The organism is Rhizobium sp. SVR5-9E, from assembly GCF_056755095.1.
The window spans coordinates 55471-110949 of the sequence record NZ_JBNDHS010000003.1; the positions used below are offsets into that span (position 1 = coordinate 55471).

The following is a 55479-nucleotide window of genomic DNA, read 5'->3' on the forward strand; positions in this document are numbered from 1 at the left end:
ATGGAGAGATGGTTGTCAGAGGCATGGCCGTGTCATATGGCAGCTACGAGCAGGAGGAAGCGCGGGCGCGGTCACAAAGGGCAGGTCTCTGGTCGGGGACATTCGAGCGGCCGCGGGATGTCCGCCTTCACGAACGCGAGCAATCAGGCTTTGACGCTGCAAGACGCTTCATCGGACAGGTGACGGGATGGGAATGACAAGCGAGATGATGGCCGAAACGGAGATCGCAAGATTGCAGGGCGAGATTGCCCGCTGCCGCATCTGCCGTGATACGCCGCTGCGAGCAGGCGATCGGCTGCCGCACGAGCCGCGGCCGGTCGTGGTGATGTCGTCCACTGCGCGCATCCTGATTGCCGGGCAGGCACCAGGGCTCAGGGTGCACGAGAGCGGCATTCCCTTCAACGATGCCTCGGGCGACCGGCTGCGCGACTGGCTGCAGGTGGACCGGGAGACATTCTATGATCCCGGCCGGTTCGCGATCGTGCCGATGGGGTTCTGTTTTCCGGGCTACGACGCCAAGGGAAGCGACCTGCCGCCGCGGCGGGAATGCGCGAGCCTTTGGCGGCAGAGGGTCATCGATCAGATGCCGCAGATCGAACTGGTGCTGACCATCGGGCAATATGCCCAGGCATGGCATATGGGCAGCGCTCGCAAGCAGAACATGACCGAGACGGTGAAGGCGTGGCGCGAGGCGCTGTTTTCGAACCGCAGCCCGGCGGCCCTGCCGCTGCCGCATCCGAGCTGGCGCAACAGCGGCTGGCTGAAGCGCAATCCATGGTTTGAAGACGAGCTACTTCCGGTGTTGCGCAATCGCGTAAAGTTGCTCATTTCCTGAAACAAAATTCTTTTCGCATGCCGGAATCGGGTTATACAGAGAAAATAATTCGAAAGGGCTTTTCGCGTATGGACCGTCTCGACCGTAAGATACTGCGTCTGCTGCAAGAAGATTCGACATTGGCTGTCGCTGATCTCGCCAAGAAGGTAGGGCTTTCGACCACGCCATGCTGGCGCCGTATCCAGAAGATGGAAGAAGACGGCGTGATCAAGCGCCGCGTCGCCATTCTCGACCCGGAGAAGGTCAACACGAAGGTCACGGTTTTCGTCTCGATCCGCACGGCGACGCATTCGATCGAGTGGCTGAGACGCTTTTCCGAAGTGGTCGTGGACTTCCCGGAAGTGGTCGAGTTCTACCGTATGAGTGGCGATGTCGACTACCTGCTCCGGGTCGTGGTGCCGGATATCGCCGCCTACGACGCCTTCTACAAGCGGCTGATCGCCAAGATCGAGATTCGCGACGTCTCCTCCGCTTTCGCGATGGAGCAGATCAAGTATTCGACGCAGTTGCCGCTCGACTACATGATCCTGGATAACGCGAAGTCCAGCGAGGAGTGACTAGGTAAGCAGTAGCAGCAGGATGGGGCGCCTGCAGACGCGCCATTTCACACGATCATTTTTCCTGCATTAGGTAACAAAGACCACCAATTTGTTTGAATGGAATACTACTTCAAAACCACGGGACACGTTTAACGTCGGGCCTGATGGGGCGTCGCGGCCGTATGGCTTTGGGAAATCGGATGGGGCTATCAGCCACTGACGGCTTCCCATCCGATTTCCCGGGCCCTGGATTACGGCGCAATCATCTTGAGCGCTTCATCGGTCGTCCAAAGTCCGTTTGCCATATATCGGAAGTTGATCAATGCCGCCAGATTGCCGTCGCCCTCAGGTAACTTGGGCGCGGCTACGGCGTCTCGAATAACTGCGACTTCAAATCCTTCTTCAAGGAACTCGCGGAGATGCGATTCAACGCACATGTTGGCGAGCATCCCGGCAAGGACGATCTGGGTGACTCCCTGTTTGCGGAGCTGGAAGGAAAGGTCGTTTTGCTGCGGCCCGTACAGCTTGTGAGGCGAGGCGATAATAGTCTTGCCATCCTCTATGTATTTCTTGAACCGCGGCAGGAAGTCTGCCCCCGATCCCTCGAAACCCTCGAGTGTATAGGGACCTTTTCTATCGAATATGCCCAGCTCATGTTGGAAAATTTCGAGAGGTCCCTGCACCTGCCACGTGTAATCCCACTTGTAGTAGTGATGAGGCGATAGTGCGACGACCATTCCTGCCCGTTTTGCTGCGGCGAAGAGCTGATCAAGATGGGAAACGACATTGCGTTCGGTGACGGCTTCGCCCAGGACCGGCCAAGCAGTCCCTTCAGGGCTCATGAAGTCGTTCTGCGCGTCGATAACCACGAGCGCCGCCTTCGAGACGTCAAGTTTCATGTTCCCCTTGGTTAGTGCCGGTTTGACGGGGTCCTGGAAAAAATCGACAACCGGCTGCTCGGCCATAGAAGCGCCGGCTCCAGCGAGAATAACCGCGCCAGCGAGGATCGCTGTGCTCAGTCTCCGAATGATTTTCATTTCACGACGCAACATTTGACGTCTCCTATTGTCGATGTGTCAGACTTCCCGGGTCTTTTTGCGACGTTGCGGGACGATGCTTTTGCACTTCTTGCCTGCAATTGGTCGGGACCCTGTCTTCTTTTCGATGAGGGGTTTCAGGGTGAGGCGTTGATGCAGCATCCCGCATCGATCGCCCACGCTATTCCGGCGTCGGAGAGGCATTGAATATCTTCGTTTGCCGGTTGACAGTAACCCTATCGGCGCGGTCTGATGTTGCAAAGGACAATGATTCCGGGATTTCGGCCATGGCCCGCCACGTCGTTATACTTGTGTATCCGGGGTTCGTGTTGCTGGACCTCAGTGGCCCGATTGAGGCTTTATCGATTGCTAACCAGTTGTATGGAAAGAACTATCTGCTCACCGTAGCTTCGATTGGGGGTGGGTTGGTGCGCAGTTCCAGCGGAGTGGAGGTTGCAACTGAGCGATTGGAGCGCAAATCCACTGATACATTTATCGTCGCGGGGGCCTTGGGTCCGCCGGATGGGCCATGGGTGGGCGAAGTCGCCAGCGCCATTCGCGATGTGTCGACCTATGCACGCCGGACCGCTTGCATTTGCACGGGCGCGTTCCTGGTCGCCGAAAGTGGCCTCTTGAGCGGGCGATCCGCCACCACTCACTGGGCCTACGTGCAGAGACTGCAGGCCGAATACCCATCGCTTCGCGTTGACGGAGACCGGATATTTACCCACGACGATGGCGTATGGACGTCAGCTGGCATGACTGCGGGCATAGACATGACTCTTGCTTTGATAGAGGAGGATTTCGGCAGAGAGACTGCCCAGGCTGTCGCGCGTATGCTGGTGGTCTACTATCGCCGGCCCGGCGGCCAGTACCAATTCTCCTCACTGCTGGACCTCGATCCAGGATCATCGGATAAAATTCGTAAGGCGCTGCGTTTCGCTCGGGAGAATTTGACCGCAAACCTCACGGTTGAATATCTCGCCGAAGTTTGCGGCCTGAGCATACGGCAATTCAGCCGAGCCTTCGCTGCGGCCACCGGTATGACGCCGGCCAAGGCAATCGAACGACTGCGCGTAGAGGCGGCTCGCCCCCTGGTCGAAGACAGCCGGCAAACGCTCGACGAAATCGCTCGCCATGTAGGCTTCGTCGATCCCGATCGCTTGACGCAAAGCTTCCTCCGCATTACGGGGCACACGCCATCGGAATTGAGGCGGATGTGGAGACGAGCGCAATAACACCCCCTTCAACCGCCGGTAACGCAGGTATGACAATTGCCACCAAAATCGGGCAACGGGCCTGTAAACAGTTCTGACCAACCACCAACTCAAATGTGGAATCTGCAGCCGATTAAGCGGTACTCACGATACGGAGATTTTTCCGGCATCAGGTAGCCAAGGGTTTTTGCTAACTAATGCCGGACTTTCTCACTGAGGCGGTAAGCTCAATAATGCGGTGTTGTGGTTTCTGCTACCTAATGGTGCATTCTTCCAGACGGGCGAGCAGCGAGGACGTGTCCCAGCGATTGCCGCCCATGGCCTGAACGTCGCCGTAGAACTGGTCGACGAGGGCGGTGAGCGGCAACTTCGCGCCGTTGCCTCGCGCTTCCGCGAGCACGATGCCGAGATCCTTGCGCATCCAGTCGACCGCGAAGCCGAAGTCGTACTTGCCCTGGTTCATGGTCTTGTGGCGGTTTTCCATCTGCCAGGAGCCGGCTGCACCCTTGGAGATCACGTCGACGACCTTTTCGATGTCGAGGCCGGCGCGCTTGCCGAAATGGATGCCCTCCGCGAGCCCCTGGACGATGCCGGCGATGCAGATCTGGTTGATCATCTTGGTCAGCTGGCCGGCGCCGGCAGCGCCCATCAGGCCGACCATGCGGGCATAGGCGTCGATGACCGGCCTGGTTTTCTCGAAGACGGCTTCGTCGCCGCCGCACATGACGGTCAGAGCGCCGTTTTCCGCGCCCGCCTGGCCGCCGGAAACCGGGGCGTCGATGAAATCGCAGCCCTTCGCCTTGGCGGCTTCGTAAAGCTCGCGGGCGACCTCGGCGCTGGCGGTGGTGTTGTCGATCAGGACCGCACCCTTCTTCATGCCTTCCAGAACGCCGCCCTTGCCGGTGGTCACCGACCGCAGGTCGTCGTCATTGCCGACGCAGGTGAAGACGAAATCGGCATCCGCCGCAGCTTCGGCCGGCGTCGGGGCGGATTTGCCGCCGAATTTTTCCGCCCAGGCGGCAGCCTTTGCCGCGGTGCGGTTATAGACGGTGACGTCATGGCCGCCCTTCGTCTTCAAGTGACCTGCCATGGGAAAGCCCATGACGCCGAGACCGATGAACGCGACTTTTGCCATATGCCAGATCCTTCCTGTGAATTCCCGGCATGATTAGCCGAAAGCGCGGCGGCAGGAAAGCCGAAGCGGGGCGGTTCCGTTCGGCCGCAAGAGCTTGCGGGGGACTTAAGTTCCATTTTTGCTTCGAGCGCTGCCTCCTAAGAAAAGCAATAGCAAATCAAATTGTAATCGTCAGAATTTCCTCTGCGCGTAAACGTATTGCCGCCGGAGGATTCTTAGGTATATTTATTACTATATTAGAATATGCATTAAGTGTGAGCGAACATTGACGACGCAGACCGGGGGGATGTCGATGTCGGGGGGATCATACAGTCTTTGGCGTGGCCTGACGCGCGATGTCTTCGTCGCGCCTGCCGCAGTAAGCGCCGGCGAGACAGGCAGCGGGACCTGTGTCCAGCTAATTGCCGACGTAGGTGCATTGAGGGCCCTGGAACCTGCCTGGAGAGAGTTGGAACAGCGGGCGGTCGATTGCCATTTTACGCAAAGTTTCGATTGGTGCCGGCTCGGTTGGGAAGAACGGGTTTTTGAAACCGGAGATAAGCTGCACGTCGCGACCGTATGGCGGGCGGACGAGCTGGTTGCTGTCTGGCCATTTATCCAAAGGCGGCGCGGTCGAGTCCTCCGGATTGATCCGGTGAGTTGCGGGCTGAACGAAGAGTATGGCGATCCGTTGTTTGCAGCGGGTGAGGACACGCCGGAGACCTGTGCCGCTCTGCTGCGCGCTTTGACATCGGGCATCGACATTATGCATGTGCCCTTTCTTCGTGACGGTTCAAACATCCAGAAGGCGATTGAGGCGCGAAAGGCACTGAAATTCGCGGTTCCCATCGACGCCTTTGCGATTGATCGCCAGACCGCAGCAAATTTTGACGCCCTGATTGCCGGCTATCCGAAGAAACTGCGTGTCAATCTCAGAAGCGCGCGCAAGCGCCTCGGCGAGCTCGGAAAGGTTAGCTTCGAACTGCCTGACGGAGCCCGCGACCAAAGTGAAACGATCGACTGGATCTTGCAGCAAAAGCGCGCCTGGCTTCAGCGCAAGGACAAGTCAAGAGAGTGGTTCTTCAAGGAGGAGACTCAGCAATTCCTGCAAAGGGCGGCAACGATACGCAACGTGGTTGGCCGGCTGGGCTTGTTTGTGCTGAAGCTTGACGGCACGCCGGTGGCTGCCGTCATCAGTACGATCGACCGGCGGCGGATCGAAATGCATGTCACAACCTTCGACCCGGCCTACGCGCGTTTTTCCCCCGGTATGCTTCTTATCGAGGATATGGCGCGCTGGTGCTTTGAGCGAAATCTAAGCTTCGACATGCGCACCCTGAAAGCCGATTATAAAGAGCGCTGGGCCACATCGTCATCGAAGCGGGTCAGCTATTTTGCGGCGGTGAATGCGCGTGGCAGGGCGCACTTTGCGCCTGACCTCGTCAAGTTCACGCTGATCTCCTGGCTGGAGGCGCACCTTCAGCCGCGATACCTCACCTGGCTGAAGACGAGCGTAAAACGCGTCCTGCATCTTGTGGGACGCTAGTCGCAGGTTCCATTATTCGGAGGGCATTTCGTTGCGGATGCGCTCGGGAAGCTGTTTCTTGTAGGGATAGAACTTGAAGTAGGGCAGTGCCTCCTTCAGCACCCGTGCAAAGGACGGCCGCTCGAGCAGGCGCTCGTAATAGGCTTTAAGCTTCGGCTGGTCCTCGCCGAAAGGCACGAGTGTCTCGGCGTAGAAGAGGGCGGGTGCCGCGGCGCAATCGGCCATCGTGAAGCTGTCGCCGGTGATCCACTGATTGCTGCCCAGCTGCTGCTCGATCATGTCGTAGGCCGTCGCAAGCGTGCCGCGCGCCTCTTCGACGCCGTGCGGATCGTTCGCGCCATCCGGCCGCAGAGTATCGACGACGATTTTCTGCAGCGGCGTCTGAACGTAGAGATCGAAGAAGCGATCCCAGAGCCGGACGCGCAGCGCCCGATCGATATCATCCGGCAACAGGCGGATAGGACCGGGGTAATGCCGGTCGAGATATTCGATGATGATGCTCGTCTCCGGGATCGTGCTGTCCAGTGCCTCATCGCGCAGGATCGGCATCTTGCCGACCGGCCAGAAGCGGAAGAAGTCGGCCCGCGAGCTCTCGTCGGCGAGATCGACCAGGCGGTCTTCGAAAGGCGTGCCGTTTTCGTAAAGGGCGATCAGCACCTTGTGACAAAAGGAGGCGAGGGGGTGTCCGTAGAGAACGAGAGACATGCGTCGACCTTTCGGTGTCCGGAAACTTTGCTGAAGGGCTTTAGGAGATCAGTTCGCGCACAAGGATGCAAGGAGCAACTTACGGTTGGCAGGAGGCTCTACGAGATGGCAATGATCTCCAGCTCCTGTTCACCGACGCTGACCAGATCGCCGACAGCTTTGCCCATGAGAACCCTGGCTACCGGGGATGCGAAGGAAATCGATCCGGCCTTGGGATCCGCCTCGTCCTCTCCCACGATACGATAGGTCTGCACGCGCCCATCGTCACGGCTGAAGGTCACCGTGCTGCCAAAGGCAACGGTGTCGGATGAAGCCGGGTCGGGCACAAGCTGAGCCGTGCTAACTCTGGCCCCAAAGTAGCGCAGATCACGAAGGGGATTTGCTGCCTGCCGCCGCCGCTCGTTCACGTCTTCGATCGTGCTCGCAGCGCCGTAGGCCTCGCGCGCTTGTTGCAGCTGCAATTCCAGCGCCTTCAACCCCGCTTCCGTCACAAGGTTCGGGTGCGGCGAAATCGGACGGTCCGGGAGTAGGGTTTCCGAAGCAGTTTCGGCACTCTCTTCCTTGACGAAGGCGGTGCTCAATTTCAAACTCCATTTAGACGCGGGTGACGACGACAATCCGGCATTATACGATGGTTTTCGACGGGTGTCACAGGCAGACAGCCGCGCGTCTCTGGACCGTCGGCACGCCTGAGGATCCTTCAACAGCCGCGTCCCGGACCTGGATAAAAGGGACGCGCCGACAATGCGACGCAGCCACATAGCCGTGTTACGCGCGCTCACGAGCCATCATTCTGTTCGGCTCGATCGCGATCCGCCGCGCCGAGCGCCTGTACGGTAACGGCCGCAACCAGGCCGGTCAGCACAATGCCGCAAAGGCCGATCAGCAAGGCCAGTATCCGCGGGATGGCGTGCTTGGGCGTGACATCGCCATAGCCGATCGTCAATCCGGTGACGAAGGTGAAATACAGGGTTTCGCCGATTCGCCAGCTCTCGATCTGTCCGGCAACAATGCCGGATCCTACCATGACGACAAGGATCCCGGAAAAGATCGGCCACACTATGCGAACTTGCTGGAACAGCGCAGCGAAGAATAGCCGTCTCATTCGCTTCGATTGAGGCCGGGAGCTTGTGCGTATCGCCATGGTCTTCTGCCTTTCAGTTCATGCAAGTGTCTGCGGCCGTCTTTGCATGGGCTGCGCGCCACGAAAGATGGCTGGCGGTATTTCAGTCGCCATAGCCATCGTGATCCGTGGCCGGCATCGAATTTGGAAGGATCAATCGCGGCAGTTGCATCAAGATGGGGTTGCGGGAGGCAAGACAAACAAGGTGAACGCGAAGATCGCATAGAGGGCGAGCGCCATCACACCCGCATACCAAGCTCCACGCCCGCCATTCGACAAGAGAGTCGCAGCCATCGTGGCGACGATCATCATCGTAACCGCACCGCGCCAGAACTGGAGCGTCATGGGTTCCGGACCGATGAAATAGCTGACGAGCACCAGTACCGGCGCGACGAAGAGCGCAATCTGGGCGGCACTGCCCAATGCGACCGCGACACTGAGATCCAGGCGATTTGCACGGGCTGCCGAAAACGCGGTCGTCATTTCCGCGGCGGCCCCCACCAGAGCGACGACGATGAAGCCAACAAAAGCTGGCGTCAGCCCGAGATGTTCGGCGGCGACCTGGACTGAACCGACGAATATTTCGCTGATCACTGCGACCAGCAGCGTAACGACAACCAGCATGACGATACCAAGCGTGAGCGGCCAGGGTTTCTGGTCTTCCTCTCCGTGGCTGACGCTGGCGAAAAGCTCCCGGTGCGTCCTCAACGAAAACAACATGCCGAGCGCGTAGACGGCAACGAGAAGGATCGCCAATCCCAAGCTCAGCGTCTGGGAGACCTCAGGCGCTGGTGGTTGATCCACTTCGCTGATCAGCGACGGGACCAGAATGGCGATGGTCGCAAGGAATAGCAGGGAAGCCTGGAAGCGCGCATTGACCCTGTTGAATTCCTGCACGTGATGCTTGAGGCCGCCGAGCAGGAATGCGCCACCCAGCATGAACAGCGTGTTGGTGACAATCGCGCCGGCCAGCGATGCTTTGACCAGCAAATATTGCCCGGCCTGCAGAGCCGCGAGCGAGATCACGAGTTCGGTCAGGTTTCCGAGGGTGGCATTGAGCAGGCCGCCGACTGCATCTCCCGTCTTGGCGGCGACCGCTTCGGTTGCGCGGCTCAGAAGCGCAGCCAGGGGTACGATCGCTACGACCGAAAGGAGAAACAGCAAAGTGTGCGCATCGGGGGACGTCCGTTCCAGAAAAATGACGACGGGCACGAAAACGATGAGCGCAAGAATAGGTGCCTGGCGAACCTCGCCCAGGATGGCTCTGCCCACAGCGAAAGACGACGGCGTGACAGGAGTTCTTTCCTCAACATTGCCCATGCCCCTGCCTCCTGAACGGAGTGCCCGCAGCCAAAATTACCACTTTTAATGGTTGCTGTCGCGGGACTCCATCCCGGCTTCTGACCCCATCCCGTTGGCGCAAGACAACCGTCTCAAGACCTGCTTCAGGGCCATCAACGGTCACTTGGCGTCTGCAAGCTGCGCACCACGTCCGGTCCGTGTGAGCTAGCAGCCTCGCGCCAGGATCGTCAGCCGGCGAGGCGCGCGATGACCAGATGGCCGGGGCTCGGCTGGCCCTCCTGCATGCGGACGTTGATTTCGGTCACCTCTACGATGTCGAAGCCGGTCGCCGCCAGGCGGTCGCGAATATAGGTTTCGGCGTGCAGGAAGCGCTGGTGCGGGCCGACCATGTAGGAGGGGCCGTCTATGGCGTCGCCAGGGATCATCTCGGACGAGAAGATGAAGAGGCCGCCGGGCGTCATGTTTTCCGCCGCGCCGAAGAACAGCGGCTCGAGAGCGCCGAGATAGGGCAAGACATCGGTCGCGGTGATGAGGTCGAAGGGGTCTTCATCGTTGTCGTCGAGGAAGTCCTCGGCTTCAGCGACGAAGAGGGTTTCGTAGAGATCCTTCTCATGGGCGATCTCGACCATGTTTTCGGAAATGTCGATGCCCGTCATATCTTCGCAGAGATCGCGCAGCGTGCCGCCCGTCAGACCCGTGCCGCAGCCGAGGTCCAGCATGCGCTTGAAGGGCCCGAGCTTCAGCTCCTGCAGGCGCTGGCGGACCAGCATCGGCACATGATAGCTGAGCTGCTCGACAAGCACGTCCTCGAAGACTTCGGCGTGCTGGTCGAAGAGGGTTTCGACATAGGCGTCGGGCGCCTTGACCGGCGTTTCGCCGCGGCCCATCGAAGCGATGCGGACGGCAGCACCTCCGTGATCTTCGGGGTCGATCGCCAGCACTTCCTCATAGGCCTTTACCGCCGCGTCGAAATCGCCCGCCTTTTCGAGCGCAAGGGCGCGGTTATAGGCTTCTGCAAGCGCTTCTTCGTCGATTTTCTTTGCCATCGCCATACCTTTCGAATTGAGGCCTTTCGAATTGAGGCAAGCCTCTACGGCTGCTTGAAGTCTTTTGCAATGGCAGCCTTACAGGCGCAGAATGAATTGGAAATTCAATAATAAGAAAATGGAGGAAATGCCATGACGACGGATTTCAGCAAACGTGACTACGACGAGAGCGTCGTGAAGGGGCCATGGCCGCCGCTTCCGGCGAGCCAGGGCGAGATGACCAATACGCTCGCGCACTACTATCGCGGCGAAATGGGTCGGATGACGAGCTGGCGGGATCGCATCGACCGGACGTCGAATTGGGCAATCACCGTGGTCGCAGCTCTTCTCTCGGTCTCGCTGTCCACGCCGACATCGCACCATGGTGTGCTTCTGTTCGGAATGATGCTGATCACGCTGCTGCTGTTGATCGAGGCGCGGCGCTACCGCTTCTTCGACATCTACCGGGCTCGCGTCAGGCAGGTCGAGAAGAACTACTTCGCCCAGATACTGGCTCCGGAACCTGGTACCGGGCTCGATTGGGGCTCGGTGGTTGCACGCAGCCTGCGAAAGCCGAAATTCCTGCTCAGCTATACCGACGCCCTGCATCGCCGGCTGCAGCGGAACTATGGCTGGATGTATCTCATCATGCTGCTTGCCTGGGGCCTGAAGATCACGACGCCCAAGCTGCAGACCGAGGGCAACCCGCTGGTGCAGGCGCATTCCTGGTCATATGTCATCGACAATGCCGTGCTCGGGCCGCTTCCGGGCCTTGCAGTCATCGCAATCGTGGCGGCGTTCTATCTCGCCGTCCTCTACGGGGTGCTGCACCGCGAGCTCGACGAAGGTGAATACATCCACGGCGAGGCGCATGTGTAGAGTACGTGCAGCCGGCGTGATCAGTGCAGGATGAATTCGCCTTTCAGGGCGCGCCATTCGGTGGCCGAGATCAGCTTCCGGTGGATATAGCGCACCGAATGCAGCGGGCCATCCAGCTTCTCCTGCCAGAACTTCAGGAAGCCGCGCATCTCGGGAAAATCCGGAGCGAGGTCATATTCCTGCCAGATGTAGGTCTGGAGGATCGTCGGGTGGTCCGGCAGGTGGTAAAGGATCTGGGCCGTCGTCAGCCCATATCCGTTAAGCTGCTTTTCGAAGTCCTTGTTCATCTCTCAGTCTCGCTCTCATTCCCCTTCTTACGCCTATGAGCGTCGTATGAAATGGAAGCACGGCGTGGTTAACGCAAGCTTGACATATGAGAATAATAGGGCGATTCACTTGTGATTTCAAGAGCTTGGCAGCAGTGCATCGACAGTGCTGCCAAGCGATCAGCGCTTCAAGTGGCGCGTCAGGCGCCGTTCGATCCAGTTCCAGAAATGCCGGAGCGCCTCCACCATCGAAAGATAGAAGATCGCCGCCCAGAGATAGGTCTGGTAGTCGAAGGTACGAGAGAAGGCGTAACGTGTTTCACCCATGAGATCGAACACGGTGATGATGGCGACGACGGCCGAGCCCTTGATCAGCAGAATGATTTCGTTGCCGTAGGGGCGCAGCGCGACGATGAGCGCCTGCGGCAGCACAATCTTGCGGAAGGCGACGACCTTGTGAATGCCGAGCGCTGCCGCTGCCTCGTGCTGGCCGTGCGGAACGCTTTCGATGGCGCCGCGCAGGATTTCGGCCTGGTAGGCGGCGGTGTTGATCGTCATCGCGAACAGGCCGCAATACCAGGCGTCCCGGAAGAACCACCAGAGGCCCACAGCTTCGAGCTGCGGGCGGAAGCCGCCGAGGCCGTAGTAGATCAGGAACAGCTGCGCCAAAAGCGGCGTGCCGCGGAAAATGTAGACGTAGCAATAGGCAAGCGTGCTGAGGACCCTGTTCTCAGACATTCGCGCCAAGGCGAGCGGCAGCGACAGAACGGCGCCGCAGACGACGGATACCGAAACCAGGATGATCGTCGTCATCAGCCCATGCAGGTAGCGCGGCCCGTAGCGCGCGAACTCGGCCGGATCCCAATTGGAAACGACCATGTAGATCAGGAGTGCGGCAAGCAGCGCCCAGAGGTAGACGAGCAGCGTGCCAGCGATGCGCGCGACGGTTATGCGCTTTTTCAGTGCCTTGGGCGCAGGCTGCGGAGGGATGAGGGTTTCCGCGTAGCTCATCGGCGGACCTCCGAGCGCTTCGCCCAGCGTTCGATGTAGCTGAGTCCGACGGACGAGATGACCGCAAGCGCCAGATAGAGGCCGCAGGCGATGATATAGAAGAAAAACGCCTCTTTGGTCACGCGGACCGCAACGCCCGTCTGACGCAGGATGTCCGCCAGGCCGATGATGGAAACGTAGGACGTGTCCTTGAGCAGGATCATCCAGAGGTTCGTCAGGCCGGGCAGGGCGATACGGATAAGCTGCGGCAAGACTATGAGCCGAAGCGTACGGCCTTGATGAAGGCCGAGAGCATAGCCGGCCTCATACTGTCCCCGAGGGATGGCCCGGAAGGCCGAAAGCAGCACTTCGGAACAATAGGCGGAAAAGACCACCGACAGCGCGATCATGCCGGCGATGAAGGCATTGATCTCAATGCGCTCCTCATAGCCGAAGTATGCAAGGATCGACTGGATCAGGATCTGCATGCCGTAATAGATGATGAAGAGGGTCAGAAGTTCGGGCAGACCGCGGAAGATGGTGGTGTATATTCCAGCGGCAAGGCGCACGGACCGTTCTTCCGACTGCTGGCCGAGCGCGACCAAAAAGCCGATGACGAGGCCGACCGGCAGCGTCAACAGCGCCACGCTGACGGTGGTTTTCAGACCGAGAGCGATCTCGTCGCCCCAGCCGGTGTCGCCGCAGGCGAGAATCGTCGATTGGCCGAACCAAGTGAAAACGCCGGCGGGTCCGCACAGCGGATCGACGATATATCCTATCCAAGCCCAGAACGAGCCCAGCGCGGAAAACAATCCGCTCATGCCAGTTTTCCCCTCACGGCTTAAGCCGTTTTTCTCTTTCCATCGTTGTCAAACAAAAATGGCGGAAGAGCAAGCCTTCCGCCACCATCTTTGCCGTTCAGGTACAGCTTTTCTTATTCGCCGTAAACGTCAAAATCGAAGTACTTGTCCTGAATTTCCTTGTACTTGCCGCTGGTGCGGATCGCGGCGATCGCGGCATTCAGCTTGTCCTTCAGCGGGTCGCCCTGGCGGACGGCGATACCGGCGCCAGCGCCGTTGATTTCCGGATCGACCTTCAGCGGGGTCAGGATCTTGCAGCAGGAACCGGCATCCGACTTGACCCATTCGGAGAGAACGACGACGTCGTCGATCACCGCGTCGATACGACCGTTCGAGATGTCGAGTTTGTACTCGTCAGCCGTCGGATAGAGCTTGAGCTCGGTGTCGGGAAGGTGCTTTTCAGCATAGTTGGAGTGGGTCGTCGACGTCTGCGCGCCGATCGTCTTGCCCTTGAGCCCGGCAACGTCAGTGATGGTCGAGTCCTTCGGCACGGCGATTGCCGGCGGGGTGTTGTAGTACTTGTTGGTGAAGTCGACGAGCTTCGAACGCTCCGGCGTGATCGACATCGAAGAAACGATCATATCGAACTTCTTGGCCTTAAGAGCCGGAATGATGCCGTCCCAGTCGGCGCTGACGAAGGAGCATTCGGCCTTCATCTCGGCGCACAGGGCCTTGGCGATGTCGATGTCGAAGCCCTTGATCTCGCCGCTGGCGTCTACGAATTCGAAGGGCGGGTACGTGGAGTCGGTGCCAATCACGTACTTCTCGCCGTCGGCCATCGCCGAACCGGCGAAGAGTGACAGCGCTGCAAGCGAAGCAGCGGCGAGAAAACGGGTGGAGATACGCATGTGGATCCTCTCTTTTGGTTGCCGCTGCGTCTTCTTTTTATCCGACAGCGGCGTGAATGCGGCGGGCATGGATACCGCCTTGGCGCGATAATCAAACCTTTTTTTCGCAAATTGCAACTGGAATCGCAGCGGAGCGCCGCGCCGCAGAATATGGCAAAGATGAACGGTATCGAACCACGGCATTCATATGGGGTTAATGCCGCGCTTTCTAAAACAGCGGGAACAAAACCGGTCCTGGACGATTTTCGTCCCACGTTCGCCCTCCAACCCGAATGCCGCCTAAGGTGTTCCCCAAAAAACTCAAAGGAAGACGAGGAGACCCAATGGGCATTAAATCAACATTGTTTGCCGGCGCGGCTTTCCCGCTGCTTTCGTTGTCGTTGGTCGTGTCGCCGGCCCATGCTTCGGTTGCAGGCGGTGGAAGTGCTGTGCGGCCAGTGCCGCAGGTGATGAGTGGCAGCTACCAGGTGGCGCAAGATGCCCCTACGGATGAAGAGCTTCTGAAGAAGAAGAAACGCAAGGCTCCGGCTGCCGAAGAGCAGCCCGCCCAGGAGCCGCAGCAGCGCGAGGCCGCGCCACAGAAGGAAGCGCCCAGTCGCAAGAAGCGCGAAGCTGCGCCAGAGCAGGCTGCTCCCGAGCCGCAGCAGCAGGCAGCACCGCAAGCCGAACCGGAGGCTCCGCGCCGAAAGAAGCGCGAAGCTGAATCCGCGCCTCAACGAGCCGCCCCGGAAGCGCAGCAGGCCCAGCCTTCCGAAAATCAGCAACAGCCCCGCCGCAAGAAGCGCGAAGCCGCACCCGAGCAGGCTGCCCCCGAGCTACAGCAGCAGCAAGCAGCACCCCAGGCCGAACCGGAACAGCAGCCGGCCGAGAACAATGTGAAGCCGCGCCGCAAACAGCGTGAGCAGCAGCCTGCACAGCAGGAAGCAGCGCCCCAGCAGGGTGAAGCAAAGCCGAAGGCCGAAGAGACCCAACCCCAGACCGGCGAAGCGCAGCCCGAGCAGCAGAAACCGCGCAAGCGTGACAAGCAGCAGCAGGCAACCGAAGGCGAACAGCCTGCCGTGAAGCCGCCCGCGAAGGCCGCCACCGAGGCGCAACCCGAGCAGCAGCCAGCCGAGAACAAGGCTCCCGTTCCGCAAAAGTCACCTGCGCCTGAGAAGGCACCGGTTCCCGCCACGTCGCCGGCACCCGAGAAGCCGCCGGTTCCCGCGGAACCAGATCAGGCGCAGAAGCCCGCCGGCGACGAGCAGCAACAGCAGTTGCAAGGCCAGGCACCGGCTGAGCCCAGCGCAACGACCGCCGAACAGCCGGCCGGCAATGCCCAGCCGACGGAGCAGGCAATTCCCGCTCCCGAGAAGGTGACGCCGCAGGAACTCGAGCGCCGCAAGCAAATCGCCGAGGATCCGAGCAAGAGCAACGAGACCGTCGTCCTGCCGGTCGAGAACGGTGCCGCCGTGCTCGACAGCGACAAGGACGCTGACCGGACAGCCGGCCGGGAAGGGCGACGCAACCGCGATCGCCAGCGCGCCTCCGAACAGGTCATCGCCGCGCCGAAATCCGATGCCGAGGCGCAGCAGCTTGCCCCTCGGGGCGAGCGCCGTGCTCCGATCAAGATCGAGGCGGTGACGAGCGAAGAGGGCCGCAGGCTCGACCGCAGGCCGGAGTTTACGCGGCCTGAAGGTGCACGGGTTGAACGCTACGAGGGTGATGACAACCGCATCATCCTGCAGTTCAACAACCGCACCGTCGTGCGCAGCGACGACGACCGCCGCTTCCTCAGGGACGGCGAGCGGCCTATCTACGAACAGCTTTCGCGTGACCGCTATCGTGAAACGATCGAGCGGCCGGAAGGCTACCGGATCGTCACGATCCGGAACCGCTACGGCGACATCATCCAGCGCTCGCGTATCGACAATCGCGACCGCGAATATGTTCTCTACTATTCGCCGGAGCTCTACGAGGATCCTGACCGGGGCTACTTCGAAGATCCGGGTGCCGATCTGCCGCCGATGCGGCTCGGCATTCCCGTGCGCGATTACATCATCGACACGAGCAGCGATGCGGACCGCGACTATTACGAGTTCCTGAGCGAGCCGCCGGTGGAACCTGTCGAGCGTGTCTACTCGTTGAATGAGGTGAAGTATTCGGCCCGTATCCGCGACAAGGTCCGCCGTATCGACCTCGATACGATCACCTTTGCGACGGGTAGCGCCGAAATCCCGATGAGCCAGGCGCGCAGCCTGCGCAAGGTTGCCGACGCCATGAACGAGGTGCTTGAAAAGGACCCGAGCGAAACCTTCCTGATCGAAGGCCATACGGACGCGGTCGGCTCCGACGAGAGCAACCTCGTGCTTTCGGACCAGCGTGCGGAATCCGTCGCCAACGTGCTTTCGGAGGTCTACGGCATCGCGCCGGAAAACCTTGCCACGCAGGGCTATGGCGAGCGCTATCTGAAGGTCAACACCGCCGGCCCGGAACAGGAGAACCGGCGCGTCACGATCCGCCGCGTCACCCCGCTGGTCCGCCCGGTCGCGTCAAACCAGTAAGCCGGCGGGGTTTTGCCTTCTCCCCAGCGGGGAGAAGGTGGCCCGCAGGGTCGGATGAGGGGGCGCAGCGAGTTCGTTCGTCGCTTATCGCTCCGACCGTTCGCTCCTGTCGTCGCTCGCCCCCTCATCTGTCCTACGGACATCTTCTCCCCGCTGGGGAGAAGAAACGACTTCGCCGAGGCCGATCCTCCCGGCGATGAAATCGGCGATGGCCATCGTGTCGTCGAGATCAAAGACCGGCAGGTCGGTGTCCGTGACTGGGTGATCGGCGGCGATGGCGCAGATATGCGGGTCGGCGGGCGCCAGGGGATCGAGCCTAGCTGCTTCCAGACGGCGGGCTTCGATCTTCGGGATCGGTTCGCGCTTGTAGCCTTCGATCAGCACCAGGTCGCAGGGCGCCAGGCGGGCGAGGATTTCCTCGAAAGTCGGTTCAGGTTCGCCGCGCAGCTCGTGCATGATCGCGTAGCGCGTGCCCGAGACGATCGTGACCTCGTGGGCGCCTGCCTGCCGGTGGCGGTAGCTGTCGGCGCCGACCTTGTCGATATCGAAATCATGATGGGCGTGCTTGATCGTCGAAATATGGTAGCCGCGGCGGGTGAACTCCTCGACGAGGCGGACGGCAAGACCCGTCTTGCCCGAGTTCTTCCAGCCGGCGATGCCGAAGATGCGGGGGCTGAAGATGCGGGGCGCGCTCATGACAACACCTCCAGCCAGCGCTCGGCTTCCGTCAGATCATCCGGCGTGTTGATGTTGAAGAAGGGGTCGAGCATGCTCGCCCGCGTCGGATGCAGCGGGAAGGGAACTTCCGTGACGTCATGCCGTGAGAGGAAGTCCCGCACGCGGCGCTTCTCGTCGGTCTCGATCCAGGCGGCGAGGTCCCCGGCCAGCCACACGGGCCAGAGGCCAAAGACCGGATGGCTGCGGCCTTCGGACGCTGCGATCGCGATTTTCGCCGGGGCATCGATCGCGGCGACGAAATCAGCGACCAGTTCCGCCGGGAAAAAGGGGCTGTCGATCGAGATGGTGACGACGTGGGTGACGTCCGGAAGCGTGGCCGCATGCGCCATGGCGGCATGGATGCCAGCCATAGGGCCGGCCTTGCCCTGGACGATGTCGGGTATGAACTGCAGGCCGCATTGCGGCTCGCTATCGGCATTGACCGCCACAGTCGAGACCTGCGGCGACAATCGCGTGATCGCGTGATCGAGCAGCGAGCGGCCGCCGAGCATGACGGTCGCCTTGTCCTGCCCCATGCGCGAGGAGCGGCCCCCGGCAAGGATGACGCCAGGAATGTTGGTGTTCTGCAAGGCGAAAGCTGGCATGGCGGTTCTCAGACTGGGCTGCGCGGCTCGGATTCCTGCGCGAGCGGCGGCACGTGGCGTTTGGCCTCCCGGTAGAAGGTATATAGCCCGGACGCGATGACAACGGCGGCGCCGGTGACGGTCCAGAAGTCCGGCACTTCCGCGAAGAAGATGTAACCGAGAAACGCCGAAAAGATCAGGCTCGTATAGCGGAAGGGCGCCACGAACGAAACTTCGCCGGTGCGCATCGCGACGATGACGGATTGATAGCCGATCAGCACCAGCGCCGACGCAAGCACCAGGTGCGAAAGCGAGGTTGTGCTGACCGGTCGCCAGCCGCCGAGTGCAGGGATCAGCAGCGCACCGAAGAAGGCCACCGACATGGCGGTGACCACGGTGACCATCAGCGAGGGAATCTCGGGATCGATCGAGCGGGTTGCAAGATCGCGGCCCGCCGTTGCCAGAACGCTCCCGACGCAGAGAAGGGCGGCGGGCGTGAAGCCTTCCGGGCCGGGCCGGATGATGATCATGACGCCGACGAGGCCGACAAGGATCGCCGACCAGCGCCGCCAGCCGACCGGCTCGCGGAAGAAGAGTGCGGCTCCGAAGGTCACCACAAGCGGCAGTGATTGCAGGATGGCCGAGGCATTGGCGATCGGCATCATGCCGAGCGCTGTGATGTAGGTGACCGCGGCGAGCATTTCGCAGATGACGCGCAGGATGATGATTGGCTTCAGGATGATGCGCCAGGAGCGCAGCGCACCGAGATAGCGGGCGATGAAATAGACGAGAACACTGGTGAACAGGCCGCGAATGAACATGATCTCGCCGGCGTTCATATAGCTGATGACCGACTTGGACAGGGCGTCGCTGGAGGCGAAGCCGGCCATGGCCATGCTCATGAAGATTGCGCCCTGGGTATTGCGAGACCGCGGCATGAAGAGAGATTCCCGATTTTCGTGCCGCCCTTTTAGAGGCGATCGCAGAGCAAGGGAATCGGATGAAAGCCACACCCGGAATAATTCGATTGCGCAGCGCACAACGACGTTGCCCGAGCGGCAAGCCGCCATTGTTTTTGAACAAAAGCCCTCCTCTGGCGTTCTGTTTTTGGAAGCAAAGCAAAAGGAGTAACGTGATGGATTGGAATCGTGTCGAAGGTAACTGGAAGCAGATGAAGGGCAGGATCAAGGAGCAGTGGGGCAAGCTCACTGACGACGATCTTGACCAGATCGCCGGTCGCCGCGAGCAGCTCGAAGGCAAGATCCAGGAACGCTATGGGATAGAAAAGGACCTCGTCAAGCGCGATATTGACGATTGGTACGGCCGCCAGACCTGGCACTGAACATCAGCCCCGCTTCGGCGGGGCTTCTTCCAGCTAAACACCAGGAGATAGTGATGCCGACTGACGTACCAAATCCCGCTGAAACGCCGCGTGGCCCGACACCGACGCCCGGCGTGCCTGATCGCGTCCAGGAAAAGCCCCCGAAGACGCCGGCTCAAGACCCGGCAGACAACAAGAACCCCAACGACCCCGAGCCTCTCGATCCGGCGCTGCTGCCGATCGGCGATCCCGCGGGCGCGGCTTAAGCAACCATCAGAATGAAGTTGTTACCCGCCGGTGACGCTCATGTGGCGTGCGACGGCGGGGCGGTTGTGGGTGCGGTCGATAATGAAGTCGTGGCCTTTCGGCTTGCGCGTGATCGCTTCGTCGATTGCGGCATAGACCAGGCTGTCATCCTCCGTGGCGCGGAGCGCCGAACGAAGGTCGGCCGCATCGTTCTGCCCGAGGCACATATAGAGCGTGCCGGTGCAGGTGAGGCGGACGCGATTGCAGCTTTCGCAGAAATTATGGGTCATCGGCGTGATGAAGCCGAGGCGGCCGCCGGTTTCGGCAATCTCGACATAGCGGGCAGGGCCGCCGGTCTTGTAAGCAATATCGGTTAGCGTGAACTGACGCTCGAGATCGGCGCGAAGCTCGGAGAGCGGCAGATACTGATCGGTCCGATCCTCGTCGATCTCGCCCATCGGCATGGTTTCGATGACCGTCAGGTCCATGCCGCGGCCGTGCGCGAAGCGCAGCATGTCCGGTATCTCGGCGGCGTTGAAATCCTTAAGGGCGACCGCATTGAGCTTGATCTTCAGCCCGGCCTTCTGCGCCGCGTCGATGCCATCCATCACCTTGGCGAAGTCGCCCCAGCGGGTGATCTTGCGAAACTTGTCGGGATCGAGCGTGTCCAGCGAGACGTTGATGCGGCGCACACCGCAGTCGTAGAGTTCCTCGGCGTGGCGGGCGAGCTGCGAGCCGTTCGTCGTCAGCGTCAGTTCTTCGAGGCCGGAGCCGATCCGCTTTCCGAGTTCGCGCACGAGGAACATGATGTTCTTGCGCACCAGCGGCTCGCCGCCCGTCAGCCTGATCTTGCGCACCCCCTTGGCGATGAAGGCGGAACAGAGCCTGTTCAGCTCTTCCAGCGTCAGGAGATCCTTTTTCGGCAGGAAGGTCATGTTTTCCGCCATGCAATAGGTGCAGCGGAAATCGCAACGGTCGGTGACGGAGACGCGCAAATAGGTGACCGCCCGCCCAAAGGGGTCGATCATCGGGTCCGCATCCGCCACCAGAGGGGATGCATTTCCTATCGTTCCGACATGGCTGTTCATGAATATCTCCGTTGCCATGGTAATGTGGCCAGATGTGGTTGCTGCGTCAAGGGAAAGAGCGGGGACGCACGGCAAATTGAGCTTGCCTCGAAAAGCCGGATTGCCTACTGCTCTGGGACAAATGGAGGGTGCGATGAGCGATATCTGGCCGACCGAACTGCGCGTATCCAAGGATCGGCAGCGCCTGACGGTGACGTTCGACGATGGCCAGAGCTTCGATCTATCGGCCGAGATGCTGCGCGTCCTCTCGCCCTCGGCGGAAGTGCAGGGTCATGGGCCGGGACAGAAGCTGACCGTTCCAGGCAAGCGGAACGTCGCGATCATCTCGATGATGCCGACCGGCAATTACGCCGCGCGCATCGGCTTCGACGACATGCACGACACAGGCATCTATACCTGGACCTATCTGCGGGAGCTGGGCGAGCGGGGCATGGAGCTTTTTGCGGAATACGAGGCCGAACTCGCAGCCAAGGGCATGAGCCGCGACGTGGCGGAAAAGCCGCGCTGACCGAACCACTGTGACCATCAGGGGGAAAAATGGTGGCGACCACAGGTAAGAACTGGCTTCGTTCGAAGGGAGGTCCGGCCGACAGCAAGGTCAGCTATCTCGAACTCTTCTTCGATCTGGTCTTCGTCTTCTCCATCTCCCAGCTTTCGCATGCACTGGCAGCGCATTACACGCCGCTTGGAGCGGCCGAAGCTGCGCTGATGACCTTCGCCGTCTGGTGGGTCTGGATCTTTACCGCCTGGGTGACGAACTGGCTCGATCCGGAAAAGATGCCGGTGCGGGGCATGCTTGTCGTCCTCATGCTGCTCGGGTTGGTGCTCTCGGCTTCCATTCCCGAAGCCTTCGGCGATAAGGGTCTGCTTTTTGCCGCTGCCTACGTGCTGATGCAGGTCGGCCGGTCGCTGTTTACCGTTTATGCGATGAAGGATTCCGGCGGCTCGAACTATGTGAACTTCGTCCGCATCACCACCTGGCTTGCGGTTGCCGGCGTGTTCTGGATCATCGGCGGGCTCCTGGAGCATGAGGCGCGGCTGATGGTCTGGGCGTTCGCACTCCTCATCGAATATATGGGTCCGGCCACCGGATTCTTCGTGCCGGGCTCCGGCAGGTCGACGGCCGCCGACTGGGACGTCTCCGGCGCCCACATGGCGGAGCGCTGCGCGCTGTTCATCATCATCTGCCTCGGCGAGGCGATCCTCGTTTCCGGCCGCACTTTTTCTGAGCTGCCGTTCTCAGCGCTGACCGGCTTGGTCTTCGCAATCGGCTTCATCGGCACGGTTGCGATGTGGTGGCTTTATTTCCGGTTCGGGCATTCGCGTGCCGCACACCGGATCGAGCATGACGAGGCGCCGGGGCGTCTTGCGCGGCTGGCTTTCACCTATGCGCATATTCCGATTCTGGCCGGCATCATCGTGCATGCGGTGGCCGTCGAGTTCATGTTCTCGCATCCGCACGAGACGGGCAATCTCGGGGTCATGGCCTCGGTTCTCGGCGGCTCGGGACTGTTCCTCTTAGGCAATCTCTGGTTCAAGGGCGCCACGAGTGGAAGGCCGCCGCTCTCACACTTGGCGGGCCTGGTTTTCCTGATCCTGCTTGCGTTTGCCGCGCCGTTTGCCGAGGTCTACGTCATGGGCATCCTGGCGGCGCTGGTATTGATCGTCGTTGCGGCCTGGGAATACCGGTCGCTTGCCGGTGCTCCCCAATCTGAGACGATTCACTAATCGTCAGTCTTCGTCGCGCAAATCCTGCTGCAGCACGCCGATGATGCGTTCCATGGAACTCGCCATCGCCATGCACTGGTCGATCGGCTCGGGGGAAAGCACCCGGTCGATCAGATCGGTCTGGATCACCATGGCGCGCTCGGTGACGCTGCGGCCTTCCTCCGTCAGGTAAAGCCGCAGCACGCGTTTGTCCTTGTCGTCGCCGCGGCGTTCGATCAGGCCGCGCTTTTCCATCTGCGGCAACAGCATGCTCATGTTGGAGCGGCCGACGAGCAGCTTTCGCGCAAGCTCCTGCTGGGAGATGCCCTCGAAGCGATAGAGATTGATCAGAATATCGAGATGCGGGGTCTTGATGTCGAGGTCTGCCAGCGAACGGCCCAATGACTGCTGCATCAACTGGCAGGCACGGGCAACCGCAATCCAACTGCGGAAGCGCGGATGATCCCAGGGTAGGGATTGATTTTTGTTCATCGTTGTACTTTATTGTTCAGTGTTGAACATTATTGGATTTCCACTATGCCAAACTTTACGCTGAAGGTCACCCGCCTCGGATTTTCGCTGCTGCAGTCGGTTTCGCCGGGTCTTGCGGGCAAGGCGGCCTTCCGGCTCTTCTGCCGGACGCCGTCCTCAAAGCCAAAGGAGGAAAAGGCAAAGGCGGCGCATGCAGCCGGACGGGCGTTCCTGCAATCGGCGGAACGCATCGAGCTTCGGCTACCAGGAGGGCGGCGCGCGCAGGCCTACCGGGTGAATGGCGGCGCGGCCGGCAAGCGGCGGCGGTATCTGGTGACGCATGGCTGGGGATCGAGCATGGATTACATGACCAGTCTGATCGGCGCGCTCGTAGAGAGCGGCGCCGAGGTGATCGGGGTGGACTTTCCAGGACACGGGCGGGCCGGCGGGCGCTTTCTGCACATGGGGCTTGCCGTGCAGACGATTGCCGCCGCCGAGGCGCGGTTTGGCGCCTTCGATGCGGCGGTCGGCCGTTCCTTCGGCGGAGCAGCATTGATGGTTTCGGCCGCCGGCATGCTGCAAGAGGTCGCCGCCCTTTCGGCCGGAAGGATCGTGACGATCGGCTCGCCGAGCGAGATGAAATGGCTGTTTACCGGCTTCGGCAGAATGATCGGGCTCGGAAAGGCGGCGCAGGCCGTACTCGAGGGCGAGGTCCATCGTCGTACCGGCCGCAGACTTGAGGAGTTCGATGCGGGAAGGGTGGCCGGAACAATGGCGGGACCGGTGCTCGTGATCCACGCCGAGGACGACAAGGAGGTGAGCGCTGGTCATGCGCGGCGCTATGCTGCGTCTGGCGGGAACGTACGGCTCCTCTGGGCGAATAGCTTCGGCCACCGGCGGATCGTCAGCGCCGAGCCGGTGCTTTCCGCAATCCAAAGTTTCCTCGCGGATGATCTCATCAAAAAAGATGCTGAGATCATTCCGCTTTTTGACCTTCCGGCGAAGCGGGCGTCATTGTAGCGTCACCTTAGGCGGCTAGTGGCCGGCCTTTGACAGCGGCAGGGCAATCATGAAGATCATCAGGACAGTCGAGGAACTCAGCGAGATCTACGCAGGAGGCCTCACACAGGCCTCCGTTGCCAAAGTGACGAAGGTGCTGACGCCGCTTTACCGGCAGATGATCGAAGCTTCGCCCTTCATGGCGCTTGCGACAGTGGGGCCTGAGGGGCTCGATTGCTCACCGCGCGGTGACATCGGCGGCGTGGTACGCGTGATCGATGAAAAGACAGTGCACCTGCCTGACTGGCGCGGCAACAATCGCGTCGATTCGCTTTCGAACATCGTGCGCGATCCGCGGCTTGCGCTGATGTTTCTGGTGCCGGGTTCGAACACGACGATGCGTATCAACGGCCGCGGCGTCGTTTCGAACGACGACGCGCTGCTCGGAAGCTTCGAGATGGATGGCAAGCATCCGCGAACCGTGGTGGTGATCACGATCGACGAGGCTTACTTCCAGTGCGCCCGCGCCCTGATCCGGTCGCGCCTCTGGAACCCTGAGAATTTCGTCGACCCGGCTACCTTGCCGACGCCCGGCCAGATGCTGAAGGCCGCGACGGAGGATTTCGATCACGAGACCTACGACCGCGAATGGGCCGGCCGTGCGGCAAAGACGATGTGGTAGGCAAGCGTCATCGGCAGGTGACGCTTAGGACTAGGCCTTGTAGATCAGCCAGCTCTTGGTGAAGTCCTTCTGCATGCCCTCCTGGTAGAGGATGCTGCAGTTGCGGCCGGCATTCTTCGCACCATAGAGGGCGATGTCGGTCTTGTAGTAAAGTTCGCCCGGATCGTCGGCGTGCGATGCCATGCAGACGCCCATGGAAACGGTGACGGGGCCGTAGTTCACGCGGGTGCGCGAATTCTTGAACGGCGTTGCCTCGAGCGTGCGGCGGATGCGCTCTGCCATGTGCATGACCTCTTCCGAGGTATTGCCATCGACGATCAGCGCAAACTCTTCGCCGCCGGCACGGGCGACGAAGACATCGCGGCGCACGTTGGCGCGGATAACCGAAGCGACGGTCGCAAGGATCTTGTCGCCGACGGGATGACCGTAGGTGTCGTTGATTTTCTTGAAGTTGTCGATATCGGCAAGCACCAGAGCGGTGACGGGCTTCAATGCCGGATTGTCGAAAACGGCAGCGAGACGATCGTCGAAGGCGCGGCGGTTGGAAAGGCGCGTCAACGAGTCTGTATTGGCGATGCGTTTGTATTCATCGAGTTCCTTGCGGACCCGATCCATTTCCTGCGAGCGCTGGACGACATCCTCGACCGTTCTTTCGCCATGTGCCATCGTATCGCCGGTTGCTTCGGTGAGCAGCGTAATGGCGCTTTCGATGAGTTCGGCGCTGGCGGCGCTCTTGGAGTTCATGCGCTTGCAGGTTTCGCCAAGCAGCTTGTTGTAGCTTTCGAGTGACGTCTGCTCCTGGCGCAGAACGCGCAGAAGACCATCAAGCTCGCCGGTGATGCGGCTGTGGGCATCATCGAAGATAAGGGTCGGCGAATGAGTGAAGTACTGCGCGCCAAGCGCATCGAGCTCCTGCTGGGTAGCCTGGCCACCGAGGGCGGCGAGTTCGCGCGTCAGGGCAGGGTTGGAACCGATATAGGCCTCATAGAAGAGCTCGTAATTGCGCGGGATGGGCGCGACTCCCATTGAGCGCATGGCATAGGTGATCTGACCTGCCACATCCGGAACCTGCGCTTTTGGCGCTGCAGCCGCAGTCATTCGGCATACTCCTCAATGAGATTTCAAAGGCAATCTCATATTGGTTAGCTTAAATTCGTTGGGAAAGTATTAAAGAGATATATACCAAAGATGAGATGTGATTATTGTGGTTGCATTGCCCGGAAATACTATACCATTGAAATACAACGAGAATATGAATATCCCTCATATATGGCATTGTGTCGGCGCAAACCCGCTTTGCAAATTTTACGAGAATTGCTGACGTAAATCGTCTTCGACTGTCATCACTTTGTTGACAGTCGGTGTCGAAAATCCGCTCTTCTGTAAACGATGAAGACGGCGCACATTCCTTCTCAACGGGCCGGGAGCGGCCCAAACAGAAGGCATGAGATCATGGAAACGTCTCGTCATACATCGCCGACCATCCTCGCCGCCGCCGTTATCGCCGGCTCTGTATTCCTGCTGCAGGACAGCGGGTTTTTCGACGGTGCGTTTCGTACCGATATCCTTGCCAGCGTCAAGGCCGAAGACTCGCTGAGCCTCGCCAATGTTCAGGCGCTGGGCGGTATGGCTACGGCCCAGCAGATCGATCGGCAGAAGACGGGCGCCGTCCACTGACGGCGCTCAGCCGAGATTGAGTTCCTGGAAGAAGTCGTTGCCCTTGTCGTCAATGACGATGAAAGCCGGGAAATCCTCGACCTCGATCTTCCAGACAGCCTCCATGCCAAGTTCCGGATATTCCAGCACCTCGACCTTCTTGATGCAGTCCTGCGCCAGGCGTGCGGCAGGGCCGCCGATGGAGCCGAGATAGAAGCCGCCATGCTTCTTGCAGGCTTCGCGCACGGCGCGCGAGCGGTTGCCCTTGGCGAGCATCACCATCGAGCCGCCGAAGGACTGGAACTGGTCGACGTAGCTGTCCATGCGGCCGGCCGTGGTTGGGCCGAACGAGCCCGAAGCGTAACCGGCGGGGGTCTTGGCGGGCCCCGCATAGTAGACCGGATGGTTCTTCATGTATTCCGGCATGCCTTCACCCTTTTCAAGGCGTTCGCGGATCTTTGCGTGGGCCAGATCGCGGGCGACAATGATCGTTCCGGTCAGCGACAGGCGGGTCTTCACCGGATGCTTCGACAGCTCCGCGAGGATGCCGGTCATCGGTTGGCTGAGGTCGATGCGGACCATGGAGTCCGAAAGCTTGGACTGATCGGTCTCCGGCATATACTTGGACGGGTCGGTCTCGAGCTGTTCGACGAAGATGCCTTCGCGCGTGATCTTGCCCTTGGCCTGACGGTCGGCGGAGCAGGAGACACCGAGGCCGATCGGCAGAGAGGCACCGTGGCGCGGCAGGCGGATGACGCGCACGTCATGACAGAAATACTTTCCGCCGAACTGCGCGCCGACGCCCATCTGCTGCGTCAGCTTATGGATTTCCTTCTCCATCTCGATATCCCGGAAGGCATGGCCGCTTTCGGAGCCTTCGGTCGGCAGATCGTCGAGGTAGCGCGTCGAGGCGAGCTTGACGGTCTTCAGGTTCATTTCGGCCGAGGTGCCGCCGATGACGATCGCTAGATGGTAGGGGGGACAGGCTGCCGTACCCAGCGTCAGGATCTTCTCCTTGAGGAAGTCGATCATCCGGTCATGCGTCAAGAGCGACGGCGTGCCCTGGTAAAGGAAGGTCTTGTTGGCCGAGCCGCCGCCCTTGGCGACGAACAGGAAATCGTAGGAATCGACGCCTTCCTCGTAGATGTCGATCTGGGCGGGCAGGTTGTTCTTGGTGTTCTTTTCCTCGAACATCTTGAGGGGGGCGAGCTGCGAATAGCGCAGGTTCTTCTTCTCGTAAGCGTCCATGACGCCCTTGGCGAGCGCTGTGTAGTCGCCGCCTTCGGTCCAGACCCTGCGGCCCTTCTTGCCCATGATGATCGCCGTGCCGGTATCCTGGCACATGGGCAGCACGCCGCCGGCCGCGATGTTGGCATTCTTCAGAAGGTCGTATGCCACGAAACGGTCGTTGTCGGTCGCTTCCGGATCATCGAGGATCGAGGCGAGCTGCTGCAGATGGCCGGGGCGCAGCAAATGGTTGATGTCGGCAAAGGCGGTTTCAGCCAGAAGGCGGATGCCCTCAGGTTCAACCGTCAGGATGTCCTGACCCTTGAAGCTGTCGACAGAGACGTAGTCGCTGCTGATCTTGCGGTAAGGAGTGTTGTCATTGCCGAGCGGGAAAAGATCGTCAGCCATCAAATGGACCTTTCTTGGGAACGGGCATCACGCAGTCGGGGACGGTCTAAATCCCGACGGGGGGAAATGCAATTGGCAGCGATCATGAGGCCGGGACGGCGCGACAAAAAGCCCGCCCGGCATAACCGGGCGGGCCTCGACCTGAGAAAGTCAGACCAGATTAGAACGAACGCTGCAGGCGGAAGAAGCCGGTAACGCCGTCAACGTCTTCTTTGCCATTGTCGTGATCGTTGCTGATGTAGTTGACGGTGAACTTCGTCGCGAGGTTTTCGACGATCTTGTAGTCGAGCGTGACACCAGCGCGCCACTGGCTACCGCTATCGAAGTCACCGTTGGCGTCGGTATCGATATTGTCGGTGTACTGGACAGCCGGGGTGATGGTGAACTTGTCAGTTGCCTTGACGGCGTACTGAGCAGCAACGGACCATTCGCCGTTCTTGTAGTAGTTGTTTGGCTTGTCTGCATAAAGACCTGCCAGGCCGAAGGTGCCAGGACCGATGTCGGCGTACATGACGGCGCGGAGGGCGACCGATTCCGCGTCGACGTCGTAGGCAGCAAGAAGCTCTGCCTTGATGGCGCCGAACTTGCCACCGATCGCTCCGTCGATACCGATGTTGTTACCGCCGTGCTCGATGAAGCTCGTCAGTTCTTCAGCAGCGATACCAGCGTAGAAGTCGCCGGCTTCATACTGGTAGCGGATGGAGTTGAAGTTGGTGTTGTTGTTGATGGTTTCGGTTTCACCCGAGAAGTCGGCATCCCACCAGTTGACGAACTTACCGACGCGGAAGCCCGCGATGTCCATGTAAGCTTGATCGATATGGGTTTCGTTCTGGGAGCTATCGGTGAGATTGGCAGGGCCGTTCGGGCGGAAGTTCGCCTGATAAATGACAACGCCGGTGAGCGGACCGTATTCGGTGTCGCTCTTGGCCTGGAAGACCACCTGGCCACGGGTACGGACGTTCCAGTCTTCGCCGCCGCCGTTCTCAGCGATATCGCCGAAAGAGTAGTTGACGTCGAAACGGATGTAGCCGCCGATCTTCAGGCAGGTTTCCGTGCCGGGGATATAAAAGTAACCGATACCGTAGGCGTCGCAGACGCGAACATATTCGACCGGTTCCGGCTCGGCTGCGACGATAGCGTCGGCAGCCTGGGCGCCGGAAACCACTGCGAGGGCAGCGGCGGAGCCGAGAAGAAGGCTCTTGATATGCATAAACAATCTCCAATTCAAAGTTTCGAGCGGCCTGGGAAAACCATTCGGCATGTCCCAATCCCAGGTCGTGTTTTTATGAAGACGGTGGGGCCACCGACTTCGGCGGCGTGGCTACAGGGCGAAAAACACGGGAAAATAAAGACTGAATGACTTGAAGAACTTAAGTTCCGGTGTTGCCACAATGATACAGTATTCGCCATGGTGGGTTGCAGAAATGCAACTAAAACAACGCAGTCGTGCGCGGGCGATGGCATTATTTATGCATGCGTTATTTATGTAATTATAAAATAGTTAATCTGAATATTATTTCTTGGGCAGGAAAAAGATCTGTCGATTCTCTTTGAGATCGATTTTATTACATGCTCGTCATATCGCTCGACTAAGGCTGCGCCCGGGCATTCCCAGGCCCAACCCAGCCGACCAAAAGGCGAAAGGCTCGCGATTGACCTCTGCGAGCCTTTTTGTTTTTGTGCAGCTATTTCGCCCGCGAGACGGCTAGGGAGCGGGATGGGACCGCCGAAGGTTATTTCGGGCCGATCATCTGCTCGGGGCGAACGATCTCGTCATATTGCTCTGCGGTGACGAGGCCGCTTGCGAGCGCTTCTTCCTTCAAGGTCGTGCCGTTTTTGTGGGCGGTCTTGGCAATCTTGGCGGCGTTGTCGTAGCCGATCGTCGGGGCAAGAGCGGTCACGAGCATGAGCGAGCGTTCCAGACCGGCCTTGATATTGTCCTCACGCGCTTCGATGCCGACGACGCAGTTGTCGGTGAAGGAGACGGCTGCATCGCCGAGAAGCTGGACGGACTGCAGGAAGTTATAGGCCATTATCGGATTGTAGACGTTAAGCTCGAAATGACCCTGGCTGCCGGCGAAGGTGAGGGCGGCGTGATTGCCGAAGACCTGGGCGCAGACCTGGGTCATCGCCTCGCACTGCGTCGGGTTGACCTTGCCGGGCATGATCGACGAGCCCGGCTCGTTTTCCGGCAGCGCCAGTTCCCCGAGCCCGGCACGCGGGCCGGAGCCCAGCAGGCGGATATCGTTGGCGATCTTGAAGAGGGCGGCAGCCGCCGCATTGATTGCGCCGTGGCTGAAGACCATGCCGTCATGCGAGGCGAGCGCCTCGAATTTGTTGGGTGCCGTGACGAAGGGCATGTCGGTTATCCTGGCGATCTCCTCCGCCACCTTTTCGGCAAAGCCGACCGGTGCATTCAAACCGGTGCCGACGGCGGTGCCGCCCTGCGCCAGTTCATAGAGGCCGGGAAGCGTCAGCTCGATCCGCTTGATCGCGGCGCCGACCTGGGCAGCATAGCCGGAGAATTCCTGCCCGAGCGTCAGCGGCGTGGCATCCTGGGTATGCGTGCGGCCGATCTTGATGATGTGGCTGAACTCGACGACCTTCATGTCGAGCGCGGCATGCAGGTGTTTCAGGGCCGGCAGCAGATGACGGGTGATCTGCTCGGCGCAGGCGATATGCATGGCCGTCGGATAGGTGTCGTTGGACGACTGGCTCATGTTTACATGGTCGTTCGGATGAACGGGTTTCTTCGAGCCCATGACGCCGCCGAGCATTTCGATCGCGCGGTTCGAAATCACCTCGTTGGCATTCATGTTCGACTGCGTGCCGGAGCCGGTCTGCCAGACGACGAGCGGGAAATGGTCGTCGAGCTTGCCGTCGATGACTTCCTGAGACGCGTCGACGATTGCCTTGCCGATCGCTGGATCGAGCTGGCCGAGTTCCATGTTCACCCGAGCGGCGGCCTGCTTGACGATCCCAAGGGCGCGGACGATCGACAGCGGTTGCTTTTCCCAACCGATCTTGAAATTGCCGAGCGAGCGTTGTGCCTGCGCTCCCCAGTATCGGTCGCTCGGCACGTCAATGGGGCCAAAGGTATCTGTTTCGGTACGGGTCGGGGTCATGGCATGCCTTCCTGTCGCAGGCGCCGAGGCGCGTTTGTCCGAGGACGATATAGGTCCGAACGGCTTCGCGGAAAACCGGTTTTCACAAGATGAGAGCGCCTTAAGGCGGGCCTGTCGTGATTTTTATGACACTACCGAAACTTTATGCGCCGGGAGCGCGTTTCGGTCGCATGGTAACCCGGCGGAATTCGGTAAAAAATTAACTAATAATTTCATAATTTTGTGTGAACTAATCCTTGCCGGCGCGATTTATTGCGTAACATTAAGTTGTGCCGGAGCGACTGGTGCTCGAGGCCGGTTTCTGCCAATGGACCGGAAAAAGCCAGGCTATTTGAATTTTGAAGCGGGCTGTTCTGCCCGTGCCTAAGACAGCGTGATATTGGGACTGGAAGAAGCATGACATCGTTTTTCAAGGGTGCGGTTTCCGCACTGGCACTTTCCTGTGGCGTTGCGGCAATGGCCGCGCCCGCGCATGCCTATACGCTGATGGATCTGTTCCGCGGCCATCGGGAGCGCCCCCAGAGCACAATGTTCGGTACCCCGCGTCCTTATCAGCCGATGCCAGGCGATGCGCAGTCCGCTCCGCTGCCGAAGGTCACCGGTCCGCGCTACTATACCTACAAGCCGGATGCGATGCGTTTCGTCGATCTCGCCAAAGCGGCCGACCCGATGGTGACGGGGGCGGTTGCATCTGTTTCCGATCAGCCGGCCGTGGCGCCGGTGGTAGAGCGTCAGTTTCTGATCGAAGCGAAGGTGCGCGCCGATGTGAATGTCGCACAGGCGCTCGAGACCTATTACGGCAATGCCAAGAACCCCTTTGTCTGGTTGACCGGCACCGAGATCAACGACCGCGCCAAGGCGGCGATGAACCTCCTCGCCGGCGTCGGTTCGGTCGGCCTCGACCCAGCCGACTATGCTGTCGAGCAGCCGGCGATCGATCCCGCCAACCCCGATCCGGCCACCCGCGACCGCGCGCTCGCACAATTCGAGCTGCAGCTTTCATCGAAGGTGCTCGCCTATGTCCAGGATACGGTGCGCGGCCGTGTCGATCCGAACAAGCTTTCCGGCTACCACGACTTCAAGCGCAAGGTGGTCAATCTCGATCCGGTTCTGAAGCTCGCGCGCCTGAGCCCCGATGTCGGCGCCTATCTGGGCAGCCGCACGCCTGATGGCCCGCAGTTCGCTGCGCTGAAAGCGGAACTTGCCAAGCTTAATGCTGAAACGGGTGGCGACGAACCGATCACCATCTCGCTCAATGGGGTGCTGCACCCGGGCGAGAGTTCGCCTGAAGTCGCCAATATCGTCAAGGCGATCGATAAGCATGGCTCAGAGGCGCTGAAGGCACAGCACGTCGCGACGCTTGCCGCCTACACCGGCAGCTCCGAGTACTCGCCGGAGCTGGTTTCGCTGGTCGAGGATTTTCAGAAGGAACACAGTCTGAAGGCGGATGGTGTGATCGGCCAGGCGACTGTTCGCGTGATGACGGGCGGCGACAGCAACGCCTCGAAGATCGAAAAACTGAATGTTGCCATGGAGCAGGCGCGCTGGCTGCCGGACGATCTCGGCTCGCGCTACGTCTTCATCAATCAGCCGGCCTTCATGGTCTACTACCACAACGACAACAAGGAACAGTTGTCGATGCGCGTGGTGGTCGGCCAGAAAGAGCACCAGACCTATTTCTTCCAGGATCAGATCGAGACTGTCGAGTTCAATCCGTTCTGGGGCGTTCCGCAATCGATCATCATCAACGAGATGCTGCCGAAGCTGCGCGCCGATCCTAACTACCTCGACCGCATGGGTTATGAAGTGGCGGTCAACGGTCGCGCGGTTCCGTCTTCCAGCGTCGATTGGTACGGTTCGACAGCCAATGTCTCCGTGCGCCAGCCGCCGAGCGGCGACAATGCACTGGGCGAGTTGAAGATCCTGTTCCCGAACAGCCATGCGATCTACATGCATGACACGCCCTCGAAGAGCTTCTTCAAGCGCGACATGCGGGCGCTGAGCCACGGTTGCGTGCGTCTTGCCGATCCGCGCGCCATGGCGGCGGCTGTGCTCAACACGACCGTTGCGGATGTTGCGAAGCAGATCGCGACGGGTCAGAACAAGGCCGTGTCCGTGCCGCAGAAAATCCCGGTCTATATCTCCTACTTCACGGCCTGGCCGAACAAGGATGGCGTCGTTGAATACTTCAACGATGTCTATGACCGCGATTCCTACGTCGAGAAGGCTTTCGACGCGACGACCAAGGCGCGAGAAGCCCAGATCTGAGCCTCCTCAGACGGATTTCAAAAGGCGGTCTTCGGGCCGCCTTTTCTTTTGTGATGAAAGTTGTTCCGTGATCGGAGACCAAGACTCTCGCAAGAATGCCTAGCGAATTGTCGGGTGTTCCTGAAGTGCTATTGTCAGCATATGCGACACTTGGTTGGGCGTTCCCGGTGGATAGCGAAGGTATTCGCTTGTTCGCCCAGTAACTCTTATGAATTACTGTTTTCCTTCTCTAACAGCATGTATATCAAATTGCATTGCCTGATCTGAGCGGCGCTTGCAGGTGGCAGAATGGTCGGCATGGCGCGACCGCGCCTTGATCAGATTCTATCAGACTGCCGTGATGAACACAGACGATCCGAATGCTTCGAGTTCTTTGGAGAAGGAGAATGCCAATGGTTCGCGGTCTGCAATTGTTCGCTATCCTCGCCCTTTCCCTGGTGCCTGCGATGTCATGGGGGCAAGACAAGCAATCGGCGCCCGCCGCCCATGTTCCGTTACAAAAGACAATTGGACAGGCGAAACCTGAAATCGTTCCGTCGCTGATCGTTCTGAACTCCGACGGTGCGAGCCTGGCCGGGCAGACATTGACGCTGAACGGCGTCTCGACCAACGCAATCATCTTTGCCGATCGCCCGGTACGATCCGCCGGACATGCATTGACCACGCATCTTATCGAAGAATGGGCGGACGGCAGCGACAGCTTCGGGAAGGACCCGCCGAATGCAACCGTATCCGCCTTCAGCAAAGACGGAGCGACGATACGGGATGCAGTCGTGGTGCTGAAATCTCCCAAGCTGGAGGGCGAGCAACTGACCTTCGCTGTCGAGGTTTTGGAGGGAAGCCTCAATGGCGCTGACGGTCCGGCTTCCGTCTTCATCGACATCATCGGAATGCCGCGTACACCGCTGTCTTACGCAGGTGTCGCCCGCCGGACCGCTGCGCGCGGCGCCTGGTATGCAGGTGCCGCCGCCGCTGCAGAGACTTACCCGTACTACCATCCGTACGCGCCACGCTGCGGCTACTACCCCTATCCGCCCTGTTATTGAGAGCCCGCTGCAGGCGGTCTTCGGGCCGCCTTTTTCTATTCACGGGGTCGAGCGTTGGATGTCATGCCGCGAACGGCAATTCATCGCGGCCCTAAGCGGCCATTCGCAAGGAAGGCCTCACAATTCTTAATGCAGCCGATCAAGCGCCGTAATAGAGATCTTACGCGCAGGTCGCAGCCGTCCGTGATGTCTCCGGCAACCAAGCGCGAGCTTTCGACTAAGCAGCGTTTGCCAGGTCAGCCTGTCGCTTCTTACGCTCGGCCAGGTGCGCGATCGTCTCGCACTTCAAACGCCACAGTTGTGTGGCCGTGTTTCCGATCAACGTTTGTGGGACATGATAGCTTGCCAGATCGTTCTTGACGTTTCTCGACCAAAACAATTTATACGGCTCATTGCCGGCGCCAAAATCTACGTTCAGGCGCTTTTCAAAAGCGATCTTCATCCAAAATTCGTCCAGCACAAATCCAGGTGAATATTTCGCATATTGTGGGTCTGAATGGAACGCCGCAATAATCAGATCCATATGCGATACGGAGTAAGATGCTAGTTTCAATGCAATCGGCACTTTATCGATTACGATGGCGTAGACGCGCATCATTTGGATATTGTCGGGATCTGTGATCCACTTGCGCACAAAGTTTCGATATTCTTTTGACGTTATCCAGGGCCCGTGTTTGCCGACCCTCTCAGACCAGATTTTCTTCTGAGTGAACATCCACTCCATGAGTTCGATTGCATAGGTTGGATCGGTAACGGGATCGACTTCGATAAACTCGAAGTTGCCCATTTCAGAAAGCTTTTTCCGCTTCCGATTAAGCTGTTGGCGGGAGTTTGCACCGATTATCTTGGCATATGCATCCCAATTCGTCTGGTCCTGCAAATCGGCGAAAGGTGCGATGTCGGGCTCGCAGCCGAGGTTTCGCTTGCTTTTGATCAAGTGATCAAGAGTCGATCCAACCTTAACACATGGCATGCGGACAATATCGACCTTGGACAATTGCTCGATTGTCCGCCACGCCAACTTGAGGTTCTCTTGGTAATTCGACTGAGGATCAACCAGAACGTCCGTGGTTTGTCCAGCATCCGGCCCGAGCGGACGCATCATCCAGCATGGACCATTGCGATACCTTACCAAAGGAAAGACAAGGACCATCTTGCCTTTTTCGCGAACAACGATGCAGAAGAGTGAACGTCCGGCTGGGCGGGAAATTTCGTTCCAGCTATGGTAGGCGGTTGAATAACTTTGATAAAAGGAACCTTTGGCTTTAAGCCACAGTTCGTTCCATTCACGTTCCAGCTCTGTCATCTGGCTAATATCGGTAATGACGACGCAGCTTTGATCAGTAAAGCCGTTTAGATCAAGTGCTTTCATCTTTAAATTAAGTAATGAACGCAATCGCATTATGTTTTCTTCAATTTATCTGTAAATTTTACATGCCTAATGTATGCATAGTAACGCTTTGGTTTTATTTTACACCACGACTCAATGGCTTGTAATAAAAGCTTTTCTACGTGGTTAATAGATATGCGCTTGGAGGCCTACCAGGTGCCGGTGGCCAGCGTGAACGGCGACCATTCAACCAGATCGTAACGAATGGGCAGGGCGTCAGCACGCCACACGATCCGGCGCGGGCGGAAACGCCAGTAGCGCTCAGCACCTTCAAGGGATTGAGCGCCGGCGTGCTCGAGGCAGAGTTCCGCATCGCCGGTCATCTGCAAGAGACTGCCGGTCGAGAAATCCGGGAAGACAAGCCCGGCACGTGGATTGAGCGCGATGTTGCCGAGCGTATTGAAGAAGCGGTTCCCGGCGAAGTCCGGGATCGTCAGCCAGCCGTCCTCGCCGATCTGTACGAAGCCCGCGCGTCCGCCGCGATGGGAGACGTCCACCTGGCGGCCCCCGCGAAGGTCGGCATAGGTCGCGACGAAAAACGTGTCCGCCTGCGGTATCAGTGCGCGGGCGGCAGCGTCGAGCACGGAACTCTCCCGAGGCGGCACGGAAGACGGGGCCGCCGGATCACGAACGAACCGGAATTGCCGAAGCTGGATATATTTGGGGCAGTTTCCGAAGCTCTGTTCGACGGAAAGGTCGAAGCCATGCGCATGCCGGTGCACTTTGCCATTCAGCCGGTTGCGGCGCCGCGTGCCGAGATCGATGCCAAGCAGGCCGAGCGAGGCGCCGTCATCCATGCCAACTTCAGCAGGATCGGTGATATCCCTGTTCAACGCGACGGAGAGCGTCCCGGAATCCGGCGCATGCAGGAAGCCCGCCGGCCCGGAGCGAAGCGTGGCCCAGGCATTGCCGTCCTCGTCCACTGATCCCAGAACCACCATCTGCAGCAGGGGATAGAATTCCCTGTGCTGGTCGATCAGGTGGTCGCGCAGGACGCGGCGGCCGATCTCGTCCATTCGCGCTTCAATGCCGTACCGTTTCTGAAGAGCGATTTCGCCTTGATGCCAGGGCGATGCTGGCAAAGCCGAATTCTCCATCGCACACCTCCTCAGGCCGCCAATCCAACCGGCGTCCTCTGGAAATCGACAAAGCCAGGCAGTGCCTCTATCCGTTTCAGCCATACACGGACATTCGCATAGTCCTGGAGATCCACGTCGCCCTCCGGGGCACGCGCCACATAGCTGTAAAGCGCGATATCGGCGATCGTCGGCCCCGGAGCGGCGATCCAGTTGCGGCCGTCCAGGGCAGCCTCGATGAGCGCCAGAATAGCATGGGCGCGCGGGATCACCTCTTCCGGCCGATAGGGCGCGTTGAACACAGTGATAAGCCGCGCTTGCGCCGGTCCGTAAGCGATTTGCCCGGCGGCAACCGACAGCCAGCGCTGAATGGCGGCCGCGCCCTCAGGGTCTTCGGGCAGCCAATCGCTGTGTCCTGCCTTCTTCGCCAGATAGACGAGAATGGCGTTGGAATCGCAGATGATCACGCCATCGTCATCGAGCACCGGAACCTGCCCGAACGGGTTCATTTCGAGGAACGGTGCTTCCTTGTGTTCTCGCTTGGCAAGATCGACGAGAGCGAGTTCGTGCTCGATGCCGAGCAACGAGAGAAAGAGCCGCGCACGATGCGAATGGCCGGATAACGGATGATAGTAGAGCTTCATGTCTGCCTCCTGCGGAAGAATTGCAGGCTATGATGATTATTAAAGGCGGTGATGGTAAGAGTGAATTGTGGCAGTGGACTATTTCAGTTATCGAAATGATCAGCTTTAAGGAGGAGCTGTGATGGATCGCTGGCAGGCGATGCGCGTATTCGTGCAGGTGGTGGAAAGCGGTGGCTTTGCTCCTGCCGCCCGAGTGCTGCACATGAGTCCACCTTCGGTAACGCGAGCCATTTCCCAATTGGAAGGCCTGATCGGCACTCGCCTTCTCGTACGCACGACCCGTTCGCTGAAGCTGACCGCGGCGGGCGAGGGGTATGCCGCTGATTGCCGGCGTATCCTCGGAGAAATATCCGAGGCGGAAGCCAACGCGGCCGGCAGCTTCACCCAGCCGGCCGGTTTGCTCACGGTCACCGCGCCAGCACTTTTTGGGCGCATCCACGTGCTTCCGGTGATTCTGGATTTCCTCGATCGTTATCCTGCGATGCAGGTGAAAACCGTATTCGTGGACCGCGTGACCAATCTCGTAGAGGAGGGGTTGGACGTGGCCGTGCGCATTGCGGCGCTACCTGCCTCCGGACTTGTCGCCCGGCGCATCGGGTCCATCAGGCAGGTGCTTTGCGGCTCGCCGGACTACTTCGCTCGCCACGGCGAGCCGGAAATGCCGGAGGACCTTGCCGGGCATAGGATCATTGGGCGCGACGGCTTATTCGGCCATTCCGAGTGGCTGTTTGGGAAGGACAACAGTATCCGCGTGCCCGTCAGTGCCAGGCTGATCTGCAACACGAATGACGCAGCCATCGCAGCCGCGGTGGCGGGCTGGGGGCTTTCCCGTTTCCAGTCATACCAGGTTGCCCCCGAAATCGAGGCCGGCCGGCTGAAGATCGTGCTTGCGGACTACGAGCGCGAACCGGTTCCGATCCACATCGTGCATGCAGAGGGGCGCAAGGTCTCGGCTCGGGTGCGCGCCTTCGTGGATTTCGCCGTAGAGCGCTTTCGACAGCGCGTGGAGGTGAATGGCGTCAACTCGTCGTAATGCGGCGGCAGTTCGCGTGCCGTCAGCGGCCGTTCCCTGTGAACCCGGCTTCTATGCCAGCGAAGCCAGTGCAACTATACAGGCGTGAGTCGGTGCTGGAATTGATGTCTGCAGTGAATTACCAAGGACCTTCTACGCATGGCGTCCGAAAACGATTTTAAAGCGCTAGCCCTTATCGTGGCCTGTGCGCTTTTCATGGAGAATCTTGACGGTTCGATCATCGTCACGGCCCTTCCGCAGATTGCCAGGGCTTTTGAGACAAGTCCGATCGATCTCAGTGTCGCGGTCAGTTCCTACCTTCTCAGCGTGGCGGTTTTTATCCCGGCCAGCGGGTGGATTGCCGATCGCTTTGGTGCCCGCACTATCTTTCTCGCCGCCATCGCCGTCTTCACGCTGGCGTCCGTCCTATGCGGTCTGAGTCGTGGCCTCGCCGCTTTCGCTATTGTCCGCGCCCTGCAGGGGATCGGCGGAGCAATGATGGTCCCGGTTGGCCGCCTCGTACTCATGCGCAATGTTTCGAAAGCGGACATGGTCAGCGCCATGGCTTACCTCACTGTACCGGCAGTGCTTGGGCCCGTACTCGGCCCGCCTCTGGGCGGGTTCATCGTGACCTACGCATCCTGGAGATGGATTTTTTTCTTGAATGTCCCGATCGGCGTGATCGGCGCTTTCTTGGTCCTTCGGCTTGTTCCCAATCACAAAGAGGACGTGACGCCGCCCTTTGACCTGGCTAGGCTTCGCCTTGAGCGGCCTTGCTCTCGCGGGGCTTGTCTACAGCGTGGAACTGGCCAGTCACGGCGGCCTCTCTCCCGGCTTATCGGTACCGCTCCTGGTCGGCGCCGGCGCGCTTTTGCTCTATTTTCGACATGCCCGCGCCAGGGAGAACCCGATCCTCGATCTGAAGCTTCTCCATATCCCAACCTTCCGGCTATCGTTCTTTGCCGGAAACCTTTTCCGTATCAGTGCAGGCGCAATTCCCTTCCTGCTTCCCATGATGCTCCAGGCCGGCTTCGGTCTGACTGCCTTCAACTCCGGCGTCCTGACCTTCATCAGTGCTGTAGGTTCGCTTCTGATGCGGGTTCTTGCGGGTTACCTCCTGAAGGCGTTGGGGTTTCGGAGAGCCCTTGTTTTGAATGGCTTTCTATGTGCGCTGCTCATGCTGGCGCATGGCTTCCTGACGCCCAGCACGCCCGTATTGCTGATGCCCGCCCTGTTCTTCGCCGCCGGATTCTGTCGCGGCTTGCAGTACAACGGGATCGCAGCGCTGAATTTCGCGGACGTTTCCAAGGCGCAGATGAGCCGGGCCACCTCTCTCGCGAGCACTGCCCAACAGCTTTCACAAAGTCTCGGCGTCGCTACCGGCGCGCTGTTTCTGAGCGTGACGATTTTTGGGTTCGGTCAGGATCGTCTTGGTCCAGATAGCTTTGCACCCGCTTTTTCCGGAATAGCGATCATCGCAGCTCTTTCGGCTATCCTGTTTCTTCGGCTGCCAAGATCCGCTGGATCAGATGTGAGCGGGCACGGCGTCAAATAGCAACCGATAAGAGTTTTCGGATCAGTGTGCGTCCGACCGCCCAAATCGTGCAGTCACGCGCGGGCCAGTGACTGCGCCGCGCTAGTGACTTTTGAGGGGCCGGCCGCTTCAGCGGGAGACAGCTGCCGCGTTCGATAGCGCGAAATCACGAATGACGGCGTCGACGAGGTCGGGGGTCAGTTCGTCGTAGTGCAGGATGATCCGGTTCGGTCCGAGCGTTTCGACCGGTACGTCGGAATAGCCGAAGGGAACGGCGATCGATGGCACGCTGGCATTCCTGGCGACTGCAATGTCGTTGACGCTGTCGCCGATCATGACGCTGCGCGCCGGGGCTCCGCCTGCGCGTTCGATCGTGCCGGTCAGATGCCGCGCATCGGGCTTGCGGACCGGAAAGGTGTCGCCGCCGGTGATGGCGTCGAAATAATGAGTCAGATGGAGCTTGCGGAGAAGCGTCAGCGCCAGCGATTCCAGCTTGTTGGTGCAGACCGCGAGCTTGTAGCCGTTCGCTTTCAGCGCATCCATCGCGGCGACCAGGCCGGGATAGGGCTGGGTGTGCCCGGGCATCGTATCGGTATAGTGAGCAATGAAGCGCTCCAGCAGCGGCGGAAGTTCGTTCTCCGAAAGCGGGTGGCCACGAAGCTTGCATGCACGCTCGATCATCACCCTGGCGCCGTGGCCGACGAGATGGGTGAGGTCGGCATAAGTCACCGGTGCGAGATCAAGTGCGGCGATCGTGTGATTAAGGCTTTCGACGAGATCCGCATGCGTATCGAGCAGCGTGCCGTCGAGATCGAATACGACAAGGGGAGGGGTCAAGGAAATCGCCTCTTTGTGGAAAACGGTCGCCCCGGAGTAGGTGATACGCATGGAAAAAGCAACGCCAAGACTATGATCCACAACGCCGCAGCCAGGTGCTTTCGCATTTCAGTTTGCTGGTATTATTTTATCTTTCGTTCGCCTTAGGAGGCGTGTAAACAGCACAACCAACGAAACAAGCGGAGTAAGCGGCGCATGGATGCCCGCGAAATGAAGATCAAGGCCGCCGAGGCGGCTCTTGCCCATGTCGAGAATGGAATGCGCCTCGGAATCGGCACGGGGAGTACGGCCGAGGAATTCGTCCGCCTGCTTGCCGAAAAGGTCGCCGGCGGGCTGAGGGTCGAGGGCGTTCCGACCTCGGAACGCACGGCGCGGCTTTGCGTCGAACTCGGCGTGCCACTGAAATCGCTCGACGAACTTCCGGAACTGGACCTGACAATCGACGGCGCCGACGAAGTGGACCCGGCGCTGCGCCTCGTCAAAGGCGGCGGCGGCGCGTTGCTGCGCGAGAAGATCGTGGCGGCGGCTTCGAACCGCATGATCGTGATTGCCGACGAGACGAAGCTGGTCGAGACGCTTGGCCGTTTTCCGCTGCCGATCGAGGTCAATCCGTTTGGTCTCGTTTCCACCCGGATGGCGATCGAAAAGACGGCTGCGAGGCTCGGCCTGACCGGCAGCCTTGTGCTTCGCCAATCCGGTGACGGAGAATTCACGACAGACGGCGGCCACTACATCATCGATGCATCTTTTGGCCGCATTCCTGATGCAGACGCGCTTTCGAGCGAGCTGAATTCCATCCCCGGTGTCGTTGAACACGGACTTTTCCTCAATATGGCGGCACTTGCGATCATCGCAGGTCCAGCGGGTGCGCGCACGCTGCGGGCGAACAGATAACAGGAGCATTGAGAAGCATGAAGAAATTTGCAGGTCTTGGCCGGTTTGCCGCTGCGACGGTTATTCTTTCCGGTATCGCTTTCGGCTCGGCTGCGCAGGCGCAGGAAATTTCGGATGAGCAGTTGAAGGCGGCGCGCGCGGCCGTTGCGGCCATCGGCGCGACGGCTCAGTTCGACAACATCCTGCCGGGCCTTGCCGAACGCCTGAAGGCTGGTCTCATTCAAGATTCGCCGAACTACGAGGACGTGATTAGCTCGACGGTCGACGCCCAGGCGCTTGCGCTGGCGCCGCGCCGCGCCGATCTCGAAAAGGAAGCGGCAACGAACTACGCAAAGGCGTTCACTCTCGACGAGCTGAAGGCAATTGCCGATTTCTATAACTCGCCCGTCGGCAAGAAACTGCTGAGGGACGGCCCGATCGCATCGCGCGAAACCAACAGGGCGGCCGATATCTGGGCACAGGGCATCGCTCGCGATCTCCAGCAGAAGGCTAGTGCCGAGCTTAGCAAGGTGATCAAGGTGCAGCCGGTCCCCGAGACCGCGCCAGCGGCAAATGCACCGGCTGCGGCTCCGGCCGCCAAGCCCTGACCCGACGAGCACAAGCGTGAAAGCCCGGCATCGGCCGGGCTTTTGTTTTTGCCCGCGCAGAACCTATATCCATTGAACCACCCCACGCCGATTCCATCCGGAGCATACTTCCATGTCTTCATTTGATTACGACCTCTTCGTCATTGGCGGCGGTTCGGGAGGCGTCAGAGGCGCACGCGTTGCCGCTTCGCTTGGCAAGAAGGTGGCGATCGCGGAGGAGTACCGCTACGGCGGCACGTGCGTCATCCGCGGTTGCGTTCCGAAGAAGCTGTTCGTCTATGCCTCGCAGTATCACGAGCATTTCGAGGATGCGGCCGGTTTCGGCTGGACGGTCGGCGCAAACTCTTTCGACTGGAAGAAGCTGGTCGCCGCCAAGGATGCTGAAATCGAGCGACTGGAGGGGCTCTACAAGAAGGGGCTGTCGAACGCGAATGCGGAAATCCTCGAAACCCGTGCGGAACTCGTCGACGCGCATACGATCCGGCTGATAAAGACGGGGCAGACTGTCACCGCCAAGACCATCCTCATTGCGACCGGCGGCCGGCCAAACCCGCATGCGGCATTGCCCGGGCATGAGCTTTGCATTTCCTCCAACGAGGCTTTTCATCTTGAAGAGTTGCCGAAATCGATCGTGATCGCTGGCGGCGGCTACATCGCCGTGGAGTTCGCCAACATCTTTCATGGACTGGGTGTCGAGACGACACTGATCTATCGCGGGGCGGAGATTCTTTCGCGCTTTGATCAGGATCTGCGCCGCGGCCTGCACGAGGCGATGGTTGCCAAGGGCATCCGTATCCTCTGCCATGATGTCCTAGAGAAGGTCTCGGAAGCCGAGGGCGGGCTTGCCGTCGAGACGCTGAAGAACGGTACGCTGCATGTAGGCGCCGTGCTGCTGGCGCTCGGACGCGATCCGAACACCGAGGGCCTCGGGCTCGAAGCGGCAGGCGTGAAGATGAATGAGCGCGGCGCGATCGTGGTCGACGAATATTCGCGAACGAGCGTCGACAACATCTATGCGCTCGGTGACGTCACCGACCGGGTACAGCTCACCCCGGTCGCCATCCATGAAGCGATGTGCTTCATCGAGACCGAATACAAGAACAATCCGACGAAGCCGGATCACGACCTGATCGCGACGGCTGTGTTCTCCCAGCCCGAGATCGGCACGGTCGGCCTTTCGGAAGAGGAGGCTGCCAAGCGCTACAAGGAGCTCGAGGTCTATCGTGCCCAGTTCCGGCCGCTCAAGGCAACGCTGTCGGGACGGGCAGAAAGGATGCTTATGAAGCTGATCGTCGATGCCGAGAGCAGGAAGGTCGTCGGCGCGCATATCCTCGGCCATGATGCCGGCGAGATGGCGCAGATCCTCGGGATCACCCTGAAAGCCGGATGCACCAAGGACGACTTCGACCGCACCATGGCACTTCACCCGACCGCGGCGGAGGAACTCGTCACCATGTATGCGCCGAGCTATCGTATCCGCAACGGCGAGCGGGTCTGACGCACGCCTTGCGAGGCTTGCAGGTCACCAACAAACCAAAAGCCGCTGCGCGTTCTCCGGAACCCGCAGCGGCTTGACTATCCTGAATTTGCAACGCTCTTAGTTCGTCAGCCGCAGAGCATTGCCGCCGCTGGTCGCCTTGACGAAGAGATGCGTCATGGCATTTTCCATATCGTCCTCCGGACCGACTTCGAAGAACAGATCGTCGGAGGCACATTCCTGCAGCTTCGTTTTGATCTTGCTGGCGAAGATGTTCTTCATGTGGTTTTCCCAGATATCGTCGCCCGTTAGCGGGATATAGGTGGTGTAGAGCACTGCCATCTTGATGCCTCGGTTCTTCAGAGCCGTGCAGTATTTGGTGTCGATCGGCTCCAGGCAGCGGCCTTCGCCATCATACCAGTTTCCGCCGCAGGTGCCGCCGGGCTTGAGACTGTCGCCGACGCCATCCGTCACGAAATAAACGATCTTCTGCGGGTCGGCGGCGCTCGATCCGGTGCCGCCATCGCCGCTGATTTCCTTGCCGATCGCTGTGAGCGCGGTGTCGAAACTCGTAAGGGCATTGTCGTTGAAATGGTCGTGGTCTGTGGTCATCAGGCCGACATTGCCGACGGCCTTGGAGGCGCTTGCCATGTCAACGGTCAGTGACGTCACTTTCTCGATGCGGTAGCCCGGCTCGAGCGCATAGCTGCCGAAGCTGTAGGCGGCGATGTGATACTGATCGGCACTCGCCGACGCCGTGTTTACCTTGTCGATCAGGGCTTCCGCCGCTTTCGAGACGACGTCGATACGCAGCGTTACGTCGTTGTTGCGTGCCGCGATATAGGTACTGTCCGGATTTTCGTTGAACTTTCCGTTGCTCCCGTAGTAGCCGATATGGCAGGCAAGTGCGCAGGCACGACCGCCATTGGCGCCCGTGATCGCGCTCAGTCGGTCCATTTCCGTCTGCGTCGCAGCGATACCCATCGAGGGCGTGTTGTCGAGCAGCATGTAGAAATTCGTGTAGCTCTTGCTCTGTGCGCCGTAGACGGCGGTGGCCGCGCCGGACACCTTAATGGAGTCCTGCCCGAGCACCCGCATGAAGGTCGTCGGGATCTGCGCCGTGAATGTTGTGGTCGATGTGACCTGACCGTTCAGCCGGGCAACCTTGAGGTCGACGTCGATCGGCATGTCCGAGAGTTCGGCGCTGGTGGTGGAAGAGGAGCGCTGGGCAAGGAAGAAGGCTTTTCCATCGTTCTCGGCGATCGTCACTTCGCCATCCTCAGTCATCGCCTGATAGGCCTTGTACCCGGCCGAGCCTTCTGAAATTGCTCCCAGCGCCGCAGAGTCGGCCACATCCATCAAATCGGATCGAACGCTCAACGCATGGCCGTAATCGACCGCCATTCCAGCGGCGCCGACTATCGGCACAAGAAGTACGGCGGTCAAAATGCCGAAATTGCCGGACTTATCTTTTAAGAAACTTCCCAAAACACGCATAATATAATTACAACCTGAAATTCCGTGACTATCTCAAATGGAGATAAAATCCTCCTTAATGCCCTTGGGAGATTTCTCTGCATCGGTGCGAATCTGACGATTGTCATACATTGGGGAATTGAGAGGCCTGTCGGGCGGGTTAAGCGGCTATGCAAGGCGGCCGTTAAGGTTTATAAGCCGCTCACTTTTCAGCGCGTAGCCCGGCAGACGACCGCCGTGGCAAGGACAGGTGATTGACATGGCACAGAATTGGACCCCGAGCAGCTGGCGTGACAAGCCGATCCAGCAGGTTCCGGATTATCCGGACCAGGCCGCTTTGGCGGCAACGGAAGCCCAGCTTGCCAGCTATCCACCGCTCGTCTTTGCCGGTGAGGCGCGGCGTCTGAAGAAGGCGCTTGGCAATGTTGCCGAAGGCAACGCCTTCCTGCTGCAGGGCGGCGATTGCGCCGAGAGCTTTGCCGAACACGGCGCCGACACGATCCGCGACTTCTTCCGGTCGTTCCTGCAGATGGCTGTCGTACTGACGTTCGGAGCACAGCTGCCCGTCGTCAAGGTCGGCCGTATCGCCGGACAGTTCGCCAAGCCGCGCAGCAATTCGCACGAGACGCAGGACGGCCAGACGCTTCTGACTTATCGCGGCGACATCGTCAACGGCACGGAGTTCACCGAAACCGCCCGCACGCCCGATCCGGAACGCCAGGCCATGGCTTACCGCCAGTCGGCGGCGACGCTGAACCTGCTGCGTGCTTTCGCGATGGGTGGCTATGCCAACCTCGAAAACGTGCATCAATGGATGCTTGGCTTCGTCAAGGACAGCCCGCAGGGCGAGCGCTACCGCAAGCTTGCCGACCGCATCAGCGAAACCATGGATTTCATGAAGGCGATCGGCATTACCGCGGAGAACCAGCCGAGCCTACGCGAAACGGACTTCTTCACCAGCCATGAGGCGCTGCTTCTCGGCTACGAGGAAGCGCTGACCCGCGTCGACTCGACCTCCGGCGACTGGTACGCGACATCAGGCCACATGGTCTGGATCGGCGACCGCACGCGCCAGGCAGACCATGCGCATGTCGAATACTGCCGCGGCATCAAGAACCCGATCGGCTTGAAGTGCGGCCCGTCGCTGCAGGCGGACGATCTGTTGAACCTGATCGACATCCTGAACCCGGCGAACGAAGCTGGCCGTCTGACGCTGATCTGCCGTTTCGGCTACGACAAGGTGGCGGACCACCTGCCGCGCCTCATCCGCGCGGTGGAGAAGGAAGGCCGCAAGGTCGTCTGGTCCTGCGATCCGATGCACGGCAACACGATCACGCTCAACAACTACAAGACGCGTCCGTTCGAGCGCATCCTGTCGGAAGTCGAAAGCTTCTTCCAGATCCACCGCGCCGAAGGTTCGCATCCGGGCGGCATCCATGTCGAAATGACCGGCAACGACGTGACGGAATGCACCGGCGGCGCGCGCGCGGTGACGGCCGGCGACCTGCAGGATCGCTACCACACCCATTGCGACCCGCGCCTCAACGCCGACCAGGCGCTCGAGCTTGCCTTCCTGCTTGCCGAGCGGATGAAGAGCGGCCGCGACGAGAAGCGCATGGTCGCCAACGGCTGATCGCTTGAAAATCGGAACAAGAGAAGCCCGGCCGAGTGCCGGGCTTTTTGTTCGCCCGCCGCGACCGCATCAAAATCCCTGACACTCTGCTTCAAGCAATTGGATTTGACGCAGCCGCAGGCAGCCGCCAGTCTTGCCGTCTATCGAGAAACGGGGGCTTGCATGGTGAGGGACTATACGGGCGGCTGCGGCTGCCGGGCGGTGAGGTTTCGAAGCAGAAACGAACCCGGCCGGTGGTCGGCTGTCATTGCTCGCAGTGCCGGCGGCAGACGGGACTCTACTATGCGTCGTGCGACGTGCCGCTCGACGGTCTGACGATCGAAGGCGAAAGCGCGATCCGCTGGTACCGGTCGAGCGAGACCGCCGACCGCGGCTTCTGCGTCAATTGCGGCTCGGCGCTGTTCTGGCAGAGAAAGGGATCGCCGATGGTATCCGTCATGGCGGGCGCCTTCGACCAGCCGAGCGGCCTTGCCTTCGGCTATCACATCTATTGTGCCGACAAGGCTGACTTTTACCAGATCAGCGGTGACGCGCCGCAATACGCCAAGGGTATCTGAGCGGCGGTCGCAGCGGTGCCGGTGATTCCATCGCATTCCCGTCACACTTGTCACTCCCGTCTTGTCGATGTCCGGGGTTAAGCTTGCCGGCGAATGTTCCTTGTTACCACGGTAGGCGATTGGGATGCCCTTGTTGAGGAAGAGCTTCCGCCTACATGCCGCCGGGTAACCTGCCGTCCATCCTTGCCTCAGACGGGGCAGGCCATGACAGTCACAGGAGAGACCGATGCAAGAGGCCCTTGTCGTTCGCCGCGAGACGCATATTCCGGCGCCGCCGGCCGCGGTGTTTGCCCTTTTGACCGATCCAGAGAAGATCTTGCGCTGGATGGGAACGGAAGCCCAGATCGAGCCGCAGCCTGGAGGGCTCTATCTCGTCAACGTCACCGGCGCTCGCTTTGCCCGCGGTTCATTTCGCGAGGTGGTGCCGGTGCACCGGCTGGCCTATAGCTTCGGCTGGGACGGCAGCGAGATCGTGCCGCCGGGATCGAGTCTGGTCGAGATCGACTTGGTCGAGCAGCCGGACGGAACGCTGCTGCGCTTGACCCATACCGGCCTGCCCAATGCCGCGCAATGCGCTGGCCATGCGGAAGGCTGGGCGCATTACCTCAAGCGGCTGACCGAGGTCGCAGCCGGGCGCGATCCCGGTCCGGATCCCATGCATGGCAGATATGACTAATCTCCGCTCCTGAACTCGCGGTACCCGAGCCGATGCCCTTCGAGGGGCGGCCTTACGCTGACGGATGACAGCTAACGTCCGCGGTGGCATGATCTCCGGCATGGATCTGCCCGCGCCCCTTGCCTGGCTGGTCGACGAGGCCGGCGCCTCGCCTGGCCCTGATCGGTTCCTTGCCCAACTTGGCGGCCGCCTGCTGGCCGACGGCCTACCGCTTGCCGGTGGAGCCCTGACGCTCGCGGTACCGCATCCGATCATCGCCCGACGCACCTGGCTGTGGCGGGCGGAGAACGGGGCGGTGATCGAGGCGCTGGGGTTTAACGACGGTCCGTCCAGCCAAGCTGGACGTGACTGGCTTGCCGGGCTTGGGCACGTGCGGGAGGAGATAGTCGGGCCGGCGCCGAACAGTCCCATGCTGGGCTGGGCCGGAGCCCAGCCATTCGACGCCGCCGAGGTCCGCCGGTTGCGCCAGGTTGCGCGTTTTGCAGCAGCCCCCTTGGCCGCCTTGGCCGCGCGGTCGGAACTGGCAACGCTGCTCGAGGCCTATCTCGGCCGGCGCAGCGCCGCCCGCGTGCAGGCCGGCGCGCTGGGCCGCGGCACCGGAGAGACCATCCATGCCGTGCTGCTCTGTGCCGATCTGCGCGACTTCACCGCCTTGTCCGAGGCGACGGAGCCGGCGGCAATGATTGCTGCCCTCGACGCCTGGTTCGAGCGCGTCACCGGGGCGGTGCACGCGTTCGGGGGCGAGGTGCTGAAGTTCATCGGAGACGGCGTGCTGGCGATCTTCCCTGTCACCGGCGTTCCAGGCGACGCGTGCGAAGCGGCGCTCCGCGCGGTTGCCGCCGCCCGCGCCGGCATGGCCCATCTCGATGCGGCACGGCAGGCGCAGGGACTGCCGCCGCTGCCCTTTGGCGCGGCCCTGCATTTCGGGGAGATGCTGTGGGGCAATATCGGCGCGGCCGACCGGCTGGATTTCACTGCCATCGGCCCGGCGGTCAACCTGGTGAGCCGGCTCGAAGGGCTGTGCAGGCCACTTGGCCGCAGCGTACTCATCTCCGGCGCGGTCGCTGCGGAGACGACAACGGCGTTGATTCCCTTGGGCGAGCACTTGTTGCGCGGCATTGCCGAACCCTGCGCGGTCTTCACGCTGCCGGAGGATTGAACTTCGTCAGCCAGGGTCGAGCGGTTCAAGCCCCTTTCGCCGCCAGCGCAGCGTTCAGGTGCTGGACGTCTTCCCGCAACGCGGCGATCTCGGTCAGAACGCGCATGTCGATCTTCTGGTGCAGCGACAGAACCTCCAATTCGGATTTGAGGTTCACCTCGTAATCCTTGGCCGCCTCGAAGCGGTCGCGCTCGGCTTGCCGGTTCTGCGACATCATGATGATCGGCGCCTGGATGGCGGCGAGCATGGAAAGAATCAGGTTCAGGAAGACGAAGGGGTAGGGATCAAAGGCGCCCGTCACGAGAATGATCGTGTTGATCACGGTCCAGATCGCCAGGAAGGCAAGGAAGCAGATGATAAAGGACCATGAGCCGCCGACCCTTGCGATGCCGTCGGCGACGCGTTCCCCGAAAGATGCCTCAGCCGCAATAACCGCGTTGACATCCGTAGAGATGATCTTGCGCTCGTGCGCCCTCTTGAGAATTCGCTTTTCGATATCGCCGAGGTCCTCGATTGGCTTGTCGAAATGCAGGTGAACGAAATCCGAGAAATTATGCATGCCTGGCTCCGATACGTGATCGTTTTGGAGCCAGTATTATACCTCGCGGCCAAATTGCAATGCGGCCGGTTTCAGACCGTCACGAGCCCCTGCTTGCTAGCAGGTCGTACTGCGGGAAGAAACGCTCCAGCGTCCGCGCCTTGCCGAACATGATGTCGTGCTGCAGGTAGCGGTAGTCGCGCACCAGCGGATCGAGCTTCTTCTGATCGAGCACCCAGTCCGGCGTCACCTTGTTGTCACGTGTCGCGAGCTGGTAGCGGTCTATGATGTTGTATTTCTTCTGCACGCGCCCGAGGAGGCCTGTGTAGAAGGGGTGCTCGAAACCGGCGAACTTGAGGAGATTATAGGGGATCAGCGAGGGGCTGATCGTGCCGACATTCTCCTTGACGCCTTTCCTGTTGGACCAGATGACCAGCGGCGTTTCATGTTCGCGCTTCATGACGTCGAGCGAAGCCCTGCGTGTGGCCACCATATCCGGCATGTAGCCGGCGCTCATGTAGGTGTTGCCGAGCGGTGGCAGATGGTCTCCCCAGAGGACGATGATCGTTTCGCGATTTCGCTTCGACGCCCAGTCCATCAGCTTCTTCAGACTGTCGTCAGCTTCCTTCACGCCCTGCGTATAGGTCGCAAGCGTCGCGCGGTCGGCGTCGGGGATGTTTCCGTGGATGTCGATCGTGTTGCGCGCATAGCGGCCCGGCTCATAGGGCCCATGCCCCTGCAGGGTGACTGCGAAGAAGAAGAATGGCTGATCGAGGCCGTCGCCCTCGCGCATGATCTCCTTCATCAGGGAGTCGTCGGAGGCAAAGAGGCCGCGCTTTTCCATCGGCGGCATCGTCTCTTCGGTGCGGAATTCCTCGAAACCGAAATCCTTGTAAACCTGATTGCGGTTCCAGAACCAGCCACTGTAGGGATGCAGTGCCCGCGCCGTGTAGCCTTGCCCGCGGAAGAACGTCGCAAGTGACGGGACGTCGTGGCGGAGATACTGCTGATAGGGGATGCTGCCATAGGGCAGGAACGCGTTCGAAAAGCCGGTCAGTGCTTCAAACTCGACATTGGCGGTCATGCCGCCGAACTCCGGCGAAAACACGTGCCCGGACTGCATGGCACGGATATTCGGCATCGGATCGGCGCTGAAGGAAACGTTCGTGAGCCGCGTGGGGTCCCAGAACGACTCGCTCATCAGCATGATGACGTCCGGCTTTTCCCGCGGGCCGGCCAGGTAGCCGAAATTGCGCGCGGGGATCGCGTCGAGCGCCTCGGCGTTGAGACCGGCCGGGACGGCGACATCCGCCATTGGGACATTGAAGAGGAAGGCCAGGATGAAGCCGTTGTTGCGGTAGTTCTCCTTCTGGTCCCACATGATCGGCACGACCTGCAGGCGGTCGCGGATATAGGAATACTGCGAATAGTCCATCAGCGAGCAGAAGGCGGCGATGACAGGCACCCCGAGGCAGAGGCGCCGCAAGCGTGCCTGCGCGGAGAGCTTCGGGAAGTTACGCCAGGCATAACGCCATGTCAGGAAGAGACCCGCAACGGAAAGCGCAAGGCCGATGACGAGCGCTACGGCCATCCACGGTCTGTCGCGCACCATCACCGGCAGCAACTCCATGATCTGCCGGGTGAAGAGCACGTCCGACGGATAGAACGGATCGGAGAGAAAGTGCTGCTTCTGGTTGGAGACGAAAGCAGGGATCACGATAAGCGGTACCAGGATGAATACGGACTGGTAGCGCCGTCCGAATGCGGCATCGAGGGTCAGCATCACGATCGCCAGCATGGCGACCGTCGTCATGCCGGGCCGGGCTGTCGATGTCAGGAATTCGCCGACATCGGTGAGCGTGCCGCGGGCGATCCATTCGACGCTAATCGTGCTGAGGAGGGCAACGGATAGGGAAAATGCTATGCCGATCGCCGCGCGTGCTGTGGGAGATTGCACGCTCGACCCGAAACCAGCAACTCTTCGTGCCTGCGCGGACTTCAATACCAACGCGATCAACGTCAGACTCCAATGTCATAAAAGCTTCATCTCAATGTCACATGTCCGTCATGAACGGTAGATGAACCCTGACGTTCCGCAATGGTTTCGCTTTTTTGCCCGACTTAGTCCGCGGCTTTTCATGGCACGGCGATTGCAGCGGCAGCCGGTGCGCGCTAAATGAATGACATGACACAGGAAAACGCGCCTTTGAATACGCTCCACATTGCCGTTGCCCAGTTGAACCCGACGGTCGGGGATGTGGCCGGAAACCTTGCCAAAGCCCGCGAAGCACGCGCCGACGCGGCCCGCCAGGGCGCGCATCTCTTGCTTTTGACGGAGCTTTTCATTTCCGGCTATCCGCCGGAAGACCTGGTGCTGAAGCCGGCATTCTTGAGAGCCTGCCAGAAGGCGGTCGAAGACCTCGCGGCCGACACCGCGGACGGCGGGCCAGGCGTCATCGTCGGCTTCCCGCGGCAGGGCGAGACCGGGCGCCACAATTCCATCGCGGTTCTCGACGGCGGCAAGATCCTGGTACTGCGGGACAAGGTCGACCTGCCGAACTACGGTGAATTCGACGAAAAGCGCGTCTTTTCGGAAGGAACGATGCCGGGACCAGTCAATTTCCGCGGCGTGCGTCTCGGCGTGCCGATCTGCGAGGAGATCTGGAACGATCTCGGCGTGTGCGAAACGCTCGCCGAAAGCGGCGCGGAAATCTTGCTCGTCCCGAACGGCTCGCCCTACTATCGCGGCAAGGTCGACGTGCGCCATCAGGTGGCGCTGAAGCAGGTGATCGAAACGGGCCTGCCGCTGATCTTCGCCAATCAGCTCGGCGGCCAAGACGAGCTCGTCTTCGACGGCGCGAGCTTCGCCTTCAACGGCGACAAGACGCTCGCCTTCCAGATGAGCCAGTTCGAAACGGCATTGGCCGTCACCACTTGGAGGCGCGGCGAGGACGGATGGCGCTGCGCCGAGGGTCCGATGTCGCGCATTCCCGAACTCGACGAGGCCGATTATCGTGCCTGCCTGCTCGGGTTTCGCGACTACGTGAACAAAAATGGCTTCAAGAACGTCGTGCTTGGCCTGTCGGGCGGGATCGACTCGGCCATCTGCGCAGCGATTGCGGTCGATGCGCTCGGCGAGGAGCGCGTCCGCACGGTCATGCTGCCTTACCGTTACACCTCTGCCGATTCGCTGAAGGATGCGGCGGATTGCGCCAAGGCGCTTGGTTGCCGTTATGACATCGTGCCGATCGAGGAGCCGGTGAAGGGCTTTACCGCGGCGCTGTCGGAACTCTTCGAAGGTACGGATAGCGGCATCACCGAGGAAAACCTGCAGAGCCGTGCACGTGGCACGATCCTGATGGCGATCTCCAACAAGTTCGGCTCGATGGTCGTCACGACCGGCAACAAGTCGGAAATGTCGGTCGGCTATGCGACCCTCTACGGCGACATGAACGGCGGCTTCAATCCGATCAAGGACCTCTACAAGATGCAGGTCTATGCGCTGGCGCGCTGGCGCAACAGCCACGTGCCGCCGGATGCGCTGGGTCCTTCGGGCGTGGTGATCCCGCAGAACATCATCGACAAGGCGCCGTCCGCCGAGCTTCGTCCCGACCAGACGGACCAGGATTCGCTGCCGCCTTATCCCGTGCTGGACGACATTCTCGAATGCCTGGTTGAAAAGGAGATGGCGGTGCGGGAGATCGTCGCGCGCGGACACGACGTCGAGACCATCCACCGCATCGAGCACCTGCTCTATCTCGCCGAATACAAGCGCCGCCAATCGGCTCCGGGCGTGAAGATCACCAAGAAGAATTTCGGACGTGATCGCCGCTATCCGATCACCAACCGGTTCAGGGACCGGTAACAAGAATCCGGGAGGATGTATGCGCAGTTCGGTCGAGATCTACAACATCCGCACCGGTAAAAGCCGGGTTGTCTTTCAAACGGATCAGCTGATCGAGGCGCCGAATTTTTCGCCGGATGGCGGCTATCTGCTGGTCAATGGCGATGGGCTGCTTTATCGGCAGAGGCCGGATGGAGCTGGCGGGCTGGAGAAGGTCGATACCGGTTTTGCAGTCGCCTGCAACAACGATCACGGCATCTCCGCGGATGGCACGATGATCGCCATCTCGGACAAGACGGAATACGGCAAGTCATGCATCTACGTCCTGCCTGCGGCTGGCGGCACGCCGCGTCAGGTCACGCAGAACCTGCCCTCCTACTGGCACGGCTGGTCGCCCGATGGCCGGCATGTCGCTTATTGCGGTATCCGCGACCAGGTTTTCGACATCTACACGATTTCCGTAGATGGTCGCGAGGAAACGCGCCTGACGCATGGCGAGGGGCGCAATGACGGCCCCGACTGGTCGGCCGACAGACAGTGGATCTATTTCAATTCCAGCCGTACCGGGCTCATGCAGATCTGGCGCATCCATCCGGACGGAACGGGTCTCCAGCAGGTGACGCATGACAATTACGGCAACTGGTTTGCGCATCCGTCGCCCAAGAACGACAAGGTGCTGATCCTGTCCTACGATCCTGATGTCTTCGACCATCCGCGCGATCTTCATGTGCGGCTGCGGCTGATGGACATGGACGGCGGCAATCTGACCACGCTTTTCGAACTCTTCGGCGGGCAGGGCACGATCAATGTGCCGTGCTGGTCACCGGAAGGTGATGAATTTGCCTATGTGCGGTATTTCCCGGTGGCTTGATCGGGACAGCAATCCGGGAGATAGAGACTGCCGTCAGGTGCCTGCTTCAAGCAGGAGAATCGGGAATCCGGTGTGAGACCGGAACGTGCCCAACGCTGTAAGGCTGACGCTTGCTGCAAAACTGCCACTGGCTTTCGGGCCGGGAAGGCTGCGGCAAGCGGGTGACGCCAAGTCAGAAGACCGGCCTGACAGGATAGACTGACCCGCGCGGACGGCGGGCGGTTGCGTTGTTGGGGATTTGACGATGCGACCCTTGAATGACGGCGCGCTTGCGGGCGCGTCTGCCTTTGATAGTGAAGAACGCGATGCGGTTTATCGGGCGATCATGACCCGCCGCGACGTGCGCGATCAGTTTCTGCCCGATCCCTTGCCCGACGATGTTGTGGGACGCCTGCTGGAGGCAGCGCACCACGCGCCCTCCGTCGGCTTCATGCAACCCTGGAACTTCATTCTGGTGCGCGATCCGGCCGTTCGGCAGCAGGTGTGGCAAGCCTTCGACCGCGCAAACCGCGAGGCGACGGAGATGTTCGACGGGGAGCGCCGCGACAAATACCGCTCGTTGAAGCTCGAAGGCATTTTGCGGGCGCCGCTCGGCATCTGCGTGACCTGCGATCCGACACGCGGCGGCAGCGTGGTGCTCGGACGGACCCACAATCCACGCATGGACGCCTACTCGACGGTCTGCGCGGTCCAGAACCTGTGGCTCGCGGCCCGAGCGGAGGGCGTCGGTATCGGCTGGGTGAGCATTTTCCACGAGAGCGACCTGAAGGAGATACTCGGTATCCCGGCGCATATCGAGGTGATCGCGTGGCTGTGCGCAGGCTATGTCGACGAGCTTTACCTGGAGCCGGAGCTCGCCGTGAAAGGCTGGCGGCAGCGCCTGCCTCTGGAAGAACTGAT

Annotated in this window: 53 protein-coding genes, 3 pseudogenes and 1 riboswitch (2 of these 57 cut by a window edge); of the genes and pseudogenes, 29 read left to right on the forward strand and 27 right to left on the reverse strand. The window is 60.3% G+C overall.

What is annotated here, in order from left to right; genetic code table 11:
- The 3 genes from ACPYOJ_RS02765 to ACPYOJ_RS02775 form a co-directional block, all read left to right on the forward strand.
- Window positions 1-197: the final stretch of a thermonuclease family protein gene (locus tag ACPYOJ_RS02765; protein WP_481414889.1), read on the forward strand. 358 nt of this gene lie to the left of the window's left edge; only the last 197 of its 555 coding nucleotides appear in the window; the start codon falls outside the window, past its left edge; the stop codon is at window positions 195-197.
- Window positions 194-835 carry a uracil-DNA glycosylase family protein gene (locus ACPYOJ_RS02770; RefSeq protein ID WP_481414890.1) on the forward strand — a complete coding sequence of 214 codons (642 nt, stop codon included), beginning with the start codon at window positions 194-196 and terminating at the stop codon, window positions 833-835. The genes ACPYOJ_RS02765 and ACPYOJ_RS02770 overlap by 4 nt, the downstream gene beginning before the upstream one ends.
- A 68-nt stretch (window positions 836-903) precedes the next feature.
- Window positions 904-1392: an Lrp/AsnC family transcriptional regulator gene (locus tag ACPYOJ_RS02775; protein ID WP_481414891.1), complete on the forward strand. Its 489-nt coding sequence runs from the start codon at window positions 904-906 to the stop codon at window positions 1390-1392.
- A gap of 233 nt (window positions 1393-1625) precedes the next feature.
- Here the strand turns inward: ACPYOJ_RS02775 and ACPYOJ_RS02780 are convergent, their stop codons facing one another.
- Entirely contained in the window at window positions 1626-2426 is an 801-nt protein-coding gene (locus ACPYOJ_RS02780) for a cysteine hydrolase family protein (protein ID WP_481414892.1), read from the reverse strand.
- Between the two features lie 272 nt (window positions 2427-2698).
- Here ACPYOJ_RS02780 and ACPYOJ_RS02785 point away from each other — a divergent pair, with 272 nt between their 5' ends.
- Window positions 2699-3649: a GlxA family transcriptional regulator gene (locus ACPYOJ_RS02785; protein WP_481414995.1), complete on the forward strand. Its 951-nt coding sequence runs from the start codon at window positions 2699-2701 to the stop codon at window positions 3647-3649.
- 232 nt (window positions 3650-3881) lie between these two features.
- Here ACPYOJ_RS02785 and ACPYOJ_RS02790 read toward each other — a convergent pair whose 3' ends face one another.
- Complete coding sequence (locus ACPYOJ_RS02790; RefSeq protein ID WP_481414996.1) at window positions 3882-4772, reverse strand: NAD(P)-dependent oxidoreductase; 891 nt, start codon at window positions 4770-4772, stop codon at window positions 3882-3884.
- A gap of 283 nt (window positions 4773-5055) precedes the next feature.
- Here ACPYOJ_RS02790 and ACPYOJ_RS02795 point away from each other — a divergent pair, with 283 nt between their 5' ends.
- Entirely contained in the window at window positions 5056-6288 is a 1233-nt protein-coding gene (locus tag ACPYOJ_RS02795) for a GNAT family N-acetyltransferase (protein WP_481414893.1), read from the forward strand.
- 12 nt (window positions 6289-6300) lie between these two features.
- Here the strand turns inward: ACPYOJ_RS02795 and ACPYOJ_RS02800 are convergent, their stop codons facing one another.
- The 5 genes from ACPYOJ_RS02800 to ACPYOJ_RS02820 form a co-directional block, all read right to left on the reverse strand.
- Window positions 6301-6993, reverse strand: a complete 693-nt coding sequence (locus ACPYOJ_RS02800; RefSeq protein WP_481414894.1) for a glutathione S-transferase family protein — start codon at window positions 6991-6993, stop codon at window positions 6301-6303.
- Window positions 6994-7091: 98 nt separating this feature from the next.
- Window positions 7092-7574 carry a transcription elongation factor GreA gene (gene greA, locus ACPYOJ_RS02805; RefSeq protein WP_481414895.1) on the reverse strand — a complete coding sequence of 161 codons (483 nt, stop codon included), beginning with the start codon at window positions 7572-7574 and terminating at the stop codon, window positions 7092-7094.
- A 197-nt stretch (window positions 7575-7771) separates the two neighbouring features.
- On the reverse strand, window positions 7772-8098 hold the full coding sequence (locus ACPYOJ_RS02810) for a potassium channel family protein (RefSeq protein ID WP_168831055.1): 327 nt from the start codon (window positions 8096-8098) through the stop codon (window positions 7772-7774).
- A gap of 189 nt (window positions 8099-8287) precedes the next feature.
- On the reverse strand, window positions 8288-9436 hold the full coding sequence (gene cax / locus ACPYOJ_RS02815) for a calcium/proton exchanger (protein ID WP_481414896.1): 1149 nt from the start codon (window positions 9434-9436) through the stop codon (window positions 8288-8290).
- Window positions 9437-9645: 209 nt separating this feature from the next.
- Window positions 9646-10464, reverse strand: coding sequence for a class I SAM-dependent methyltransferase (locus ACPYOJ_RS02820; protein WP_481414897.1), 819 nt, complete (start codon window positions 10462-10464; stop codon window positions 9646-9648).
- 132 nt (window positions 10465-10596) lie between these two features.
- On the opposite strand from ACPYOJ_RS02820, the gene ACPYOJ_RS02825 reads away from it, so the two are divergent.
- Window positions 10597-11322, forward strand: coding sequence for a DUF2270 domain-containing protein (locus ACPYOJ_RS02825; protein WP_168831058.1), 726 nt, complete (start codon window positions 10597-10599; stop codon window positions 11320-11322).
- Between the two features lie 20 nt (window positions 11323-11342).
- Here ACPYOJ_RS02825 and ACPYOJ_RS02830 read toward each other — a convergent pair whose 3' ends face one another.
- From ACPYOJ_RS02830 to ACPYOJ_RS02845, 4 genes are all read right to left on the reverse strand, one after another.
- Window positions 11343-11609, reverse strand: coding sequence for an usg protein (locus ACPYOJ_RS02830; RefSeq protein ID WP_481414898.1), 267 nt, complete (start codon window positions 11607-11609; stop codon window positions 11343-11345).
- Between the two features lie 159 nt (window positions 11610-11768).
- Window positions 11769-12599 carry an ABC transporter permease gene (locus ACPYOJ_RS02835; RefSeq protein WP_168831060.1) on the reverse strand — a complete coding sequence of 277 codons (831 nt, stop codon included), beginning with the start codon at window positions 12597-12599 and terminating at the stop codon, window positions 11769-11771.
- The gene (locus ACPYOJ_RS02840) at window positions 12596-13399 is read right to left on the reverse strand and encodes an ABC transporter permease (protein WP_481414899.1); all 804 of its coding nucleotides are present in this window, start codon (window positions 13397-13399) and stop codon (window positions 12596-12598) included. Before ACPYOJ_RS02840 ends, ACPYOJ_RS02835 begins: the two co-directional genes overlap by 4 nt.
- Window positions 13400-13512: 113 nt before the next feature.
- Window positions 13513-14286, reverse strand: a complete 774-nt coding sequence (locus ACPYOJ_RS02845) for an ABC transporter substrate-binding protein (RefSeq protein ID WP_481414900.1) — start codon at window positions 14284-14286, stop codon at window positions 13513-13515.
- 323 nt (window positions 14287-14609) lie between these two features.
- Between ACPYOJ_RS02845 and ACPYOJ_RS02850 the strand changes: the two genes are divergently transcribed.
- Window positions 14610-16829, forward strand: coding sequence for an OmpA family protein (locus ACPYOJ_RS02850; protein WP_481414901.1), 2220 nt, complete (start codon window positions 14610-14612; stop codon window positions 16827-16829).
- Window positions 16830-17000: 171 nt separating this feature from the next.
- Here ACPYOJ_RS02850 and mobB read toward each other — a convergent pair.
- From mobB to ACPYOJ_RS02865, 3 genes and pseudogenes are all read right to left on the reverse strand, one after another.
- Window positions 17001-17510, reverse strand: a pseudogene (mobB, locus tag ACPYOJ_RS02855) (molybdopterin-guanine dinucleotide biosynthesis protein B); the annotation flags it as partial.
- An 11-nt stretch (window positions 17511-17521) separates the two neighbouring features.
- The gene (gene mobA, locus ACPYOJ_RS02860; protein WP_481414902.1) at window positions 17522-18151 is read right to left on the reverse strand and encodes a molybdenum cofactor guanylyltransferase MobA; all 630 of its coding nucleotides are present in this window, start codon (window positions 18149-18151) and stop codon (window positions 17522-17524) included.
- An 8-nt stretch (window positions 18152-18159) separates the two neighbouring features.
- Window positions 18160-19068 (reverse strand): DMT family transporter, encoded by a 909-nt coding sequence (locus ACPYOJ_RS02865; RefSeq protein WP_481414903.1) that lies wholly within the window; start codon window positions 19066-19068, stop codon window positions 18160-18162.
- 197 nt (window positions 19069-19265) lie between these two features.
- Between ACPYOJ_RS02865 and ACPYOJ_RS02870 the strand changes: the two genes are divergently transcribed.
- A complete protein-coding gene (locus ACPYOJ_RS02870; protein WP_481414904.1) occupies window positions 19266-19472 on the forward strand; it encodes a CsbD family protein in 207 nt (68 codons plus the stop codon).
- 53 nt (window positions 19473-19525) lie between these two features.
- Window positions 19526-19717, forward strand: coding sequence for a hypothetical protein (locus ACPYOJ_RS02875; RefSeq protein WP_481414905.1), 192 nt, complete (start codon window positions 19526-19528; stop codon window positions 19715-19717).
- 21 nt (window positions 19718-19738) lie between these two features.
- Here the strand turns inward: ACPYOJ_RS02875 and moaA are convergent, their stop codons facing one another.
- On the reverse strand, window positions 19739-20785 hold the full coding sequence (gene moaA / locus ACPYOJ_RS02880) for a GTP 3',8-cyclase MoaA (protein WP_481414906.1): 1047 nt from the start codon (window positions 20783-20785) through the stop codon (window positions 19739-19741).
- Between the two features lie 133 nt (window positions 20786-20918).
- On the opposite strand from moaA, the gene ACPYOJ_RS02885 reads away from it, so the two are divergent.
- Both ACPYOJ_RS02885 and ACPYOJ_RS02890 read left to right on the forward strand, forming a co-directional pair.
- Window positions 20919-21293 carry a gamma-butyrobetaine hydroxylase family protein gene (locus ACPYOJ_RS02885; protein ID WP_481414907.1) on the forward strand — a complete coding sequence of 125 codons (375 nt, stop codon included), beginning with the start codon at window positions 20919-20921 and terminating at the stop codon, window positions 21291-21293.
- 29 nt (window positions 21294-21322) lie between these two features.
- Entirely contained in the window at window positions 21323-22513 is a 1191-nt protein-coding gene (locus ACPYOJ_RS02890; RefSeq protein WP_481414908.1) for a low temperature requirement protein A, read from the forward strand.
- Window positions 22514-22516: 3 nt separating this feature from the next.
- Here the strand turns inward: ACPYOJ_RS02890 and ACPYOJ_RS02895 are convergent, their stop codons facing one another.
- On the reverse strand, window positions 22517-22984 hold the full coding sequence (locus ACPYOJ_RS02895; protein WP_168831071.1) for a MarR family winged helix-turn-helix transcriptional regulator: 468 nt from the start codon (window positions 22982-22984) through the stop codon (window positions 22517-22519).
- 45 nt (window positions 22985-23029) lie between these two features.
- On the opposite strand from ACPYOJ_RS02895, the gene ACPYOJ_RS02900 reads away from it, so the two are divergent.
- Together ACPYOJ_RS02900 and ACPYOJ_RS02905 are read left to right on the forward strand one after the other, a co-directional pair.
- Window positions 23030-23983 carry an alpha/beta hydrolase gene (locus ACPYOJ_RS02900; protein ID WP_481414909.1) on the forward strand — a complete coding sequence of 318 codons (954 nt, stop codon included), beginning with the start codon at window positions 23030-23032 and terminating at the stop codon, window positions 23981-23983.
- A 49-nt stretch (window positions 23984-24032) separates the two neighbouring features.
- Window positions 24033-24644, forward strand: a complete 612-nt coding sequence (locus ACPYOJ_RS02905; RefSeq protein WP_481414910.1) for a pyridoxamine 5'-phosphate oxidase family protein — start codon at window positions 24033-24035, stop codon at window positions 24642-24644.
- Window positions 24645-24674: 30 nt separating this feature from the next.
- Here ACPYOJ_RS02905 and ACPYOJ_RS02910 read toward each other — a convergent pair whose 3' ends face one another.
- Window positions 24675-25742, reverse strand: coding sequence for a GGDEF domain-containing protein (locus ACPYOJ_RS02910; protein WP_481414911.1), 1068 nt, complete (start codon window positions 25740-25742; stop codon window positions 24675-24677).
- A gap of 354 nt (window positions 25743-26096) precedes the next feature.
- Here ACPYOJ_RS02910 and ACPYOJ_RS02915 point away from each other — a divergent pair, with 354 nt between their 5' ends.
- Window positions 26097-26321: a hypothetical protein gene (locus ACPYOJ_RS02915; RefSeq protein WP_481414912.1), complete on the forward strand. Its 225-nt coding sequence runs from the start codon at window positions 26097-26099 to the stop codon at window positions 26319-26321.
- Window positions 26322-26327: 6 nt separating this feature from the next.
- Here ACPYOJ_RS02915 and ACPYOJ_RS02920 read toward each other — a convergent pair whose 3' ends face one another.
- The 3 genes from ACPYOJ_RS02920 to fumC all read right to left on the reverse strand — a co-directional run bounded on the left by ACPYOJ_RS02920 (window position 26328) and on the right by fumC (window position 31060).
- On the reverse strand, window positions 26328-27935 hold the full coding sequence (locus ACPYOJ_RS02920; protein WP_481414913.1) for a fumarate hydratase: 1608 nt from the start codon (window positions 27933-27935) through the stop codon (window positions 26328-26330).
- A 160-nt stretch (window positions 27936-28095) separates the two neighbouring features.
- Window positions 28096-29145 (reverse strand): porin, encoded by a 1050-nt coding sequence (locus ACPYOJ_RS02925; RefSeq protein WP_481414914.1) that lies wholly within the window; start codon window positions 29143-29145, stop codon window positions 28096-28098.
- A gap of 523 nt (window positions 29146-29668) precedes the next feature.
- Entirely contained in the window at window positions 29669-31060 is a 1392-nt protein-coding gene (fumC, locus tag ACPYOJ_RS02930; protein ID WP_481414915.1) for a class II fumarate hydratase, read from the reverse strand.
- Window positions 31061-31456: 396 nt separating this feature from the next.
- Here fumC and ACPYOJ_RS02935 point away from each other — a divergent pair, with 396 nt between their 5' ends.
- Window positions 31457-33328 carry a L,D-transpeptidase family protein gene (locus tag ACPYOJ_RS02935; RefSeq protein WP_481414916.1) on the forward strand — a complete coding sequence of 624 codons (1872 nt, stop codon included), beginning with the start codon at window positions 31457-31459 and terminating at the stop codon, window positions 33326-33328.
- A gap of 386 nt (window positions 33329-33714) precedes the next feature.
- Window positions 33715-34374: a hypothetical protein gene (locus ACPYOJ_RS02940; protein ID WP_481414917.1), complete on the forward strand. Its 660-nt coding sequence runs from the start codon at window positions 33715-33717 to the stop codon at window positions 34372-34374.
- 217 nt (window positions 34375-34591) lie between these two features.
- Here the strand turns inward: ACPYOJ_RS02940 and ACPYOJ_RS02945 are convergent, their stop codons facing one another.
- The 3 genes from ACPYOJ_RS02945 to ACPYOJ_RS02955 form a co-directional block, all read right to left on the reverse strand.
- Window positions 34592-35776 carry a GNAT family N-acetyltransferase gene (locus ACPYOJ_RS02945; protein WP_481414918.1) on the reverse strand — a complete coding sequence of 395 codons (1185 nt, stop codon included), beginning with the start codon at window positions 35774-35776 and terminating at the stop codon, window positions 34592-34594.
- 137 nt (window positions 35777-35913) lie between these two features.
- Complete coding sequence (locus ACPYOJ_RS02950; RefSeq protein ID WP_481414919.1) at window positions 35914-36861, reverse strand: flavin-nucleotide-binding protein; 948 nt, start codon at window positions 36859-36861, stop codon at window positions 35914-35916.
- 11 nt (window positions 36862-36872) lie between these two features.
- Window positions 36873-37484: a glutathione S-transferase family protein gene (locus tag ACPYOJ_RS02955; protein WP_481414920.1), complete on the reverse strand. Its 612-nt coding sequence runs from the start codon at window positions 37482-37484 to the stop codon at window positions 36873-36875.
- 121 nt (window positions 37485-37605) lie between these two features.
- On the opposite strand from ACPYOJ_RS02955, the gene ACPYOJ_RS02960 reads away from it, so the two are divergent.
- The 3 genes and pseudogenes from ACPYOJ_RS02960 to ACPYOJ_RS02970 all read left to right on the forward strand — a co-directional run bounded on the left by ACPYOJ_RS02960 (window position 37606) and on the right by ACPYOJ_RS02970 (window position 40051).
- Window positions 37606-38517, forward strand: a complete 912-nt coding sequence (locus ACPYOJ_RS02960) for a LysR family transcriptional regulator (RefSeq protein ID WP_481414921.1) — start codon at window positions 37606-37608, stop codon at window positions 38515-38517.
- Between the two features lie 195 nt (window positions 38518-38712).
- Window positions 38713-39186, forward strand: a pseudogene (locus tag ACPYOJ_RS02965) (MFS transporter); the annotation flags it as partial.
- 73 nt (window positions 39187-39259) lie between these two features.
- Complete coding sequence (locus ACPYOJ_RS02970) at window positions 39260-40051, forward strand: MFS transporter (protein ID WP_481414922.1); 792 nt, start codon at window positions 39260-39262, stop codon at window positions 40049-40051.
- 108 nt (window positions 40052-40159) lie between these two features.
- Here ACPYOJ_RS02970 and ACPYOJ_RS02975 read toward each other — a convergent pair whose 3' ends face one another.
- Window positions 40160-40918: an HAD family hydrolase gene (locus ACPYOJ_RS02975; RefSeq protein ID WP_168831083.1), complete on the reverse strand. Its 759-nt coding sequence runs from the start codon at window positions 40916-40918 to the stop codon at window positions 40160-40162.
- A 144-nt stretch (window positions 40919-41062) separates the two neighbouring features.
- On the opposite strand from ACPYOJ_RS02975, the gene rpiA reads away from it, so the two are divergent.
- The 3 genes from rpiA to gor all read left to right on the forward strand — a co-directional run bounded on the left by rpiA (window position 41063) and on the right by gor (window position 43846).
- The gene (rpiA, locus tag ACPYOJ_RS02980; protein ID WP_481414923.1) at window positions 41063-41761 is read left to right on the forward strand and encodes a ribose-5-phosphate isomerase RpiA; all 699 of its coding nucleotides are present in this window, start codon (window positions 41063-41065) and stop codon (window positions 41759-41761) included.
- Window positions 41762-41778: 17 nt separating this feature from the next.
- Complete coding sequence (locus ACPYOJ_RS02985; RefSeq protein WP_168831085.1) at window positions 41779-42348, forward strand: DUF2059 domain-containing protein; 570 nt, start codon at window positions 41779-41781, stop codon at window positions 42346-42348.
- A gap of 112 nt (window positions 42349-42460) precedes the next feature.
- A complete protein-coding gene (gene gor / locus ACPYOJ_RS02990) occupies window positions 42461-43846 on the forward strand; it encodes a glutathione-disulfide reductase (RefSeq protein WP_481414924.1) in 1386 nt (461 codons plus the stop codon).
- Window positions 43847-43945: 99 nt separating this feature from the next.
- On the opposite strand, the gene ACPYOJ_RS02995 is transcribed toward gor, so the two are convergent.
- On the reverse strand, window positions 43946-45322 hold the full coding sequence (locus ACPYOJ_RS02995; RefSeq protein ID WP_481414925.1) for a TadE/TadG family type IV pilus assembly protein: 1377 nt from the start codon (window positions 45320-45322) through the stop codon (window positions 43946-43948).
- Between the two features lie 238 nt (window positions 45323-45560).
- On the opposite strand from ACPYOJ_RS02995, the gene ACPYOJ_RS03000 reads away from it, so the two are divergent.
- The 4 genes and pseudogenes from ACPYOJ_RS03000 to ACPYOJ_RS03015 all read left to right on the forward strand — a co-directional run bounded on the left by ACPYOJ_RS03000 (window position 45561) and on the right by ACPYOJ_RS03015 (window position 49326).
- Window positions 45561-46934, forward strand: coding sequence for a class II 3-deoxy-7-phosphoheptulonate synthase (locus ACPYOJ_RS03000; RefSeq protein WP_481414926.1), 1374 nt, complete (start codon window positions 45561-45563; stop codon window positions 46932-46934).
- Between the two features lie 162 nt (window positions 46935-47096).
- Window positions 47097-47491: pseudogene (locus ACPYOJ_RS03005) on the forward strand (GFA family protein).
- A gap of 226 nt (window positions 47492-47717) precedes the next feature.
- Window positions 47718-48167 (forward strand): SRPBCC family protein, encoded by a 450-nt coding sequence (locus tag ACPYOJ_RS03010; protein ID WP_481414927.1) that lies wholly within the window; start codon window positions 47718-47720, stop codon window positions 48165-48167.
- Window positions 48168-48267: 100 nt separating this feature from the next.
- The gene (locus ACPYOJ_RS03015; RefSeq protein ID WP_481414997.1) at window positions 48268-49326 is read left to right on the forward strand and encodes an adenylate/guanylate cyclase domain-containing protein; all 1059 of its coding nucleotides are present in this window, start codon (window positions 48268-48270) and stop codon (window positions 49324-49326) included.
- Window positions 49327-49351: 25 nt separating this feature from the next.
- On the opposite strand, the gene ACPYOJ_RS03020 is transcribed toward ACPYOJ_RS03015, so the two are convergent.
- Complete coding sequence (locus ACPYOJ_RS03020; protein ID WP_481414928.1) at window positions 49352-49885, reverse strand: DUF1003 domain-containing protein; 534 nt, start codon at window positions 49883-49885, stop codon at window positions 49352-49354.
- A gap of 79 nt (window positions 49886-49964) precedes the next feature.
- On the reverse strand, window positions 49965-51887 hold the full coding sequence (locus ACPYOJ_RS03025) for an LTA synthase family protein (protein ID WP_481414998.1): 1923 nt from the start codon (window positions 51885-51887) through the stop codon (window positions 49965-49967).
- 162 nt (window positions 51888-52049) lie between these two features.
- Here ACPYOJ_RS03025 and ACPYOJ_RS03030 point away from each other — a divergent pair, with 162 nt between their 5' ends.
- The 3 genes from ACPYOJ_RS03030 to bluB all read left to right on the forward strand — a co-directional run.
- Window positions 52050-53729: an NAD+ synthase gene (locus ACPYOJ_RS03030; RefSeq protein ID WP_481414999.1), complete on the forward strand. Its 1680-nt coding sequence runs from the start codon at window positions 52050-52052 to the stop codon at window positions 53727-53729.
- A 19-nt stretch (window positions 53730-53748) separates the two neighbouring features.
- On the forward strand, window positions 53749-54579 hold the full coding sequence (locus tag ACPYOJ_RS03035; protein ID WP_481414929.1) for a TolB family protein: 831 nt from the start codon (window positions 53749-53751) through the stop codon (window positions 54577-54579).
- A gap of 18 nt (window positions 54580-54597) precedes the next feature.
- Window positions 54598-54782, forward strand: a riboswitch (cobalamin riboswitch).
- A gap of 41 nt (window positions 54783-54823) precedes the next feature.
- A protein-coding gene (bluB, locus tag ACPYOJ_RS03040) for a 5,6-dimethylbenzimidazole synthase (protein WP_481414931.1) crosses the window boundary here: on the forward strand, window positions 54824-55479 show its 5' portion. 28 nt of this gene lie beyond the right edge of the window; the window shows 656 of its 684 coding nt (coding positions 1-656); it begins with the start codon at window positions 54824-54826; the stop codon falls past the right edge of the window.

Coding starts and splice junctions, on each gene's coding strand:
- ACPYOJ_RS02770 (WP_481414890.1), top strand. CDS start 194: ATGACAAGCGAGATGATGGCCGAAACGGAGATCGCAAGATTGCAGGGC.
- ACPYOJ_RS02775 (WP_481414891.1), top strand. CDS start 904: ATGGACCGTCTCGACCGTAAGATACTGCGTCTGCTGCAAGAAGATTCG.
- ACPYOJ_RS02780 (WP_481414892.1), bottom strand. CDS start 2,426: ATGTTGCGTCGTGAAATGAAAATCATTCGGAGACTGAGCACAGCGATC.
- ACPYOJ_RS02785 (WP_481414995.1), top strand. CDS start 2,699: ATGGCCCGCCACGTCGTTATACTTGTGTATCCGGGGTTCGTGTTGCTG.
- ACPYOJ_RS02795 (WP_481414893.1), top strand. CDS start 5,056: ATGTCGGGGGGATCATACAGTCTTTGGCGTGGCCTGACGCGCGATGTC.
- ACPYOJ_RS02800 (WP_481414894.1), bottom strand. CDS start 6,993: ATGTCTCTCGTTCTCTACGGACACCCCCTCGCCTCCTTTTGTCACAAG.
- ACPYOJ_RS02810 (WP_168831055.1), bottom strand. CDS start 8,098: ATGAGACGGCTATTCTTCGCTGCGCTGTTCCAGCAAGTTCGCATAGTG.
- cax (WP_481414896.1), bottom strand. CDS start 9,436: ATGGGCAATGTTGAGGAAAGAACTCCTGTCACGCCGTCGTCTTTCGCT.
- ACPYOJ_RS02820 (WP_481414897.1), bottom strand. CDS start 10,464: ATGGCAAAGAAAATCGACGAAGAAGCGCTTGCAGAAGCCTATAACCGC.
- ACPYOJ_RS02825 (WP_168831058.1), top strand. CDS start 10,597: ATGACGACGGATTTCAGCAAACGTGACTACGACGAGAGCGTCGTGAAG.
- ACPYOJ_RS02830 (WP_481414898.1), bottom strand. CDS start 11,609: ATGAACAAGGACTTCGAAAAGCAGCTTAACGGATATGGGCTGACGACG.
- ACPYOJ_RS02835 (WP_168831060.1), bottom strand. CDS start 12,599: ATGAGCTACGCGGAAACCCTCATCCCTCCGCAGCCTGCGCCCAAGGCA.
- ACPYOJ_RS02840 (WP_481414899.1), bottom strand. CDS start 13,399: ATGAGCGGATTGTTTTCCGCGCTGGGCTCGTTCTGGGCTTGGATAGGA.
- ACPYOJ_RS02845 (WP_481414900.1), bottom strand. CDS start 14,286: ATGCGTATCTCCACCCGTTTTCTCGCCGCTGCTTCGCTTGCAGCGCTG.
- ACPYOJ_RS02850 (WP_481414901.1), top strand. CDS start 14,610: ATGGGCATTAAATCAACATTGTTTGCCGGCGCGGCTTTCCCGCTGCTT.
- mobA (WP_481414902.1), bottom strand. CDS start 18,151: ATGCCAGCTTTCGCCTTGCAGAACACCAACATTCCTGGCGTCATCCTT.
- ACPYOJ_RS02865 (WP_481414903.1), bottom strand. CDS start 19,068: ATGCCGCGGTCTCGCAATACCCAGGGCGCAATCTTCATGAGCATGGCC.
- ACPYOJ_RS02870 (WP_481414904.1), top strand. CDS start 19,266: ATGGATTGGAATCGTGTCGAAGGTAACTGGAAGCAGATGAAGGGCAGG.
- ACPYOJ_RS02875 (WP_481414905.1), top strand. CDS start 19,526: ATGCCGACTGACGTACCAAATCCCGCTGAAACGCCGCGTGGCCCGACA.
- moaA (WP_481414906.1), bottom strand. CDS start 20,785: ATGAACAGCCATGTCGGAACGATAGGAAATGCATCCCCTCTGGTGGCG.
- ACPYOJ_RS02885 (WP_481414907.1), top strand. CDS start 20,919: ATGAGCGATATCTGGCCGACCGAACTGCGCGTATCCAAGGATCGGCAG.
- ACPYOJ_RS02890 (WP_481414908.1), top strand. CDS start 21,323: ATGGTGGCGACCACAGGTAAGAACTGGCTTCGTTCGAAGGGAGGTCCG.
- ACPYOJ_RS02895 (WP_168831071.1), bottom strand. CDS start 22,984: ATGAACAAAAATCAATCCCTACCCTGGGATCATCCGCGCTTCCGCAGT.
- ACPYOJ_RS02900 (WP_481414909.1), top strand. CDS start 23,030: ATGCCAAACTTTACGCTGAAGGTCACCCGCCTCGGATTTTCGCTGCTG.
- ACPYOJ_RS02905 (WP_481414910.1), top strand. CDS start 24,033: ATGAAGATCATCAGGACAGTCGAGGAACTCAGCGAGATCTACGCAGGA.
- ACPYOJ_RS02910 (WP_481414911.1), bottom strand. CDS start 25,742: ATGACTGCGGCTGCAGCGCCAAAAGCGCAGGTTCCGGATGTGGCAGGT.
- ACPYOJ_RS02915 (WP_481414912.1), top strand. CDS start 26,097: ATGGAAACGTCTCGTCATACATCGCCGACCATCCTCGCCGCCGCCGTT.
- ACPYOJ_RS02920 (WP_481414913.1), bottom strand. CDS start 27,935: ATGGCTGACGATCTTTTCCCGCTCGGCAATGACAACACTCCTTACCGC.
- ACPYOJ_RS02925 (WP_481414914.1), bottom strand. CDS start 29,145: ATGCATATCAAGAGCCTTCTTCTCGGCTCCGCCGCTGCCCTCGCAGTG.
- fumC (WP_481414915.1), bottom strand. CDS start 31,060: ATGACCCCGACCCGTACCGAAACAGATACCTTTGGCCCCATTGACGTG.
- ACPYOJ_RS02935 (WP_481414916.1), top strand. CDS start 31,457: ATGACATCGTTTTTCAAGGGTGCGGTTTCCGCACTGGCACTTTCCTGT.
- ACPYOJ_RS02940 (WP_481414917.1), top strand. CDS start 33,715: ATGCCAATGGTTCGCGGTCTGCAATTGTTCGCTATCCTCGCCCTTTCC.
- ACPYOJ_RS02945 (WP_481414918.1), bottom strand. CDS start 35,776: ATGCGATTGCGTTCATTACTTAATTTAAAGATGAAAGCACTTGATCTA.
- ACPYOJ_RS02950 (WP_481414919.1), bottom strand. CDS start 36,861: ATGGAGAATTCGGCTTTGCCAGCATCGCCCTGGCATCAAGGCGAAATC.
- ACPYOJ_RS02955 (WP_481414920.1), bottom strand. CDS start 37,484: ATGAAGCTCTACTATCATCCGTTATCCGGCCATTCGCATCGTGCGCGG.
- ACPYOJ_RS02960 (WP_481414921.1), top strand. CDS start 37,606: ATGGATCGCTGGCAGGCGATGCGCGTATTCGTGCAGGTGGTGGAAAGC.
- ACPYOJ_RS02975 (WP_168831083.1), bottom strand. CDS start 40,918: ATGCGTATCACCTACTCCGGGGCGACCGTTTTCCACAAAGAGGCGATT.
- rpiA (WP_481414923.1), top strand. CDS start 41,063: ATGGATGCCCGCGAAATGAAGATCAAGGCCGCCGAGGCGGCTCTTGCC.
- ACPYOJ_RS02985 (WP_168831085.1), top strand. CDS start 41,779: ATGAAGAAATTTGCAGGTCTTGGCCGGTTTGCCGCTGCGACGGTTATT.
- gor (WP_481414924.1), top strand. CDS start 42,461: ATGTCTTCATTTGATTACGACCTCTTCGTCATTGGCGGCGGTTCGGGA.
- ACPYOJ_RS02995 (WP_481414925.1), bottom strand. CDS start 45,322: ATGCGTGTTTTGGGAAGTTTCTTAAAAGATAAGTCCGGCAATTTCGGC.
- ACPYOJ_RS03000 (WP_481414926.1), top strand. CDS start 45,561: ATGGCACAGAATTGGACCCCGAGCAGCTGGCGTGACAAGCCGATCCAG.
- ACPYOJ_RS03010 (WP_481414927.1), top strand. CDS start 47,718: ATGCAAGAGGCCCTTGTCGTTCGCCGCGAGACGCATATTCCGGCGCCG.
- ACPYOJ_RS03015 (WP_481414997.1), top strand. CDS start 48,268: ATGGATCTGCCCGCGCCCCTTGCCTGGCTGGTCGACGAGGCCGGCGCC.
- ACPYOJ_RS03020 (WP_481414928.1), bottom strand. CDS start 49,885: ATGCATAATTTCTCGGATTTCGTTCACCTGCATTTCGACAAGCCAATC.
- ACPYOJ_RS03030 (WP_481414999.1), top strand. CDS start 52,050: ATGACACAGGAAAACGCGCCTTTGAATACGCTCCACATTGCCGTTGCC.
- ACPYOJ_RS03035 (WP_481414929.1), top strand. CDS start 53,749: ATGCGCAGTTCGGTCGAGATCTACAACATCCGCACCGGTAAAAGCCGG.